At 62.9% G+C, this 57,671-nt stretch carries 50 protein-coding genes and 1 tRNA gene (2 of these 51 cut by a window edge); 32 read left to right on the forward strand and 19 right to left on the reverse strand.

Features of this window, described 5'->3' with window-relative positions:
- Positions 1 to 1,358, reverse strand: partial view of an acetyl-CoA acetyltransferase gene (locus tag R4P70_RS08230; protein ID WP_317830647.1) — the 5' portion only. Its footprint begins 133 nt before the window's first position; only the first 1,358 of its 1,491 coding nucleotides appear in the window; its start codon is at positions 1,356 to 1,358; its stop codon lies off the left edge, out of view.
- 139 nt (positions 1,359 to 1,497) lie between these two features.
- Here R4P70_RS08230 and R4P70_RS08235 point away from each other — a divergent pair, with 139 nt between their 5' ends.
- Positions 1,498 to 2,322: a helix-turn-helix domain-containing protein gene (locus tag R4P70_RS08235; RefSeq protein WP_003946247.1), complete on the forward strand. Its 825-nt coding sequence runs from the start codon at positions 1,498 to 1,500 to the stop codon at positions 2,320 to 2,322.
- 43 nt (positions 2,323 to 2,365) lie between these two features.
- On the opposite strand, the gene R4P70_RS08240 is transcribed toward R4P70_RS08235, so the two are convergent.
- Positions 2,366 to 4,123, reverse strand: a complete 1,758-nt coding sequence (locus tag R4P70_RS08240; RefSeq protein WP_317830648.1) for an ABC transporter ATP-binding protein — start codon at positions 4,121 to 4,123, stop codon at positions 2,366 to 2,368.
- Positions 4,120 to 5,778, reverse strand: a complete 1,659-nt coding sequence (locus R4P70_RS08245) for an ABC transporter ATP-binding protein (RefSeq protein ID WP_317830649.1) — start codon at positions 5,776 to 5,778, stop codon at positions 4,120 to 4,122. The genes R4P70_RS08240 and R4P70_RS08245 overlap by 4 nt, the downstream gene beginning before the upstream one ends.
- A gap of 258 nt (positions 5,779 to 6,036) precedes the next feature.
- Between R4P70_RS08245 and R4P70_RS08250 the strand changes: the two genes are divergently transcribed.
- The 5 genes from R4P70_RS08250 to R4P70_RS08270 are packed head-to-tail and all read left to right on the forward strand — an operon-like array spanning position 6,037 to position 11,006.
- Entirely contained in the window at positions 6,037 to 6,924 is an 888-nt protein-coding gene (locus R4P70_RS08250; RefSeq protein ID WP_259349010.1) for a siderophore-interacting protein, read from the forward strand.
- Entirely contained in the window at positions 6,921 to 8,048 is a 1,128-nt protein-coding gene (locus R4P70_RS08255; RefSeq protein WP_020970315.1) for a Fe(3+)-siderophore ABC transporter permease, read from the forward strand. The genes R4P70_RS08250 and R4P70_RS08255 overlap by 4 nt, the downstream gene beginning before the upstream one ends.
- Positions 8,045 to 9,094, forward strand: a complete 1,050-nt coding sequence (fepG, locus tag R4P70_RS08260; RefSeq protein WP_019744683.1) for an iron-enterobactin ABC transporter permease — start codon at positions 8,045 to 8,047, stop codon at positions 9,092 to 9,094. Before R4P70_RS08255 ends, fepG begins: the two co-directional genes overlap by 4 nt.
- 23 nt (positions 9,095 to 9,117) lie before the next feature.
- Positions 9,118 to 9,969 (forward strand): ABC transporter ATP-binding protein, encoded by an 852-nt coding sequence (locus R4P70_RS08265; protein WP_044479581.1) that lies wholly within the window; start codon positions 9,118 to 9,120, stop codon positions 9,967 to 9,969.
- Complete coding sequence (locus tag R4P70_RS08270) at positions 9,966 to 11,006, forward strand: ABC transporter substrate-binding protein (protein WP_317830650.1); 1,041 nt, start codon at positions 9,966 to 9,968, stop codon at positions 11,004 to 11,006. The genes R4P70_RS08265 and R4P70_RS08270 overlap by 4 nt, the downstream gene beginning before the upstream one ends.
- 2 nt (positions 11,007 to 11,008) lie before the next feature.
- On the opposite strand, the gene R4P70_RS08275 is transcribed toward R4P70_RS08270, so the two are convergent.
- Both R4P70_RS08275 and R4P70_RS08280 read right to left on the reverse strand, forming a co-directional pair.
- Positions 11,009 to 11,983, reverse strand: a complete 975-nt coding sequence (locus R4P70_RS08275; protein WP_317830651.1) for an ABC transporter substrate-binding protein — start codon at positions 11,981 to 11,983, stop codon at positions 11,009 to 11,011.
- Between the two features lie 71 nt (positions 11,984 to 12,054).
- Positions 12,055 to 12,693: a TetR/AcrR family transcriptional regulator gene (locus R4P70_RS08280; protein WP_020970312.1), complete on the reverse strand. Its 639-nt coding sequence runs from the start codon at positions 12,691 to 12,693 to the stop codon at positions 12,055 to 12,057.
- Positions 12,694 to 12,777: 84 nt separating this feature from the next.
- Between R4P70_RS08280 and R4P70_RS08285 the strand changes: the two genes are divergently transcribed.
- The 7 genes from R4P70_RS08285 to R4P70_RS08315 all read left to right on the forward strand — a co-directional run bounded on the left by R4P70_RS08285 (position 12,778) and on the right by R4P70_RS08315 (position 20,809).
- Entirely contained in the window at positions 12,778 to 14,160 is a 1,383-nt protein-coding gene (locus R4P70_RS08285) for an MFS transporter (RefSeq protein WP_317830652.1), read from the forward strand.
- Between the two features lie 55 nt (positions 14,161 to 14,215).
- Positions 14,216 to 15,205, forward strand: coding sequence for an ABC transporter substrate-binding protein (locus tag R4P70_RS08290; protein WP_317830653.1), 990 nt, complete (start codon positions 14,216 to 14,218; stop codon positions 15,203 to 15,205).
- Positions 15,202 to 17,115, forward strand: coding sequence for an ABC transporter ATP-binding protein (locus R4P70_RS08295; protein WP_317830654.1), 1,914 nt, complete (start codon positions 15,202 to 15,204; stop codon positions 17,113 to 17,115). The genes R4P70_RS08290 and R4P70_RS08295 overlap by 4 nt, the downstream gene beginning before the upstream one ends.
- Entirely contained in the window at positions 17,112 to 18,848 is a 1,737-nt protein-coding gene (locus tag R4P70_RS08300; RefSeq protein ID WP_060939777.1) for an ABC transporter ATP-binding protein, read from the forward strand. Before R4P70_RS08295 ends, R4P70_RS08300 begins: the two co-directional genes overlap by 4 nt.
- Before the next feature lie 21 nt (positions 18,849 to 18,869).
- Positions 18,870 to 19,511: a TetR/AcrR family transcriptional regulator gene (locus R4P70_RS08305; RefSeq protein WP_019744674.1), complete on the forward strand. Its 642-nt coding sequence runs from the start codon at positions 18,870 to 18,872 to the stop codon at positions 19,509 to 19,511.
- Positions 19,512 to 19,608: 97 nt separating this feature from the next.
- Positions 19,609 to 20,109: a nuclear transport factor 2 family protein gene (locus R4P70_RS08310; protein WP_020970307.1), complete on the forward strand. Its 501-nt coding sequence runs from the start codon at positions 19,609 to 19,611 to the stop codon at positions 20,107 to 20,109.
- Between the two features lie 25 nt (positions 20,110 to 20,134).
- Entirely contained in the window at positions 20,135 to 20,809 is a 675-nt protein-coding gene (locus tag R4P70_RS08315; protein WP_021345110.1) for a pyridoxal 5'-phosphate synthase, read from the forward strand.
- A 15-nt stretch (positions 20,810 to 20,824) separates the two neighbouring features.
- Here R4P70_RS08315 and R4P70_RS08320 read toward each other — a convergent pair whose 3' ends face one another.
- Complete coding sequence (locus R4P70_RS08320; protein ID WP_283301934.1) at positions 20,825 to 21,133, reverse strand: hypothetical protein; 309 nt, start codon at positions 21,131 to 21,133, stop codon at positions 20,825 to 20,827.
- A gap of 55 nt (positions 21,134 to 21,188) precedes the next feature.
- Here R4P70_RS08320 and R4P70_RS08325 point away from each other — a divergent pair, with 55 nt between their 5' ends.
- Complete coding sequence (locus R4P70_RS08325; RefSeq protein ID WP_306294056.1) at positions 21,189 to 21,380, forward strand: hypothetical protein; 192 nt, start codon at positions 21,189 to 21,191, stop codon at positions 21,378 to 21,380.
- 92 nt (positions 21,381 to 21,472) lie between these two features.
- Here R4P70_RS08325 and pnuC read toward each other — a convergent pair whose 3' ends face one another.
- On the reverse strand, positions 21,473 to 22,123 hold the full coding sequence (pnuC, locus tag R4P70_RS08330; RefSeq protein ID WP_317830655.1) for a nicotinamide riboside transporter PnuC: 651 nt from the start codon (positions 22,121 to 22,123) through the stop codon (positions 21,473 to 21,475).
- The gene (locus R4P70_RS08335; RefSeq protein ID WP_135000451.1) at positions 22,123 to 23,727 is read right to left on the reverse strand and encodes a peptide chain release factor 3; all 1,605 of its coding nucleotides are present in this window, start codon (positions 23,725 to 23,727) and stop codon (positions 22,123 to 22,125) included. The genes pnuC and R4P70_RS08335 overlap by 1 nt, the downstream gene beginning before the upstream one ends.
- 353 nt (positions 23,728 to 24,080) lie before the next feature.
- Between R4P70_RS08335 and R4P70_RS08340 the strand changes: the two genes are divergently transcribed.
- The gene (locus tag R4P70_RS08340; RefSeq protein ID WP_031331014.1) at positions 24,081 to 25,715 is read left to right on the forward strand and encodes a fatty acyl-AMP ligase; all 1,635 of its coding nucleotides are present in this window, start codon (positions 24,081 to 24,083) and stop codon (positions 25,713 to 25,715) included.
- A 3-nt stretch (positions 25,716 to 25,718) separates the two neighbouring features.
- Here the strand turns inward: R4P70_RS08340 and pth are convergent, their stop codons facing one another.
- Both pth and R4P70_RS08350 read right to left on the reverse strand, forming a co-directional pair.
- Positions 25,719 to 26,291: an aminoacyl-tRNA hydrolase gene (gene pth, locus R4P70_RS08345; protein ID WP_003946229.1), complete on the reverse strand. Its 573-nt coding sequence runs from the start codon at positions 26,289 to 26,291 to the stop codon at positions 25,719 to 25,721.
- A gap of 106 nt (positions 26,292 to 26,397) precedes the next feature.
- Entirely contained in the window at positions 26,398 to 27,006 is a 609-nt protein-coding gene (locus tag R4P70_RS08350; protein ID WP_020908579.1) for a 50S ribosomal protein L25/general stress protein Ctc, read from the reverse strand.
- Between the two features lie 290 nt (positions 27,007 to 27,296).
- Here R4P70_RS08350 and R4P70_RS08355 point away from each other — a divergent pair, with 290 nt between their 5' ends.
- Positions 27,297 to 28,502 carry a GAF domain-containing protein gene (locus R4P70_RS08355; RefSeq protein ID WP_020908578.1) on the forward strand — a complete coding sequence of 402 codons (1,206 nt, stop codon included), beginning with the start codon at positions 27,297 to 27,299 and terminating at the stop codon, positions 28,500 to 28,502.
- Here the strand turns inward: R4P70_RS08355 and R4P70_RS08360 are convergent.
- Together R4P70_RS08360 and R4P70_RS08365 are read right to left on the reverse strand one after the other, a co-directional pair.
- Positions 28,499 to 29,959, reverse strand: a complete 1,461-nt coding sequence (locus tag R4P70_RS08360) for an FAD-dependent oxidoreductase (RefSeq protein WP_317830656.1) — start codon at positions 29,957 to 29,959, stop codon at positions 28,499 to 28,501. The two genes, R4P70_RS08355 and R4P70_RS08360, sit on opposite strands and share 4 nt — an antisense overlap.
- 82 nt (positions 29,960 to 30,041) lie before the next feature.
- Complete coding sequence (locus R4P70_RS08365; protein ID WP_047888913.1) at positions 30,042 to 31,223, reverse strand: aminotransferase class V-fold PLP-dependent enzyme; 1,182 nt, start codon at positions 31,221 to 31,223, stop codon at positions 30,042 to 30,044.
- Between the two features lie 14 nt (positions 31,224 to 31,237).
- Here R4P70_RS08365 and R4P70_RS08370 point away from each other — a divergent pair, with 14 nt between their 5' ends.
- The 5 genes from R4P70_RS08370 to egtD all read left to right on the forward strand — a co-directional run bounded on the left by R4P70_RS08370 (position 31,238) and on the right by egtD (position 36,834).
- Positions 31,238 to 32,512 carry an APC family permease gene (locus R4P70_RS08370; RefSeq protein ID WP_317830657.1) on the forward strand — a complete coding sequence of 425 codons (1,275 nt, stop codon included), beginning with the start codon at positions 31,238 to 31,240 and terminating at the stop codon, positions 32,510 to 32,512.
- 78 nt (positions 32,513 to 32,590) lie between these two features.
- Complete coding sequence (egtA, locus tag R4P70_RS08375) at positions 32,591 to 33,814, forward strand: ergothioneine biosynthesis glutamate--cysteine ligase EgtA (protein WP_019744662.1); 1,224 nt, start codon at positions 32,591 to 32,593, stop codon at positions 33,812 to 33,814.
- Positions 33,811 to 35,118: an ergothioneine biosynthesis protein EgtB gene (gene egtB, locus R4P70_RS08380; protein ID WP_317830658.1), complete on the forward strand. Its 1,308-nt coding sequence runs from the start codon at positions 33,811 to 33,813 to the stop codon at positions 35,116 to 35,118. Before egtA ends, egtB begins: the two co-directional genes overlap by 4 nt.
- A 1-nt stretch (position 35,119) precedes the next feature.
- Complete coding sequence (gene egtC / locus R4P70_RS08385) at positions 35,120 to 35,866, forward strand: ergothioneine biosynthesis protein EgtC (protein ID WP_019744660.1); 747 nt, start codon at positions 35,120 to 35,122, stop codon at positions 35,864 to 35,866.
- Positions 35,863 to 36,834: an L-histidine N(alpha)-methyltransferase gene (egtD, locus tag R4P70_RS08390; protein ID WP_019744659.1), complete on the forward strand. Its 972-nt coding sequence runs from the start codon at positions 35,863 to 35,865 to the stop codon at positions 36,832 to 36,834. Before egtC ends, egtD begins: the two co-directional genes overlap by 4 nt.
- A gap of 12 nt (positions 36,835 to 36,846) precedes the next feature.
- On the opposite strand, the gene R4P70_RS08395 is transcribed toward egtD, so the two are convergent.
- The gene (locus R4P70_RS08395) at positions 36,847 to 37,191 is read right to left on the reverse strand and encodes a DUF4288 domain-containing protein (protein WP_041816113.1); all 345 of its coding nucleotides are present in this window, start codon (positions 37,189 to 37,191) and stop codon (positions 36,847 to 36,849) included.
- Positions 37,192 to 37,287: 96 nt separating this feature from the next.
- Between R4P70_RS08395 and R4P70_RS08400 the strand changes: the two genes are divergently transcribed.
- A complete protein-coding gene (locus R4P70_RS08400; protein WP_317830659.1) occupies positions 37,288 to 38,829 on the forward strand; it encodes an HNH endonuclease signature motif containing protein in 1,542 nt (513 codons plus the stop codon).
- A 108-nt stretch (positions 38,830 to 38,937) separates the two neighbouring features.
- The gene (locus tag R4P70_RS08405) at positions 38,938 to 40,143 is read left to right on the forward strand and encodes a PQQ-dependent sugar dehydrogenase (protein ID WP_020908570.1); all 1,206 of its coding nucleotides are present in this window, start codon (positions 38,938 to 38,940) and stop codon (positions 40,141 to 40,143) included.
- Positions 40,144 to 40,146: 3 nt separating this feature from the next.
- Here the strand turns inward: R4P70_RS08405 and R4P70_RS08410 are convergent, their stop codons facing one another.
- The 6 genes from R4P70_RS08410 to R4P70_RS08435 all read right to left on the reverse strand — a co-directional run bounded on the left by R4P70_RS08410 (position 40,147) and on the right by R4P70_RS08435 (position 46,236).
- Positions 40,147 to 41,034 carry a cyclase family protein gene (locus R4P70_RS08410; protein ID WP_317830660.1) on the reverse strand — a complete coding sequence of 296 codons (888 nt, stop codon included), beginning with the start codon at positions 41,032 to 41,034 and terminating at the stop codon, positions 40,147 to 40,149.
- Positions 41,034 to 42,614 carry an SLC13 family permease gene (locus R4P70_RS08415; RefSeq protein WP_317830661.1) on the reverse strand — a complete coding sequence of 527 codons (1,581 nt, stop codon included), beginning with the start codon at positions 42,612 to 42,614 and terminating at the stop codon, positions 41,034 to 41,036. Before R4P70_RS08415 ends, R4P70_RS08410 begins: the two co-directional genes overlap by 1 nt.
- Before the next feature lie 78 nt (positions 42,615 to 42,692).
- Entirely contained in the window at positions 42,693 to 43,349 is a 657-nt protein-coding gene (locus R4P70_RS08420) for a hypothetical protein (protein ID WP_024487329.1), read from the reverse strand.
- Between the two features lie 239 nt (positions 43,350 to 43,588).
- Positions 43,589 to 44,569 carry a ribose-phosphate diphosphokinase gene (locus tag R4P70_RS08425; RefSeq protein WP_019744654.1) on the reverse strand — a complete coding sequence of 327 codons (981 nt, stop codon included), beginning with the start codon at positions 44,567 to 44,569 and terminating at the stop codon, positions 43,589 to 43,591.
- A gap of 54 nt (positions 44,570 to 44,623) precedes the next feature.
- Positions 44,624 to 46,075, reverse strand: coding sequence for a bifunctional UDP-N-acetylglucosamine diphosphorylase/glucosamine-1-phosphate N-acetyltransferase GlmU (gene glmU / locus R4P70_RS08430; RefSeq protein WP_019744653.1), 1,452 nt, complete (start codon positions 46,073 to 46,075; stop codon positions 44,624 to 44,626).
- 90 nt (positions 46,076 to 46,165) lie between these two features.
- Positions 46,166 to 46,236 (reverse strand) — tRNA-Gln (locus tag R4P70_RS08435).
- A 154-nt stretch (positions 46,237 to 46,390) separates the two neighbouring features.
- On the opposite strand from R4P70_RS08435, the gene R4P70_RS08440 reads away from it, so the two are divergent.
- The 9 genes from R4P70_RS08440 to mfd all read left to right on the forward strand — a co-directional run.
- Positions 46,391 to 47,044, forward strand: coding sequence for a TetR/AcrR family transcriptional regulator (locus R4P70_RS08440; protein ID WP_019744652.1), 654 nt, complete (start codon positions 46,391 to 46,393; stop codon positions 47,042 to 47,044).
- A 189-nt stretch (positions 47,045 to 47,233) separates the two neighbouring features.
- Positions 47,234 to 47,875: a ScbR family autoregulator-binding transcription factor gene (locus tag R4P70_RS08445; RefSeq protein WP_003946317.1), complete on the forward strand. Its 642-nt coding sequence runs from the start codon at positions 47,234 to 47,236 to the stop codon at positions 47,873 to 47,875.
- 286 nt (positions 47,876 to 48,161) lie between these two features.
- The gene (locus tag R4P70_RS08450) at positions 48,162 to 48,608 is read left to right on the forward strand and encodes a holo-ACP synthase (protein WP_020970291.1); all 447 of its coding nucleotides are present in this window, start codon (positions 48,162 to 48,164) and stop codon (positions 48,606 to 48,608) included.
- Entirely contained in the window at positions 48,601 to 48,843 is a 243-nt protein-coding gene (locus R4P70_RS08455; RefSeq protein WP_003946296.1) for an acyl carrier protein, read from the forward strand. The genes R4P70_RS08450 and R4P70_RS08455 overlap by 8 nt, the downstream gene beginning before the upstream one ends.
- Entirely contained in the window at positions 48,840 to 50,030 is a 1,191-nt protein-coding gene (locus R4P70_RS08460) for an acyl-CoA dehydrogenase family protein (RefSeq protein ID WP_020908563.1), read from the forward strand. The genes R4P70_RS08455 and R4P70_RS08460 overlap by 4 nt, the downstream gene beginning before the upstream one ends.
- On the forward strand, positions 50,027 to 50,983 hold the full coding sequence (locus R4P70_RS08465; RefSeq protein ID WP_031333718.1) for an amino acid--[acyl-carrier-protein] ligase: 957 nt from the start codon (positions 50,027 to 50,029) through the stop codon (positions 50,981 to 50,983). The genes R4P70_RS08460 and R4P70_RS08465 overlap by 4 nt, the downstream gene beginning before the upstream one ends.
- Positions 50,983 to 51,969: a DUF1839 family protein gene (locus R4P70_RS08470; RefSeq protein WP_019744648.1), complete on the forward strand. Its 987-nt coding sequence runs from the start codon at positions 50,983 to 50,985 to the stop codon at positions 51,967 to 51,969. Before R4P70_RS08465 ends, R4P70_RS08470 begins: the two co-directional genes overlap by 1 nt.
- A 2-nt stretch (positions 51,970 to 51,971) precedes the next feature.
- Positions 51,972 to 54,557, forward strand: coding sequence for a glycosyl hydrolase 2 galactose-binding domain-containing protein (locus R4P70_RS08475; RefSeq protein WP_317830662.1), 2,586 nt, complete (start codon positions 51,972 to 51,974; stop codon positions 54,555 to 54,557).
- A gap of 128 nt (positions 54,558 to 54,685) precedes the next feature.
- Positions 54,686 to 57,671: the 5' portion of a transcription-repair coupling factor gene (gene mfd, locus R4P70_RS08480; RefSeq protein ID WP_029255886.1), read on the forward strand. 641 nt of this gene lie beyond the right edge of the window; 2,986 of the gene's 3,627 nt are visible here — the first part of the coding sequence; it begins with the start codon at positions 54,686 to 54,688; its stop codon lies off the right edge, out of view.

The following is a 57,671-nucleotide window of genomic DNA, read 5'->3' on the forward strand; positions in this document are numbered from 1 at the left end:
CCGTCCGGCGTTGCCGCGATCACGAACCCGATCTCAGGCTCCCCGGTGCGACCGTATTCGACAGAGGCAGTGACGATTTCTGCAGTGCCCTGGTAATCGGTGATCAGTTCCGGAGCTTCCGCGGTCAAAGCGCGTGCGTCGGGGTCACCGACGTACCCGTCGGCATGAGCGGCGGCCGACAGCAGTACGCAGTGCTGGTATGTGAGGAATCCACCGTTGGCGTGGACGAGGGCAAGGTTCGCGCCGTCGCGAATTCGCCTGGTGACTTCAGCGACGGAATGCAGGGTGTAGCTGTTGAGCGGTCCGCCGAAGAACGAGTGACCTCCGGTGACGCTTGGGATCGCGGTATCGGGAAGTCCGAGTTCGCGGATCAACAGCTTGGGCACGATCGGGAAGCAGCTGTAGGCATCTACGATGTCGAGTGCGTCGGCGCCGACTCCGGCACCATCGAGTGTGCGATGTACGGCGTCATGCATCGCGGCCGAGCTGTCGAAGCTGTTGCGGCTGAGGATGTCCAACGGATCACTCGCACCAGCGCCGCCCCAGAGGTACACCAGTTTGCTTTCATCGATCCCGAACTCGCGGGCGGTCGACAACGAGCAGACGACAACGGCCGCAGCCTGATTGACGAAGGGCATGGCGTTGAGCATCAGCGGGTATGGCTCGGAGACCATCCGATTGCCAGGTCCGACGGTGCCGATCTCGTCTGCCGATCGGATCTCCGACGTCCAGGAGGCTGGATTCTTCGATGCCAGTTCCGAGAAGGCGGCGTACATCTTCGCGGACCAGGCGAGCGATTCGCGGGCGCCGTGGCCCTCGGCAGCACTGAAACAGTTCTCGAAGAGCGGGTAGACGCGCGTCGGCACGATGAAACCGGCGCGCTGCATTTCAGGGCTTCCCAGGTCGGCCGGATCGAATCCGGGAGGCCCACCGGGCGCAGCGGTCCACCCGATCGAGTCGGGAGCGACTCCGGACTTTCGCAGCGCGGTGCTGCTGGCGTGCGATTCGCCGCCCACGAGCAGAGCAGCCGAGGATTCACCGCGAGCGATGGCCGCGCCGATCCGATCGAGGAGTGCCGCCGGCCAGTGGCCACCGATCGGCGAGGTAGAGGTGACAGTGGGGGTCGCGCCTAATCGTGAGGCAAGCAGCCCGGGGAGATCGTCGTACGACCAGCTGACTGTCTTGATCGCGAACACGGAATCGATCTGTGTTCCCAGTTCAGCGTGTCCACTGTCGTTCAACGCGGCGACGGTGGCGTCGTGAATCAAGTCAAGAGGTTCGCGGTGCCCGTCGGCAGGATTCCAGCGCAGATCGCCGACGCCGACGATGACCGGGATTCGTGATGCGTCAACCATCATGTACCTCTCGTTGCCGACCCGTAGCCGGGAGTTGCAGTCACGATATCGGGGACCCCGGTATGTGTAACTCCGGGGTCACAGTCAACAATTTTCGGGTTCCTATTTAGGTATGCCTAACGAAAGTCCTATACTCGTCTTCATGACAGCTGTGGCAGAGAGAATTTCGGTGCCCGTGGGGCCGCGTTCCATCGATCACCCCTACTCGATGACAACGGTGACTCTGAAGCTCTCTCATCAGCGGCAGTGGGCCCCGCATCGTCATCCTGAACATGAGCTGATCTGGGGAAACTCCGGTGGAATGCTCACGGTTGTCGCTGACGGCATCACCTGGGAGGTGCCGCCTTCGGCCGGACTGTGGCTGCCTGCCGGGGCGTTGCATGCCGTGAAGGCGGGCCCAGGTACCGAGTTCTTCTGCACGTACTTCCGGCCTGAGGCGCACGCCGCGCCGTCGGGTGTTCCGGGCTTGTTCGGTGTCAGCGCTCTCCTGCGTGAGGTACTCCTGCACATGCATCGGCGGAACATGCCCGACGAGGCGCGCAGTCGCGCCGAGCGGGTGGCCTTCGACATGTTGCAGCCGCTCGAAGTTGCTGCGGTGGAGGTTCCGATGCCGACCGATCCGCGAGCGTTGTTCGTTGCCGAAGCGTTGGTCGCCAATCCGGCAGACCAGCGGTCGCTGTCCGAATGGGCGCTGACGGCCGGCGGTAGCGTCCGTACGCTGACGCGTGTGTTCGCTCAGGGCACGGGAATGACCTTTGCGCAGTGGAGAATTCAGGTTCGAGTCCGCGCAGCACTGACGTACCTGGCTGCTGGCGTGCCGGTTTCGGTTGTCAGTAGGCGGGTCGGATACGAAACTCCGAGTGCTTTTGTCGCAGTGTTCCGCCGGGTCACCGGCCGGACACCCGGCAGCATGATGAACAAGGGGAGCGTGGCTCCCGAATCGGTGCCGTATCTCCTGCACGCTTGAGTTGGGTTGCACCGGGCGGAAGTGCCCGGTGCAACCGTCGCGGTCAACGCCGCGGCGCGGACCACGCTTCCCACAGTTCCGCGTACCGACCCCCGAGGTTGACCAACTCGTCGTGAGAGCCGTGCTCGACGACGCGGCCGTCGTCCATCACCAGGATCTGATCGGCGTCGACGGCCTGTGAGAGTCGGTGTGCCACTGTGACAGCAGTGCGACCCCGGGTCAGAGCCAGAGCGGCATCGTCGAGGACCTTGGCTCCGGCGCTGCCCGCTTCGGCGGTCGCCTCGTCGAGAATCAGCAGCGGCGGATCCAGTAATTCGATTCTTGCCAACGCAAGTTGTTGTGCCTGTGTTGCGGTCAGCCGGTGTCCACCGTCTCCGACGACGGTTTCAAGTCCGTCCGGGAGTGCCCGCAGCCAATCGGAGGCGCCGACGGTTTCGAGCGCTGCGATGATGTCGCTGTCGGTTGCCGACGGGTCGGCCAGCCGCAGATCCTCGGCCAACGTGCCGGCAAAGACGTGGACCTCCTGAGTCACGAGGGCCACCGCGCTCCGAGAGGTCGACGGTGGCAGTTCGTTCCGGGGCACCGTCCCGATCTTCACGACGCCTTCGGTCGGTTCGTAGGTCCCCGCGACCAGTTTTGCGACTGTCGATTTTCCGGCTCCGGTAGCGCCGACGAGTGCCGTGACGGTTCCTGCCGGAAGGGTGATGTCGATGTCTCGCAGAACAGGAGCGTCGCCGCTTCGGTACGAGAATGTGACGCGTTCCAAAGACGCCGAGCTGTCGACAGGTTCCTGCGGATCGGTCGGTGCGGATGGCACGGGCGCAAGGGTGACTCCGACCAGGCGAGCCAACGCGATTGTGCCTTCCTGCAATTCGTCGAACACGCTGAGAACCGCGCCCACCGGATCGAAGAGGCGGTGGAAGAACAGGGCTGCGGCGGTGGCGGCGCCGATGCTGATCTGACCGTCTTTCACCAGCCAGAAGCCGGTGATCAGCACAGCGGACAGGCCGATGTACTCCGCGATGTTGAGCCGGCCGAAGAATCTGGTGCGTAGACGCGTGGTCAACAAGCTCAGGCGGACGGCGGCCATCGATCGAGATTCGATCTGTTCGAGATGCGGCTGGGCCAGGCGAAGCGATCCGACGGTGTCGGAGTTGCTCAGCGAGTCCAGGAGCTGTTGCGCACGTGCACCTTCTGCCTCCCTCTCCTCGCGGTAGACCGGTGCCGACCTCGAGAGGTACCAGCGCAGCGCCTGGATCTGGATGGGTGCCGCGATCACCGCGGCGACGGCGAATCGCCAATCGAGGCTACCCAATCCGATCAGCGTCAACACGATGGTCAGTGCCGCGGTGGCAAAAACCGGAAGTGCTTCGGATACGGCCCGGGTCACCAACCGCACGTCGCCGGTGATGCGGGAAACCAGGTCTCCGCGCCCGGCGCGTTCGACGTCGCTCTGCGGAAGGTCGAGAACCCGGACGACAACTTCTTCGCGAAGGTCGGCGACAACGCGCTCGCCGACGCCGGCGAGCAGGTAGTTGCTCACTCCGACGAGAAGTGACGAGGCAACTGCGATGCCGACCAACGCGAGAGTCAGTGTGCCGATGCGAGAGACAGCGTCGCCGTCTCCGTCGGTCACGGCGTCGACCATGGCGCCGAGGACCAGCGGTGTGAGCAGACCGATCGCGGTCGCGGCGGTCAGGGTGACGACTGCTGCGATCGCGGAAATCCGGTGGGGTCCCATCAACCGAAGTGCCGCGCGGCGAGCTTGTTTCGGTGTTGCGGTGGGGAGTAGTTCGTTCACAGCTCGATCACCCGATCGCAGATATCGAGCAGCACTGGGCTGCTGGTCAGAAGTATTGTGGCGTGCGCCCCGCGTACCTCGGCGATCCCGCGAGCAATGCGCGCTTCGGTGACGGAGTCGACGGCAGTGGTGGGATCGTGCAGCACCAGGACGGGCGCTTCGCTCGCCAGTGCCCTCGCCAACGCGATGCGCTGACGCTGTCCGCCGGACAAAGAATTCCCTTGCTCGGTGACTCGGGTGGCGAGGCCGAGCGGCAGTGCCGAGATCACTTGATCTGCGGCGGCAGCGGCGATGGCCTCGTTGTTGCGGCGACCGATCGGTGCGAGGGCGTCGATGTTGTCGCCGACTGTGCCGATGAACAGTGCCGCGTCGTGCGGTGCTGCCAGAACGTGAGTGCGAAGTTCGTCGATGTGCAGCTCGTGAATGGCGTTGTCGCCGAGATGAATTGTTCCGCTCGAAGGCTCGATTCGACGCGCCAGTGCGTCGACCAACGCATCCGCCCACGCCGCATTCTCGGTGACAATGCCGATGATCTCGCCGCGTTTGACGTCGAGATCGACTGGTGACGCTCCGGCCAACACGACGTCGCGCAGCGTCAGGAACTCCGAGTGATTCAGGGGCACAGGTTCACCCGCGGGAGTCACAGCCTCGGTGGTCCCGAGAAGTGCTGCGACGCGGTTGGCGGAAGCACGCGCCCGTGCCAGACCGGCGCCGAAGTAGATGATGTCGATCAACGGACCGCGAAGGAACTGTGCCAGACCAACCACGGCAACGAATTCACCGACCGAGATGCTCCCGGACGCTGCCATCCGTCCACCCACGTACGCGATGACGGCGAGGAAAGCACCGGCGATCGCAACATTGGCGGCGGAGTACATCGCTTGGTATCTCTGTGCGCGAAGGGTTGCTTCCAACGAAGTCCGGCTGGCTCCCCGATACCGCTGCGCTGCAGCATCTCCGGCGCCGATGCCGGAGAGGATTCGGAGTCCGGAGAGCAGATCTGCGGCCAGTGCACCGGCCTTGGCGCCCTGCCATTGATCGGTTTCGGCTCGGCGTTCGAGCGGCCGACTGACCACCTGCATGAGAGCCAGCACCGGGGGCGTGCCGAGGATGACGAGCAGGCCGAGTGGCACCGAAATCACCAGCAGCGAGATCGCGGCGGTCAGCACTCCGCAGGCGGCCGCAAGTTTTGTGCTCAGCGTGTGGGTGAATCCGGCCACCGAACCCGCGTCGGATGTTGCAATCGAATAGACCTCGCCCGGCATGCGCCGCGGTGACATGCCGTGCGGATCGAGGCCTCGGCGCGCGATGTCCATCCGCAAGCGATGTGCACCGTGCTCGGTGACGGAATCGGAGATGCGTGCCGCGAAGCGCCAACTGAGCAACAAGCCGGTGAAGAGAATTCCGAGAACGAGGATCCACTTCCCGAGTGCGGCGGCATCGCTGGTCGCCACAGCACGGTCGATCACCGCACCGATCACCACCGGCACCAACGCTTCCGCGACCTGGTGGCCGGTGAAGCCGACGGACGCCGCCGCCAGCTTGGTTCCGCGACCTTCGGAAGCGATCGCGCGTGTGATTACCTGGCGCGGCGTGATCGCCGGGCCGGTTGGGGGACCGTTTGTCTCGGCCGAAAGAAGTGGTGTCGAAGGCACTGGGTCCACGCTAGGGATCGTGGGCGGTAGTCAGAAGTCACACCGGTGCCAATACTTGTCGTGAACAGGCCATATGTATTGCGTTGGCCGAATTGCGATAGTAGTTGGCCCCGTTGCAGCGGAGAAGGCATCGACTCATCGACAACACTGCAATAAATTAAGGTCTACCTTACTTAGCGCGGGTTAACTATGTCCGGAAGTCGGATTTGATCCTCGTGTTCGGGTCCGGTTCATGTTCCATCGATGTTGGAGATTGTTGTGAGTCTTGTGTTCGGCGAGGTACTTCACAAGGAGTACGTGACCCCGGGAATGGTTCGTATCGTGTTCGGAGGGGAGGAACTGACCGCCTTCGAAACTACCGGTACCGGGGACGAATACCTGCGCCTCCACTTCCCGGTCCCGGCTACAGGCGAGTTCGTTCTACCTGCGGAAGATCCGGACGCACCGCGCGGTTGGCGGTACCCGGAGGGCGAGGAACCATCCCCGTGCCAGCCGTACACCGTGCGACGGTTCGATACCGAAACCAGCCGAATGACAATCGACTTCGTCGTTCACGAGGGCGGAATCGCCAGCGACTGGGCGCAGAAAGCCGAGATCGGTGACAAGTTGGCGATCGGCGAGTCTCGTGGCCTCTACGAGCCGCCGGCCGACGCACGCTGGCAGGTGTTCGTCGCCGACGCAACCGGACTCCCCGCACTCGGTCGTCTGATCGAACAGTTGCCGGCCGGCATGTCGGCCAAGGCGATCGTCGAGGTGGTGGACGAGTCTCACAAGCAGCAGATCACCTCGGACGCCGACGTCGAGTTCATCTGGCTGGTCGGCAGTGGCAACGGTGTTGCACCGTCGAAGCTGCCGGACGCGGTTCGCGCGATGAACCTGCCCACCGAACTCGGATACGTGTGGGTTGCAGGCGAGAGCACGATGCTCCGTGACATCCGCAAGTACCTTCGCCACGAACTCAAGTTGCCGGGTGAGCAGTACAAGGTCATCGGCTACTGGACCTACAAGGCAGAGGTCTGGAACGCGAAGTACGAGGCCCTCGACGAGAGTGTCCGCGCGGCACTCGATGCGGCCTGGGAATCGGACCGCGACGAGGAAGAGATCCGCGACGAGGTCGAGAAGACTCTAGAGAGCGCCGGCTTGTGACCGTTGGATTAGACAAGAGTGCCGTCGACCAGAGTGCGGCTGACGAGAGAGCCGTCGACAAACACACCGAAGAACTGATCGACGAGTCGCTGCAAGAGAAGCAGAAGCAACCGGACGGCCTGGTATCGACCAACTCTCGTCGTATGGCGGGTCTTCTGGTGTGCCTGGTGGTGCTTGCCGCCGTGCTCCTTCTGAGCATTGCGGTGGGATCGAAGACCATTCCGTTCGGGACCGTGATCGACGCGCTGGTGAACTACGACGACTCGAACGATCACGTGATCATCCGTGACCTGCGGCTGCCGCGTACTCTGCTCGGTCTGATAGTCGGCATGGCGCTCGGCGTGGCCGGTGGCCTCATCCAGGCGATGACACGAAATCCCTTGGCTGATCCCGGAATTCTCGGTGTCAATGCCGGAGCAGGCTTTGCGATGGTTGTCGCCGTCGCGGTCTTCGGCCTGACCAGCATCTGGTCGTACATCTGGTTCGCGTTCCTCGGAGCGGTGATAGCCACGGCGATCGTCTACACGCTGGGCTCGATCGGTCGAGGTGGTGCGACGCCCATTCGGCTGACGCTTGCCGGTGTTGCCATCGGCTCCGTGCTCGGCGGCATCTCGTCCGGCATCACCTTGCTCAACCCGACCGCCTTCGACCAGATGCGCCAGTGGAATGCCGGCTCACTCAGCGGACGTTCGTTGGAAATCGTTCTGGCCGTTGCCCCCTTCATTCTCATCGGACTCTTCCTGGCGCTCGCGTTGGCGCGCCAACTCAACGCGGTGGCCTTGGGTGACGATCTGGCACGTTCGCTCGGTGCCAACATCACTCGTACTCGTATCCTCGGTGTCATCGCGGTGACCTTGCTGTGTGGCGCAGCGACAGCGGCGGCCGGCCCGATCGGATTCGTCGGTTTGATGGTTCCGCACGTCGCGAGATGGTTCGTCGGACCGGATCAGCGATGGATTCTCCCGTACACGTTGGTGTGCTCGCCGATTCTGCTTCTCTTCTCCGACGTCGTCGGCCGAATCGTGCTGCGCCCGGGTGAACTTCAGGTCGGCATCGTCACGGCATTCATCGGAGCTCCGGTGCTGATCATGCTGGTGCGTCGAAGCAAGGTGAGCGGTCTGTGAGCATCGATTTCGGGCGCCCCACCACGGTGGTGCGCTCACCCAAAGAAGGCTGGTCCGCGCGGATCGACGTCCGCACGGTCACGGTCTGCCTCATCCTCGTTGCGCTTGCACTGGCGATCGGTGTCATCGCCCTCGGTAGTGGTGACTACCAGGTGCCGATCGGGGACGTCCTCGGCGCACTGTTCGGCGAAGCGCCCGCGCGTATCCACATGGTCGTCGTGGAATGGCGTCTGCCCCGAGTTCTGTTGGCGCTGATGCTCGGTGCGGCACTCGGCATGAGCGGTGCGATCTTCCAATCGCTCACCAGGAACCCGTTGGGTAGCCCAGACATCATCGGCTTCAACTCCGGTGCGTACACGGGCGCTCTTGTGGTCATCCTCCTCATCGGTGGTACTTACTACGAGATCGCAGTCGGTGCTCTGGTGGGCGGAATCGCGACCGCAGCAGTGGTTTACCTCCTTGCGTACAAGCGTGGTGTGCAGGGATTCCGGTTGATCATCGTCGGTATCGCCATCAGTGCGATGTTGGGCTCGGTCAACACCTGGATGATTCTCAAGGCGAAACTTGACGACGCCATGGCCGCGGCAGTGTGGGGTGCCGGTTCGTTGAACGGTCTCGGCTGGACTCAGGTGTGGCCGGTGGTCGTCGTGCTGGCCATCCTCGTTCCGCTGATCCTGGTGTTGGGCAGGCGGATGCAGATGCTCGAGATGGGCGACGACGCCGCCAAGGCGCTCGGAGTCCGGGCCGAACCCACGCGGCTTTCCCTGGTTGTTCTGGGTGTCGCTCTGACGGCCATGGTGACAGCAGCGGCCGGACCGATCGGGTTCGTCTCGCTGGCGGCTCCGCAATTGGTGAGGCGATTGACCGGTAGTGCCGGAGTGACCCTGCTGCCGTCGGCAGCAATGGGTGGCGCGTTGCTGATGGTCAGCGACTGGGTGGCGCAGCGAGCTTTTGCACCGACACAGTTGCCGGTCGGCGTCGTCACCGTCTCCATCGGTGGCATCTATTTTGTATGGCTTCTCGCGCGAGAGGCCCGTAAGCAGTGATCGGTGAAGGAACGAGGAACAGCGTGAACGAGGCAAGTGCGGCGGGCGTCGTGGCTGAGAAGACGAATCGGCTTCGCGCCGAGGACGTCACGATCGGGTACGACAAGCGCGTCATCTCGGAGCACCTCGATGTCGAGATCCCCGACGGTGGCTTCACCGTCATCGTCGGTCCCAACGCCTGCGGCAAGTCGACACTTCTGCGTGCGTTGTCCCGGTTGCTCAAGCCGACCACCGGCAAGGTTCTTCTCGACGGCAAAGCGATCACGTCGTACCCGGCCAAGGAAGTTGCGAGGCGGCTCGGGCTTCTGCCGCAGACGTCGATCGCCCCGGACGGTATCAAGGTCGCCGATCTGGTTGCGCGAGGACGTTATCCGCATCAGAAGCTGATCCGTCAGTGGTCGCGAGAGGACGAGGCCGCCGTCATCAAGGCGATGGAGGCAACCAAGGTCACGGATCTGTCGGCAAGGCCGGTCGACGAACTGTCCGGTGGTCAGCGCCAACGTGTCTGGGTCGCGATGGTTCTCGCGCAGCAGACTCCGTTGGTGTTGCTGGACGAGCCGACGACGTTCCTCGACATCGCGCATCAGATCGAGCTTCTGGAGTTGTGCCGCGATCTGAACGAGAACGACGGGCACACGCTGGTGGCTGTGCTTCACGATCTCAATCACGCGTGCCGCTACGGAACTCACATCATCGCGATGAAGGACGGCGCGGTGGTCGCCGAAGGCCCGCCCGCGGAGATCATCACCGAAGAACTGGTGCAGGAGGTATTCGGCATGGCGTGCCGCATCATCGACGATCCGGTTTCCCACACACCACTTGTCATTCCGCTGGGACGCGAGCGTCAGCGAAACATCGAAGGAGCAAAGGTATGACACTCGTCCTGGATACGCAGGTCACCGATTCGGAGTGGGCTCAGATCGTCGACCGCATTTCACGGCGCCGATTCTTCGGTGGCGCAGCCGGTGTGGCTGCAGCACTGGCGCTGAGTGCGTGTGGAACTTCGGATGCCGAGTCGGACTCGGCCAGTGACACTCTCCCGTACACGTGGGGCGAGTTCAGCGGCGACGTTCCCCGCGACCCCAAGCGCGTTGTGGTGCTGGACGGCCGCGTCGACCTCGAATTCGCGATGATGATGGACTACCCGATCGTCGGTTCGGGGAACTTCTGGTTCCCCGATGCCAAGGCAGGATTCCAGTTTCCCGGCCGCACAATCGAGGACGCGAGCTTCGTCAACGTAGCCGGCGATTTCTCCACCAATTTCGAGGCTCTGCTCGCTCTCGAACCCGATCTGATCGTCATCACTGCGATTGGCTACACGAGTGACTGGTACGGCACCGAGCGCTTGTCTTCCATCGCGCCGCTGTTGGTCGTCGGCGACGACGTCGAACCGATCGCCGGACACCCGGTCGACTGGCGAGGTGCGCTGATGGCGCAGGCGAGCCAACTCGACCGTGCGGCAATCGCCGAGGCTTCCATCGCGGAGTACGACGACAAGCTCGCGAGACTGCGACCCATGTTGCAGGAGAAGCTGGGCGGAAAGAAGATCGTATTCGGCGTTCAGACGCCGACCGGATTCCTTGTGCATCAGCGGAATCTGCGGATCAGTGTTGCAATCGATGCCGGCCTGGACGTGCTTTTCCGTGACGACGACAATGCAGAGAACTCGTTCGAGTTGTCGTTCGAGCAACTCGACACCTTGGCTCCGGCGGATGTGATCATCGCCCAAGCTCGCGATCAGGAAGCGCTCGACGCGATCAAGACACAGCCGACGTGGCAGCGGTTGCCTGCAGTTCAAGCGGGCAACGTGTTGACCAGCGACGCGCGATACAACCAAGGATTTGCGCTCACCGCGGCCATCTTCCTCGACGTTCTCGAGGAAGCGGCCGGGCGAATCACTGCTGGGCAGTAATTTCAGGCGACGTTGCGGGCCTGGTCGAGTAGTTGTGCAACCTGCTCGAACCAGGCGCCGTAATTGGCGTAGGTGTTGGGACGCTTGTCGTCGAAGTCGATCACCTGGTTCGCGGTCACCGCGGGCAGCTTGACGAACACGGGTGATGCTGCGAGTGCTTCTGCCGACTTCGCGAACTGGAACACGATGTCCGCCGGGTAATCCGGGACCTGCTCCCAGCTGAGGTCGGCCCAGCCTTTGTCGCCTCCCGGTCCGGTGAACTTCACGCCGAGTTCTTTCAGATAACCGAACTGGGCGAGCGCCGTTGTGCCTGCGTACAACTCGGAGCTGTCACCGTTCAGGGCGAGGACTTCGATGTCGTCGACCTTGGCCGCGGCAGTTCGGATGCGCTCTGCACCGGATTCGAATGCTTCCTTGCCCTCGCGTGCTGCGGCTGTGTCGGTGTTCCCGCCGAGAGCTTCGGCGAGTGCGGCGTATTCGCTCAACACGTCCGGTGTCGAGGCTCCGGAGAACTTGACGCCGACAAACGGTGCAACATTGTTGACGGTGTTGCCCATCGGCTCGTCCCACCAAGTCCATCGCGTCGGGTCGTCGCTGTTGCCGTACCCGATGACGAGGTCGGGGTCCAGTGCCGCAAGTGCTTCCGCGCTGAGTTCGCCTTCACGGCCGACGACCGTCATGGTCGACTCGTCGGCATGATCGGTGACGTCGGGATTGCCGACGCCGTAACCGAAGATGCCGACCGGCCGAATACCGTAGTCCCACAGCGCAGCAGCGGAATACGCGTCGACGACGATCCGCTCCGGGGCGTGATCGAGGGTGATCGTGTTTCCGTATCCCGTTGTGTAACTCCAGGACTGGTCGGCGGACCTGGTCTCGGTAGAAGGTGATGCGTCGCTACTTCCGCAACCGGTGAGCAGGAGTGCGGCGACGGCGGGTAGTGCGGCGAATCCGGCGAACCGGCGGGTGAGTTTCATGAAAACCTTCCGAACATGGCGAACTAAGCTAGGTAAGCCTAACCTGATGTTCCGTTCGGGTGTTCTCCGGGTCAGGCGCCCTGCCACATCTGAAGCCATTCGCTCCAGGATGGGGGAGTGATCGACGGTTGAGGTGTTCCGCCACGAAGTCCGTCGAGCATGAAATCGAGATAACGCGTGTGTATTTCGGTGGCTCGATCGCCCTCGATCGGCAGAGTCGGCCGCAGATGCACTGTCATGAGCATGACGTCTGCAGCAGTGAAGCCGGGCGGGACTTCGCGAGTGTCGACGCAGACGTCGACCATGGATTGCAAGGCGGCCTCCAATTCTTCGGCGGCACGAGTGACTTCGGCGTGTTCAGGCAACCTGCCGCCGAGGACCGGAATGAGCGGTCCCACCGATTCGGTGAGATATCGCAAGAAGAACGTCTTCAATACGGCTTCATCGGTTTTCGCGGTGCTCACGCACTCTCGGGCAAGGGTGGCGAGGTGATCGATCGCCCAGACGCGCAGGGATTGCGCCAGTTCCTCCTTGCCTCGGTATCGGCGATAGATGCTGCCGACGCCCACTCCGGCCCGTGCGGCAATCGCCGATACCGGTGCATTCCAACCCTGTTCGGCAAAAATCTCGCGCGCTGCTCGCAGCACGGTGACGTCGTTGTCTGCGGCTTCTCGGGCGCGTCCGGGGAGGCTCGCATTCTCTTTCGCCATTCCCACAGGCTAGCAATGCATGGTTTACTCAATCGGAACGGAGTGTTCCGTTCCGATTCGATTCATGATTGGAGGAAGGTGTCGATGACGACCTTGGCAGAGGCGCCCACGCGATCCGGGAGCCGGATGATCGCAGCCCTGGCTGGAGCGGTACTCGTCTACTCGCTCATGCAGACGATGCTGGTACCGGCGTTGCCGGTGTTGGGTGAGCATTTCGACACGTCCGTGGCGGTGACCGGGTGGATTCTTACGTCCTATCTGTTGGCGGCCGCGGTGATGGCTCCGATCGTCGGGGCAATGGGTGACCGGTTCGGCGACAAGCGAGTTCTGGTGATCGTTCTGATCATCTTTGCCCTCGCCACATTCGCCGCCGCGGCAGCGCCGAACATCGGGGTGCTGCTCGTCGTTCGGGCCGTCCAGGGAGTGAGTATGGCGAGCTTCCCGCTCGCGATGGCAGTGCTGCGGAGAACGGTAGTGGGCGCCGAGTTGTCTTCGGGGATAGGTTGGCTCGCTGGGACTTTGGGAATCGGTGCCGGAAGTGCACTGGTGATCGGCGGTGTCATTCTCGAGTATCTCAGTTGGCAGTGGTTGTTCGTGATCACCGGGATCTTGATCGTGCTCGCATTGGTCGCGGTGGTGGCCGTGGTTCCGGGTTCGCATCGCCGGCCGGGTATGCCGACGGACTGGGCCGGTGCCGGAGCACTGGCGTTCGGGTTGGTGAGCCTGCTCCTGGCGATCACCAAAGCCTCCGACTGGGGAGTTCTGTCGCTCGGATTCTGGGGTCTGGTTGTAATCGCGTTAGTTTCGTTCGCGACACTGATTGCCGTCGATTCCCGCCACGACGCGCCGATTGTCGACATGCGAGTCTTTCGGGACAAGCCGATGATGATCACCAGCGCACTCACTCTGGTGTTCGGATTCGTGCCGTACATCTTTTACCTCTGCCTGCCGCGGATCCTTCAGGCGCCGGACACGTCCACGTACGGAAGCGGATTCACTGTCGTGCAGACCGGGTTGGCGCTCTTGCCTGCCGCTGTACTCGTCTTTCTCGGCGGGCGTTTGACGCCGGCTCTCGCGCGGCGATACGGGCCGCGAGTACCGGCGGTGACAGCGCTGGCACTCATGGCGACGGGCGCGATCGGACTCGCAATCTGGCCGAGTTCGGTGGTTGCGATCGTGCTGTTCTTCTCCCTCGTCGGGTTGGGGAACGGCGTGGGGTTCGCGGTCTGTGCTCTGTTGGTTGCTTCGATCGTGCCGCCATCGGAGATGGCAGCGGCCAGTGGTGTCAACAGCGTGATCAGGACCGTGGGATCGGCGGTGGGTGCGCCGGTGACCACAGCAGTCCTGGCGATCGGTATTTCCGGTGATTCGTTCGGAGCGGCGTTCGTGATGGGCGCAGTCATCAGTGTTGTCGCGTGTCTGCCGGCGTTTGCACTTCCGGTGACGAGGGCTGCACAAACGGCTTGAGTTATTGTAGGCTCCCCTAATCGAGACAGTGTGTAACTAAAGCAGGGAGAGAAGGATGCGGCAGCAGTGGGGCCTGCGAGCAACGGCACTCGCAGCGACAGCAACGGCCCTTGTCGGTTGCTCCTCGGGCGTCGATGACGCCGACGCAGCGGCACACGGGTCCTCTGCCGCCCCTGCGCCGCAGAAGTTGCTCGCACTGGACGAGTTCGCAGCACTCAACGCGCTCACGCTCGGGGTCAAGCCCGATACGGTCTTTGCCACCCTGCAATCACAGGCGGCGAAGGAGATCTTGCAGAGCGAGGGCGTAGAGGTCATCGACAAACCGACGTTCTTCGAGTCGCCCGACGTCGAACAGATCGCAGCAGTCGATCCTGACAGAATCCTGCTCAGTGACGTCGGGTCGTTGACGTCGATCACGGCTCAGGCCAACGAGATTGCCCCGACGACGGTGCTCGCCTACGCGGCGCCGTGGCGCGAAGTTCTGAATACCGCGGCGACTGCACTGGGTCGAGAGTCCGAAGCTCGCGAAATCGTGTCGAGGCTCGAGACCAAATTTGCCGAAGTATCCGGAACGGTCGAGGCGCAACCGCAGACGTTGTCCGTGCTGGTGGGATTCTCCGGCGGCATCTACACCGTCATTCCACAGTCGCCGATGTCCTCGATCATCGAGGAAGCCGGTTTCAGGCGTCCACAAGCCGAACTCGACGCGAAGATCGGACCGAACACAGGTGTTGCCACGTCTTCGGTGTCGGGCGAGGAGGTCGGGCAGCACGCGGCGGACGCGATGGTCGTGACCTCGGGAAACATCTACGACGGCGCACTGGTACACGCAAATCCGTTGTTCAACGGGATCCCTGCGGTGCAGGCCGGGCGCACGGCAGACGTCAGCGGCGAACTCTGGTTCGGCAGTTATCCCTTCGCGGTCTACTGGATCCTCGAAGACCTCGAGGCACTTGCCGATCGCACACTCACCGGCGCGGAGCTCCAAGGACGCATCGCATCCGACGCCGACGCAGTTACCCGATGGAAGGCGTTCTCGAAATGACGACGACACAGGCCACGAAAGCAGACATTTCATCTGAAGAGGCCGACGTATCACAAGGAGCGGCGGCCGAAGCCTCGCAAGCCAAAGCTGAAGCGGCGGAGCACAAGAGCGCGCTTCGCGAACTCCTTGCTCCAGTGCGCACGCGGACCACCATCGCGATGGTGATGCAGGTGATCGCCGCGGTCGCCGCCATCGTGCCGTACGTGGCCATCGCCGAACTGGGTAAGACGCTGATCGTGGGCGGTGACGTCGACTCGTCCCGTGTCTGGACGATCGTGTGGGTGGTCGTCTTCGGTCTGGGTATGCGTGCGTTCTTCGGAGGCGGTGCGTTGATCGTGACGCACTTCGCCGATGTGAATCTGCAGGCGGTGCTGCGGCGTCGAATCGCAGCGACTCTCGGTCGACTTCCCTTGGGCTGGTTCACCTCCCACTCGTCCGGAACCGTGCGCAAAGCCGCGCAGAACGACATCTCCGATCTTCATTACCTGGTTGCGCACAGCGCCGTCGAGACCACCGGAGCCATCGCAGTGCCGCTCGTCGGACTCGGCTACGTGATCTCGATCGACTGGCGTCTGGGATTGGTCGCGATTGCCACGCTCCCGATCTACATGATCGCCTACGCGATGATGACCAAGGACATGGCCGTCAAGATGAGCCGGATGAATGAGGGCATCGCGGCCATCAGCAACACCATCGTCGAGTTCGTCACCGGTATCGCAGTGGTCAAGACCTTCGGTCAGGACAAGCAGTCACACTCCCGGTACCGCGACGCCGCCAAGGCATTTGCACTCTCGTACGAGGGCTGGGTTCGCCCGATGCTCCGGACCGAGGCGCTGGCCTCGATTGCATTGAGCGCACCGGTAGTGCTGGTGGTCAACCTTGGCCTCGGCTCGTGGTTCGTCCGCTCCGGATGGGTGTCACCCATCGATGTGCTGACCAGTTCTCTTGTCGCGATGGTGATTCCGGTGTCGGTGACGACCATCGGTTTCGGTATGCAGGCTCGCCGAGAGGCAGCCGCCGCTGCGGCGCGACTGATTGCGCTGTTCTCGACCGAGGCGCTGCCGGAAACCGATCATCCGAAAAGTCCCGCGGGGAATGAAGTTCGATTCTCCGGAGTTTCTTTCGCCTACGACGACGGCGCCGACGTTCTGACCGACATCGATCTGACGCTGCCGGAGGGCACTGTGACGGCGTTGGTCGGACCTTCGGGTTCGGGTAAGTCGACGCTGGCAACGCTGGTTCCGAGGTTCCACGACGTGCGTGCCGGATCGGTGGCCATCGGTGGTGTCGACGTCAGGGAAGTCGCTACCGACGAGCTGTACCGCCACGTCGGATTCGTTCTGCAGGACGTGCAGCTGGTCGAAGCGACCGTGCTCGACAACATTCGGCTTGCCCGACCGCAGGCGACTTCGGCCGAGGTGAAGGCCGCTGCCGCAGCCGCGCAGATCGACAACCGAATCGAAGCGCTCCCGAGAGGCTACGACTCCGTGGTCGGGGTCGACGCCAGATTCTCGGGTGGTGAAGCCCAAAGGGTCTCCATTGCGCGTGCGATTCTCGCGGACACTCCTGTTCTCGTGCTCGACGAAGCAACCGCTTTCGCCGATCCGGAGTCCGAAGCCGATATCCAGGAGGCGTTGTCGCGCTTGACGGTGGGGCGCACCGTGCTGGTGATCGCGCACCGGTTGGCTTCGATCGTGAGCGCCGATCAGATCGTGGTTCTCGACGCCGGACGGATCGTGGAGAAGGGCACACACGATCAGCTTGTGGCGAGTGGTTCAACCTATGCCCGGATGTGGGCGAGTCACAGTCGGGCCGACTCGATTGAACACAGTCGGGCCGACTCGATTGAACACAGTCGGGCCGACAGCATCGCTGGTATGTCTGACGCAGCAGGAAAGGCCAACTCATGATTCGCGACCTCTTCCGGATACTCGGCCCGCAGAATCAGGGCCGCTATCGCGAGTTCTTGGTGTGGGCAGTGTTGTACGGCGTGATGCAAGGTTTGGCAGTGGCGCTACTGGTCCCGGCGGTGCAGGCACTGTTCGATCAGGACTGGGGCAGTTTCCTTCGGTGGCTCGCCGCAATGGCCGTGTGCGCCGTGATCAGTTCGATTGCGCATTACCTGCAGGCGATGAAGGGATTCGAGTCGGCCCTCACGCTGCTGAGGACTATGCATCTGCGCCTGGGAGATCATCTCGTCACTCTGCCGCTCGGCTGGTTCGGCGCCGGCCGTCTCGGCCAGGTATCGCAGGTTGCCAGCAAGGGCACCATCTCGGTGATGGGGGCGGCTGCGCACCTGATGACACCGATCATCTCCGGAATTGCCAGCCCGGCAACCATTGTCGTGTGCATGTTGTTCTTCGACTGGCGGCTCGGGCTGGCGCTGGTGGTCAGCGTTCCGATTCTGTTCGCGGCAGCCAGATTTGCCTCGACGATGACTGCGAAGGCGGACGATCGGGCACATGCCGCAGCCGTCGAATCGAACAATCGAGTGCTCGAGTACGCGCGTTGCCAACCGGTCCTGCGTGCTTTCGGACGCACACACGGGGTGTACGAACCGCTCGACGACGCGATCGAAGCGCAACACACTGCGGGTCGTTCACAACTGTGGTTCGTGGTGATCGGGTCCGTGGTCAACGGGATCGCCCTGCAATTCGTCTTCTCTGCCGTGATCATCCTGGGTGCATTCCTCGCGCTCGGCGGCGACATCGACCCTGTCACGTTGATCGCGCTACTCGGCCTGACCGCACGGTTCATCCAACCGCTGGGTGAGATCGGCGAGTTCGGCGGTGCAATCAGAATGGCACGCAACGAAATCCGTCGGATGTCCGAGATCCTCGAAGTGGAACCACTGGTAGAACCCGATACCAGCGGGCAGCCGACGGGGGAGACGGCCGTGCAGTTCGACGCCGTCGACTTCGGCTACGCGGACGGTGGGCAGGTGCTGCGGGACATCTCCTTCGAGGTGCCGCGGAAGTCGCTGACGGCGTTGGTCGGTCCGTCAGGGTCTGGCAAAACCACCGTCACCCGGCTGATCTCGCGCTTCTACGACGTCGACTCGGGGGTGGTGCGTGTCGGCGGCGTCGATGTGCGGGACCTCACGAGTGCCGATCTGATGTCGCAACTGTCCTTGGTTTTCCAGGACGTGTACCTCTTCGACGACACGTTGATCGCGAACATCCGCCTCGGTCGCCCCGAAGCCACGGACGATGACGTCTTCGACGTGGCTCGGATCGCGGGCGTCGCGGAAATCGTCGAGCGACTTCCGCGGGGTTGGGACACCCGCGTCGGTGAGGGTGGGACGGCACTGTCCGGTGGAGAGCGGCAGCGGGTCTCCATCGCGCGCGCACTCCTCAAACGCGCACCTATCGTTCTGCTCGACGAGGCGACGGCCGCGCTCGATCCCGAGAACGAGGCCCATGTACAGCGTGCGATGCAGGAACTCGCCAGTGAAAGCACACTGCTCGTGATCGCGCACAAGCTGTCGACCGTCGTGGCCGCAGACCAGATCATCGTGCTCGGTGACGACGGCTCGATCGTCGAAGTGGGAACCCACGAAGTTCTGCTCGCAGCCGGTGGGAATTACGCCGCGTTCTGGAACCAGCGCCACCGTGCGTCGGGATGGCGGTTGGTAGCGGGCTGAGCAGGTGGCAGGCTGAGCAGAATGCAAACCGGAAAGAAGACGGGGCGGCCGCCGACGTTGTCGACAGTGGACATCGTCGAGGCCGCCCTGGCTGGTGATCTGAGTGAATTGACCATGCCGAGTGTGGCAAAACGTCTGGGCGTCAGTCATTCTGCACTTTATCGCTACTTCGCGGACCGTGAAGCGCTGCTGCGGGCTTGCGCGGATCACGTTGTGCGTCAGACTGTATGGCCGGACACGGATCGTCCGTGGCGTGAGTTTCTGACGGATTTGTGCGACGTTCTGTGGTCCTCGTTCGAGCGCTATCCAGGTCTAGCCCAGGTCGGTCTCGCAGTTCCGGGCACGCCACCGGCGATAATCGAGATCGTGGAGAAACTGGTCGGTTCGTTGACTGCCCAGGGTTTCACACCACACGACGCGGTCCTGGCGGTGGACTTCATCTCCGAGGTGACCATGACGCAGTTCGCAATGATGGCGGCAATGGACAAGACCGTGAGCTCCGCGGATTCGCGTTCTGCGCGCCAGGCGTATCAGGAGAGTTGGAATGCGTCGGAGTCGTTGGTCGAGGGGATCGGCGACGAATCGACGTGGCACGGGCGAGGTTGGTTGGACGAGAAGATCACGATCATGCTCGACGGCCTGGAAAAGCGTGTTATCGGCTGACATTTCTACTAGCTTTGAGAGTAATGCCCGTTTCGGCGTGATACAGGCTAATGTGCACACATAGGACGGGTGGTTGCTGCACCGGGAGGCGGGGATCATGGATCTCGAAGCGATTGTTCTCATCCAAAGACTCAAGTACCGATACGCACGCGCCTTGGACACCAAATCGTGGGTCGAATTTGCCGACACTCTGACCGTCGACGCCACCGCGATCTACGGAGAACAACTCAGTTTCGATTCCCGAGATTCGTTCGTCTCCTTCCTCGAGAACACCCTCGGATCACACGTCATCACTGAACATCAGTGCGGGCAACCCGAGATCGACGTCGACGGAGACACCGCAACCGGGATCTGGTGCCTCGCGGACACTGTGGTGATCCCCGAAGACGGCATGCTTCTTCGCGGATCGGCCTTCTATCACGACAGATACACCCGCTGCAGCGACGGTGAATGGCGAATCTCCCACACGAGCTACGAGCGGACCTGGGAATCGGTGGTGGCGCTCGCCGACATGCCGAGTTTCCGATTGACGTCCAACAAGTGGGCACTGCTGCAGCAACCCTCGTTCGGCGACTCGGTAGTGCGCAACGTCTCCTGAGGCCGTCCGCGATTAGAGTCGGCTCATGGTTGATGCAGATTTTTCGCTGCCTGACGTACGGACGTGGATTCGCGGTATCCCCGCACTGACCGGAACTCCGCCGCCCGCGCCTGAACATTTTCCGGAAAAGCCGGGAGAGCTGTTCCTCGACTGGCTCCGTGCGGCCGTGGCCTTCGGCGTCGTCGAGCCACACGTGTGTGCGCTCGCGACCGTCGACAGTGACGGTATGCCCGATTCCCGCTTCCTCATCCTCAAGGACGTGACCGAGGGCGGGTTCTGGTTTTCTGGTTCAGCTGCTTCGCCGAAAGGCATTGAGCTGAAAGAAAATCCGCGAGCATCGCTCGCCTTCTACTGGCGTGAGACGGGCCAGCAGGTCCGGATTCGCGGGTTGGTTCGCGAGGGCGACGACGCACTTCGAAGCCGAGACTTCGTCGAACGCTCCGTCACTGCGAGAGCGGTGGCGACCGCAAGTAAGCAGAGCGAGGTGCTCGAAGACTTAGGGGCGTACGACACATCGGTGGCCGCTGCGGAAGCAAGAATCAGTGACGACCCGGGGTTCGTGTCGAAGGACTGGCGTGCGTGGTGCCTCGAGCCGGAGTCTGTCGAGTTCTGGCAGGCAGACTCCGGGCGTCGGCATCAGCGATGGTTGTACCGGCGCGGCTCGGACCGAGCATGGACACGAGCAGTGCTGTGGCCCTGAACAGCTGGGTCGAGCTCAGCTGGCGCTGATCTCCGGCGACACGAGGTTGACGACGATCGACTGTCCACCGAGCTTGGCGTGGATTTCGGGATGTTCGAACCCCGAGGACAACAGGTAGCTGCCGAGCATCGTGAGCAACTCGTCCAGATCCATCGTGGGATCGGAGGAATGCGTGCTCGAGGGTGAGGCCTGATTCGCGATGAGTTCGGTGTGGGTGAGTCGACCGGCCACTCGAACGGCGGCTACACCCATCGCGTCGCGCCGTACGACGGTGCGACTCCGAGTCTCGAGTGTCCTCGATGATTCGCGTGTTGAAGCTGGCACTGAAAGGTCCTCTCCGCTGCTGTGTGCGGCCGTGGTTCGGGTAGGAAGCGGAAACGTGAATGCATCCGATTGCTTGGGTGCGGTCGACAGAAAATCCGCTGTGGCGGTGGCACTGCTGGAACCGTTGCTCGTGGAAAGGTTGCTCGCAGAACCGTTACCCGTGGGAAGGTTGCTCGCAGAACCATTACTCGCGGAACTACTGGCTCTCGATCCGTTGCCGGAACCGTTGGGGCCCGTTATTCCGTGAGAATTCTTGTCTTCCATTGTTCGCTCCTGATGCCCGTAAACAGACCGCTGGTTTGCTTAATCGACGCAAACATACCAGGAGTCTGTTTACTGTTACACCCCTTGTGGAGTTCGGCGTTGAATGCGCAGCCACATCGCGAAGCCCCACAGAACGAAGAATGCATAGACCAGATAGAGGATCGCCGACGGGTAGTACCCGGCCCGGAATAGAAGGGGAACGCCGACAACGTCGACGCCGATCCAGATGAGCCAGAACTCGGTCCAGCCGCGTGCCATCCCGTACGTCGCGAGGATCGAGCCGGTGAAGATCCAGGCCTCCGCCCACGCTCCGTACGAGCCGAGAAGGTCGAAGATCCAGGCGAAAGCGATTGTGCCGCTTGCCATGACGGCGATCATGGCGACTCGCTCGCGAGTTGTCGCCCAGTGGGGCAGGACTGCGCGACCGGAGTCACGTGCCCCACGTCGCCACTGGGTCCACCCGTAGACGCTGACGGTGATGAACAACAACTGACGGCCGGCCTGGCCGTAGAGATTGAGCTCTTGCGGCGTGTGGAAAAGTGCGCCCATGAAGACCGTGAACAACAAGGCATTTCCGGCTATACCGACAGGCCACGCCCATACCGAGCGTCGCGCGCCCGCGATCGCGGAGCCTATTCCGAACGCGTTTCCGATGATCTCTCGCCAGAGAATCGTGGCGCTGCCGATGTGCAGTTCAGCGTCGAACAGCGCCTCGATCAGGCTCATCAGTCCGCAGCAGCGACGAGGGGTTCGAGCGTCAGATCCGGGAGTTCCTTCTGGATGTACTGCAGGCGCCACTTGTCACTGACAAGGGCGAGCAGGACACCGTCGGATCGGGTGAAGACCTCCACACCGCGCTGACGGTTCAGTTCGACCTCGGACGCGGCGTCGGTACGGCGGGCCAATGCGTAGCCGAGTGGTTCCATCTTGGCCTCGACGTTGAACTCGGCCTTCATGCGCGCTGCGACGACCTCGAACTGCATCGGGCCGACAGCAGCCATGACGGGGGAGGCGTCGCCGCGGATGTCGTTGCGGAGAATCTGGACGACGCCCTCGGAATCGAGTTGATCGACTGCACGGCGGAACTGCTTGTACTTGCCGGCGCTTTCGGCGCGCAGGATCGAGAAGTGTTCCGGCGCGAACGACGGGATCGGCGGGAACTCAACCTTCTTCTCGGTGTACAGCGTGTGGCCGGGTGCGAGTGCGGTGGCGTTGACGAGGCCGACGACGTCGCCGGGGAACGCGGATTCGACGGTGGAACGTTCACGGCCGAATACCGTCTGCGCGTACTTGGTCGTGAAGGGCTTGCCGGTTTGAGCATGTGTGACAACCATGCCGCGCTCGAACACGCCGGAGACGATGCGCATGAACGCCAGACGGTCACGGTGCGCGGTGTCCATACCGGCCTGCACCTTGAAGACGACCGCACTGAACGGATCGGTGACCTCGCGCGGCTTGCCGCTGAGGTCTTCGCGGCCCCGCGGCGGCGGCGCCAATTCGACGAGAGTGTCGAGGATCTGGCGGACACCGAAGTTGAGCATCGCGGACGCGAAGATCACCGGGGACGTCTGACCGGCGAGGAACATCTCCTGATCGTGGTCCTGGCCGGTAGCGGAGAGCAGTTCACTCTCCTCGGCCGCGGTCTCCCACTCGGAGCCTTCCTTGGCGAGCGCCGCGTCGGCGTCCATGACCTCTTCGGGGGCGATCTTCGCGCCGCCTGCGGTACGGGTGAAGCGGACGTACTCGCGAGCCTCACCGTCTTCGCCGCGCCGCAACAGTCCTCGGAAGTCGCCGGCGATGCCGACGGGCCAGTACAGGGGAGTGGGCGTGAGGCCGATGCGTTCGCTGATCTCGTCGAGCAGTTCGAGAGGAGTCTGGCCGGGACGGTCCCACTTGTTGATGACCGTGATGACCGGAATGCCGCGGTGACGGCACACCTGGAACAACTTGAGGGTCTGCGGTTCGAGGCCCTTGGCAGCGTCGATGAGCATGACGGCTGCGTCGACGGCGGTCAGGACGCGGTACGTGTCCTCGGAGAAGTCGGAGTGACCGGGGGTGTCGACGAGGTTGATGACGTTGATCTGCTCGTCCGGGGTCTCGGACGAGTGGTAGTTGAACTGCAGTGCGGTGGAACTGACGGAAATGCCGCGGGCCTTCTCCATCTCCATCCAGTCCGAGACCGTCGACTTGCGTCCGGCCTTGCCGTGGACGGCACCAGCCTCGGAGATCTTCTTCGCGTGCAGTGCCAGCGCTTCGGTGAGTGTCGACTTACCGGCGTCAGGATGCGAGATGACGGCGAAGGTGCGGCGACGCTCCGCCTCGGCGGACAAGCCCTTGGTCGTCGTCGTGACCGCGACCGACCCGCTCTCGGTTGAATCGGGGCCTTCGGTGTCGGACTGGACAGTCGAGTCGGAAGGGACGGTCGAGTCGGACGGGGTAGTCAACGAAGAACCTCTCGAAGTGGGCGTCGGTGCCGGCGACGTGCCGGTGCGCGGACAGGTGGAGAGTGCGGCAGCACAACAGAGAAAGGATACTCGCAGACCACGAGGCAGTAGCCACTGCGGCGTAACACTCGGCGAAGGATCGCTGATTATCAATGTATGTGTGTGTTCGAACACACAGCCATTTGTGTCCTGCGAAGAGTTGCACTGAATCGAAGAGTGACACTGACCGAGGAGTTGCGTTGAGCAAGTTCACCGAAGAGATGTACGCGACCGCCGCAGTCACCGACCGCGGCCTGGTGACGGGAGAGCCCGACAACGCTTTCCGTCAGACCTGGGGCGACATCCACCAGGAAGCTCGGCGCATGGCCGGTGGCCTGGCCGAGGTCGGCATCGATCGCGGCGTCGCGATCGGCATTCTCGCCGGACAGCCCGTCGACATCGCGCCTGCCTGCCAGGCGACGTGGATGCGCGGTGCGTCGGTGACGATGCTGCATCAGCCGACCCCCCGAACGGATCTGGGCGTCTGGGCTCAGGACACCGAGACGGTGATCGACATGATCTCCGCAAAAGCCGTCATTCTGGGTGCACCATTCGACGCGGCCAAGCCGCTCCTAGAAGAGCGAGGCATCACCGTCGTGACGGTGGACGAGCTTCGTAGCGGAACGTCGATCGATCCCGTGGAGACGGCTGAATCGGATATCGCACTCCAACAGTTGACGTCAGGTTCCACCGGTTCGCCCAAGGCCGTGCAGATCACGCACGAGAACTTCTACACAAATGCGTACGCGATGATCAACCGCATCAAGTTCTCCATCGAGGACGACGTGATGGTGAGCTGGCTTCCGCTCTTCCACGACATGGGCATGGTCGGCTTCCTCACGGTTCCGATGCAGGTGGGCGCCGAGGTCATCAGCATCACGCCGATGGATTTCCTGCGCACCCCGGTGCTGTGGGCGGAACTCATGGGCAAGTACGGCGGAACTGTCACCGCCGCACCGAACTTCGCGTATTCGCTCTTGGCTCGTCGACTCGCACAGGCAGAAGACGGGGCAGTCGACCTGTCCAGCGTCCGATACATGTGGAACGGCGCCGAACCGGTGGATCCCGACACGATGGATGCCCTCGCCGAGGCCGGTGCGCGTTTCGGTTTGAACCCGACCGCGCTCGCTCCCGTGTACGGAATGGCGGAAACCACGCTAGCCGTGTCGATTCCGGATCCCGATCAAGGTCAGGTCCTCGACTACGTCGATCCCGACTTCCTCGAGTCGATGTCTCGGGCGGTGCCGTCCAATCGCCCCAACGCTCGTGCCCTCGCCACACTCGGAAAGATGGTGCCTGACCTCGAGGGACGCATCGTCGACCGCGACGGCCAGGTGCTTCCGGCCCGCGGCGTCGGAATCATCGAGGTTCGCGGCAAGGCAGTGACCCCTGGTTACGTCACGGTGGAAGGTCACAAGCCGGCGCAGGACTCCGACGGTTGGCTCGATACCGGTGACGTCGGGTACTTCACCGAAGAAGGACTGGTCGTGGTGTGCGGGCGAGTCAAGGACGTCATCATCATGGGCGGCCGGAACGTGTACCCCACAGACATCGAACGGGCGGCCGGAAGCGTTGCCGGTGTGCGCCCGGGAAATGCCGTCGCAATCCGTCTTGATGCCGGCCAGAAGCGTGAGAGCTTTGCGGTCGCCGTCGAGACCAACGCTTTCGAAGATCCGGAAGAGGTCAAGCGCATCGAGCGCGAAGTGGTCCACGCCGTGGTTGCCGACGTCGGTGTCCGGCCTCGCGCCGTTGCGGTTCTGGGCCCCGGCAGTATTCCGAAGACGTCGTCGGGAAAGCTCCGCCGCGCCAATTCGGCTGCCCTGCTGGGTAACTGACTGTCAGTGCAAGCGGTTCTGTGCGGCTTCGAGCCCGAGTTCGAGCAGTAGCTCGACTGCATCCGCAGCTTCTTCGCACACGAGATCGAGTTCTTTTCGCTCCGTGGACGAGAACGGCTTGAGAACGTAGTCCGCCGGGTCCATGCGGCCCGGCGGGCGACCGATCCCGACGCGCGTGCGCAGGTAGTCCTTGGTGGTCAACGAACTCGAAATGGACCGCAGACCGTTGTGTCCGCCTTCGCCGCCGCCGAGTTTGAGTCTGATGGTCCCGAAATCGAGATCCAGTTCGTCGTGGACGACGATGATGTTCGCGGCATCGACCGAGAAGAATCGCGCGAGACCGGCGACCGCGCCACCCGAGAGATTCATGTACGAGCGTGGTTTTCCGAGAATCACGCGTCGTCCGGCGAGGCGACCTTCGACGATTTCGGCGCCACTCTTCTTGTGTACGTTGAACTTTCCGCCCATGCGCCCGGCAAGGGTGCCGGCGACCATGAAGCCGACGTTGTGCCGGGTCTTCTCGTACTGCGGGCCGGGATTACCCAGGCCGATGACGAGGGCGGTATCTGTGCTCAACGGACGCTACTTTCTGGCTTGTTTTTTCCTGCTACGCACGAACGGCGCGTCACTCCGAATCGGAATGACGCGCCGCGCGCAGTGAGTTCTGTTGGAACCGAGAGGATCAGGCCTCTTCTGCAGCCTCGTCGGCGGCGGGAGCTTCTGCGCCCTCTTCGAGGTCAGCCTCGGTCGGTGCAGCAACGACGTTGACGATCAGGGTGTCGGCGTCAGCCTGCAGGACGGAGCCGGCGGGCAGTTCGAGCTGGCTTGCCAGGATCTGGGTGCCGATTTCGAGGCCCTCGACCGAGACCTCGATCTGCTCGGGGATGTGGAGGGCGTCTGCCTCGATGGAGATGGTCGATGCATCCTGCGCGACCATGGTGCCTGCAGCAGCGTCACCGACGACTACGACGTGAACGTCGATGGTGACCTTCTCGCCCTTCTTGATGACGAGGAGGTCAGCGTGCTCGATGTAGCTGCGGATGGGGTGCACGACGACCGACTTGGTCAGTGCAACCTGCTCCGTGCCCTCGATGTCGAGGGTGAGGATGGCGTTGGTGCCCTGTGCGCGGAGGATGCGAGCGAAGTCGCGAGCCGGCACGTTGAGGTGGCGGGGATCTTCGCCGTGGCCGTACAGAACCGTGGGGACCTGGCCGTCGCGACGTGCGCGGCGAGCTGCGCCCTTGCCGAATTCGGTGCGGACGACGGCGACGAGGTTGTTTTCTTCAGACATGATGAAACGGCTCCTACAACTCACGGGGTTCGTGCTCGGTTTACTGACGTGTGGTTTTGCCTGCGGCAAGGCGGACAGGCGCGCACACGGCCAGGAGCGAAACGCTCGAGCTGAGCCGTAGCCGCGTCGATCACGGTAAACCTGCAACGTGTGGAACTGCTGCGATTCACCCTCGCCGAGACAACTTTGGATACGTTACCGGAGTTTGCTCCCCGCCGCTAATCGCAGGTGGTGGGGACCTGGCCGTGTGGACGTGGTTCGCGTCACATCGAAAGCGGTAGCCTGACGGAGTGACCACCGTGGGGAGCGCTCCCGAAGGCAGTCGGCTCGGTGCCGTCGTGCCGGGTACCGACCTGTCGCAGCATGCGCGCCTACTGAGCCGGGTGCACGACGCAGTTCTCTCGGGGCAGGAACCACCGGCGCAGCCGCGGACCGTCGTGGCGCGATCGTGGTCGCGGGTGGCCGCGGGTGGGCTCGCGCCCGATCATTGCGGCGCGTCCGCTGTCGCCGATTTCTCCGAGTTGGAGTCGAGGCGTTCGCGTACCGCGCTGCGCAGCGTTCTGCCCGAACTGCGAACCACGCTCACCGAGGTCGCCGAGGACGCGGGCTTCATCGTGGTCGTTGCCGACGCCGACGGTGTCCTGCTCTGGCGTGAAGGGGCGAAGACCGTCAAACGTGCGGCGGACGCACTCGGGTTCGCCGAAGGCGCGCGCTGGTCGGAGCAGTCGGTGGGTACCAACGCGATCGGTACCGCGCTGATCGAAGATTCTGCGGTGCAACTCTTCTCGGCCGAGCACTATGCGCCGACGCATCACAATTGGTCATGTACAGGCTCGCCCGTGCACGACCCCCGGACAGGCGAGATCCTGGGTGTGGTGGACATCAGCGGGTCCGCAGCCTCGGTGCATCCCACCACTGTCGCGCTGGTTCGCACCGCGGTTCGCCTCGCGGAGGCGACGCTGTGGCGCGAGCATTCAGCTCAGCTCGATCGCCTGCGCTCGCGGGCGGCGCCATTGTTCGCGGCGGGCACGGGTCCGGCATTGGTGGTCGACGAGTTCGGCTGGGTGGCCGGCGCCAGCGGGATTGCCGCGCCTGACCGGGTGGCGGCACCCAGTGCGGGAAAGCCCGTCATCGTGCCAGGTCTTGGGATGTGTCTGCCTGAGCCGCTCGGTGACGGCTGGCTGTTGCGCACCGGCGTCGGCGGGCCGGTGATCGAGCTCGAGCTGTCCCTCGGTGCATCGCCGCAGGTGACGGTGCGTGGTGATGCAAACTGGACGCGCGCGCTTTCGCCGCGTCACGCTCAGATCTTGCGTGCGCTGGCAGCTGTGGGATCGGCTGGCGTGGATGCCGCAGGCCTGAGCGAAGTGCTCTTCGGTGATCGCGAGCATGTGGTGGCAGTGCGCGCCGAGGTGTCCAGATTGAGGAAACACCTCGGCGCGGTTCTGCAGACTCAGCCGTACCGCTTTGCCGACGGCGTGCGGGTTGTGGTGACCTAGCGCGCTGCGCTGATTCCGGCACGACGTCCGAAGAAGCTGCCGTCGCCGAGACTGGTTCCGCTGGCGTAACCACCTGCGCAGACACCGGACGTGCAGCGCCCCGCTGCGAACAGTCCGGGGATCGGCGCACCCGAGACGTGCAGAACCTCGGAATCGACGGTTGTCTTCAATCCTCCCAGCGTGAATCCGCCTGTGCGGCCACGTAGATCGATTGCCGCGAACGGGCCGACGATCGGCTTGACCCACTCGGACTTCTTGCCGAGCACCGGGTCGGACCCTTCAGCCGCGTGACGGTTGTAGAGGTCGACGGTCGATTGCAGCGATCCGGCGGGAAGCCCCACCTCGGCTTCGAGTTCCTCGACGGTTTCCGCCACCCAGGTCGGCTGCGCCCGCAACTGCGCACTGGACGATTCGGCATTCATGCCTTCCTCGTACGCAGCTTCGTCGATCACGAGGAATGCCTGGTTGTCCTGCTGGAACAGTGTTGCCTGTCCGATGCGGCCCGGGTAGGTGTCTTCGGGGATGTATCGCTGACCACGGCCGTTGACAAGAATGCCGCGCACCATCAACTGTGGGTCGCAGAAGAACGCGACCTCGGTGGCGTCCATGTGTGCGGTGTCGGCGCCCAGAGCCTGACCGATCTGGATTGCGCGGCCGTCGTGCGCTTCGATCGAGGCCGCCGGGTGGCCGAAGATACGCGGTGCGTTCGAGCGCACCATCTCGTTGTTGTACGCGAAACTGCCCATCGCAAGCACGACGCCTTTGCGGGCACGAATCGCGACGTCCTTGCCGTAGCGCTTGGCGACAACTCCCACGACCCGATCGCCGTCGACCACCAAAGTCTGGACACGCAGATCGTATTCTGCACGGACACCGAGCTTTTCGGCCGTCTCGACGAGTGGCTTCATCAGCATGTAGCCGCCGCCCTGCTCGCCGGTCTTCTTCTCGCTCATCTGCGGGACGTGTCCGCGGGGCGCGGGATCGACGAGCGCGTTGAACGGTGCGGCGTTTTCGCCGCCTGAGTACATGAGGCCGTCGTCGTACGGCGGTTCCCAGCCGGGCTGACCCCAGAACGATTCCTTGAACGGGACGCCGGCGTCGACGAGCCAGTTGTAGTGATCGACGCTGCCCTCGCAGTACGCGTCGATCTTCGTGTCGTCGGTTCCGGGGCCGAGCGCTGCCTTCATGAACGTCTTCATGTTCTCGACCGAGTCCTCGAACCCGCACGCCTTCTGCAACGGCGTTCCACCGCCCAGGTAGATGAATCCACCAGCCAGTGACGCGGCTCCGCCCCAACCGCCCGTCCGCTCCAGGACGAGCACCTCGGCGCCGGCACGCGCTGCTTCGATCGCAGCGGTGACCCCGGCGATGCCGTATCCCGCGACGACGACGTCGGCCTCGTAGTCCCAGGTGGTGATGTCTGCAGCGGAGATCGGTCTGACGGTCGGGTCGGCCATGCGAAGCGTCCTTTCGGAAGACGAAACTACTGATCGCCACACAGTTGCAGTTTCGACTTCCGCGGATCAGGTGTGGTCCCGGTCAACGGGAGGTTTGTAATCTCCTGACCGCGCTAAGGAATGCGTCCAGGTCCGCTTCGTCGACGAAGTAGTGCGGCGATGCGCGAACCACGGCGTCGAGCCCGCGTGCATCCATGTCGAGGAGCGTGGACCCGCGACCGCTGACGGTGACGGTGATGTTCTGTGCTGCAAGCTGATCCCGCACGAGGTGCTCGGAAATACCTTCGACGGTGAAGGAAACGATGCCGCTCAGCTGGGTCCCTCGATCGTGGACGTCGACTCCGGGAATCGATGCCAGCCCTTGCCGCAGCGCGACTGCTCTGGATTCGATCTGTGCCCACACCGTGTCGGTGCCGATCGAGAGCAGATAATCGGCGGCGACGCCAAGACCCAGGCGCGCAGCGACACTCGTCTCCCAGAGTTCGAATCGTGTTGCGTCCGGTGCAGGGACGAAGCTGTTCTCGCTCGTCCATTCCGCTCCGTGCAGATCCATCGCAGCAGGTTCGAGCGCGTCGACGAGTCCGGGGCGGACGTACAGGAATCCGGTTCCGCGTGGCCCGCGGAGCCACTTGCGGCCGGTGGCGCTGAGGGCGTCGATGCCGAGTTCGGTGACGTCGATGGGCAACTGGCCGAAGGACTGGCACGCGTCGAGCAGAACGAGAGAGCCATGGGCTCTGGCCAATTCGACGACCTCGCAAACGGGGTTGATCAGGCCGCCGTTGGTGGGGACGTGGACGACGGAGACGAGGCGAACCCGATCGTCGAGCATGTTCTCGAGTGCGTCGAGGTCGATGCGTCCGTACTGATCGCTCGGGATGATCTCGACGTGGGCGCCGGTCGAACGCGCCCGCCCCAGCGCGGCGATGGCGTTGCTCGCGTATTCGACTCCGCTGATGAGGATTCGATCACCAGGTCCGAGCGAAACCGAGGCGAAGAAGTCATTCCACGCGCGGGTCGCGCTGTCCGTCAACGCGATATCGGTTGCCTGAGCGCCGATGACCCGGGCCAGCGAATGCGGAACAGCAGCCAGGGCGCCGCTCTGACGAGCAGCTGCGACGTATCCGCCGACGTCGGCTTCACGTCGCAGGTGCTCGATCATCGTGGTCAGCACCGGCTCGGGCGGGAGCGAGGATCCCGCGCTGTCGAGGAACACCTTGTCGAGGCATCCGGGAGTGTCGCGGCGGATCGTGTCGAGATCGAACATGGCACCTTCCGTTCATGTCGGTGTGGTTCAAACTACCTGTGAACGAAGCTGTCCCGATGGAGCGAAGGCTGGGCACGGTCGATGCCGTAGTGATCGGCCTCGGCGCGATGATCGGCGCCGGAGTCTTCGTGGTGTTCGCGCCCGCTGCCGCAGTAGCCGGTACCGGGTTGCTTGTGGGCCTGGCGGTTGCAGCGTTCATCGCATTCTGCAACGCGACGTCGTCGGCGCAGCTTGCGGCCAGATACCCCACGTCAGGTGGGACCTACGTCTACGGACGTGAGCAGCTCGGACCCTGGTGGGGGTTTGCCGCAGGCTGGTCGTTCGTGATCGGGAAGACCGCGAGTTGCGCGGCAATGGCCCTGACTTTCGCGACGTATGTTGCGCCTACGGCCTGGCGTGTTCCCGTCGCGGTATTGGTGGTGGCGGCGCTGGTTGCAGTCAACTACCGCGGAGTGACGCGGACGGCGCACATGGCCAGGGTGATCGTCGCTGTGTCGGCGACCGCACTGTGCGTAGCGCTGCTGGTTGCCGTCGTCGGTCCTGGTGCAGTGCGCGAGCTCCCGGATCTCGCGTTCGGGTCGTGGTACGGAATCCTGCAATCGGCGGGGCTGCTGTTCTTCGCCTTCGCCGGCTACGCCAGGATCGCAACACTGGGGGAGGAAGTGCGCGATCCGCGCCGCACGATTCCGCGGGCGATCCTGATTGCTCTCACCGTCGCCGTCATCCTCTATGCACTGGTAGCGGTGGTGCTGTTGGTGACGTTGGGACCTGATCGGCTGGCGAACTCGGCACGGCCCTTGGCCGATGCAGTGGGCGCGACCGGGTGGAACTGGGCAGTTCCCGTAGTGGTGATCGGTGCCGTGGCGGCGTCGGCGGGGGCGCTGCTGGCTCTGATCGCGGGGGTGAGCCGTACGGCGATGGCGATGGCACGCGAGCGTGATCTGCCGGTTGCCCTGTCAGCCGTCCACCCACGGTTCGAGGTACCTCACCATGCGGAACTTGTGGTCGGTGCTGTCGTGATCGTTTTGGTGTCGACAACCGATCTTCGTGGGGTGATCGGCTTTTCGTCGTTCGGAGTGCTGCTCTACTACCTCGTCGCGAACGTGAGTGCGTACAGCCAGCGCGGGGTGGACCGGATGTATCCGAAGTGGCTGCAAGCGGTCGGCGCGGCTGGTTGTGTCGTTCTGGTGGTCACACTTCCGTGGATTGCGGTTGTTTTCGGGGTAGGTGTTGTTCTGGCCGGTTGTGGGTACCGGTGGATACGACTGAAGAAATTCAACGACACGTAACACCACAAAGGGTGCATCTCGGACGTTGGCGTTCTATCGTCGGTAGCGACCGCGAAGACCGCCCGAAGGGGAAGTCGAATGGTGACAGCAGCGTTGACAGCAGCACAGACCACGCAGGTGGATTCGCGTCCTGCGGCCGAGGCCTACGTCGGTGGTGTGTGCTTCAAACAGGGGCCACCCCGCTTGGTAGGAGCTGAACTCGAGTGGCTGACCAGCCACGTTCCCGGTGGAGAGAGGCCGTCAGCCGCGACTCTGGCAAGGGCACTCGGGCGACATGCACCCACCAGTATCGACCCTGATTCACCGGCGGCACCGCTTCCGCGTGGCAGCCTCGTCACCGTAGAACCTGGCGGACAAATAGAACTCTCCTCAGCGCCGCGCACGTCCGCTCGCGAACTGTGTGACTGCCTCGACGACGACCGTCGTACTCTCGAAACACTCCTCGCGCCGTACTCCATCGAAATCAGTTCGGCGGCGGCCGACGTCGCCCGTCCACCTTCCCGGATTCTCCGGCTGCCGCGTTATTGCGCAATGGAATCCCGCTTCGCCGGGATAGGACCGTACGGCACCTTGATGATGTGCAATACCGCGGCAGTACAGATCAGTGTCGATGCCGGCGGCAGCCCGGAGTCCATCGCCCAGCGTTGGCGGCTCCTCGGGGACATGGGCCCGGCTCTCATCGCAGCGTTTGCGTGTTCTCCACGCTTGCAAGGGGTTCCGAAGGGAGATTGGGCGTCCCAACGCATGCGGACGTGGCTCGAACTCGATTCCTGGCGAACGGTCGCAGTCCCGCAAGTGCAGGACTACGCCGGCTGGGCGCTCGATGTTCCGCTGATGTGTGTGCGAAACGAGGGTGACGATTGGACGGCTCCGCGGGGTGCCACTTTCGGAGACTGGATAGACGGCGCTGTGGATGCCGAGATCGGACGCCGACCCGTCTGGGCAGACTTGGACTATCACCTGTCCACGCTGTTCCCGCCGGTTCGCGCCGTCGGGCATCTGGAGGTTCGCTACATCGATGCGCAGCCGGGAGATCTGTGGCGAGTACCGGTAGCAGCGATCGACGCGTTGCTGTCCGGGCCTGCCGTGATGAGGGAGGCCAGTGATGCTGCAGCATCTACGGCCGGGCGGTGGCGAGACGCGGCGGAGTACGGATTGGACGATGTCGAACTGCGTTCGGCTGCAACCTCTCTGATGTCGCTTGCCGCGTCGTACGCGCCAGAGCCGCAGTTCGTTCGTCTTCTCGATGCCGCAGCCGAACGGTGTTGTCGCGCAATCGTGCCCGGTGAGAGCGACACATGACGGGGGAGATCACCAAGGAAGCGGTCGAGGCCGTACTTCTGCGAGCGCGTGAGCGGTCGACGCTGCTCACCGACTGCGTCGACGATACCGAATTGATCGCTCAGCATTCCCCGTTGATGAGTCCACTCGTGTGGGACCTGGCGCACATCGGTAATCAAGAGGAACTCTGGTTGGTGCGTGATGTCGGTGGCCGCGATCCGGTGCGTAGCGACATAGACGAGCTGTACGACGCTTTCAAGCATTCGAGATCGTCGAGACCCACACTTCCCCTGCTCAACCCGGCCGAGGCGCGCGAATACGTACGTACGGTCCGTGGGAAGGTCTGGGATGTGCTCGAAGCCAGCACGTTCGGTCGTACAGAACTCGACGTGGACGGTTTTGCCTTCGGGATGATCGCGCAGCACGAGCAGCAACACGCCGAGACCATGCTCGCGACCCACCAATTGCGTTCGGGGCCCACGGCACTCGTTGCGACTCCCGCTCCGCAAGCGGCCCGCATGCCGGAACTCGACGAGGTCACGATTCCCGCCGGCCCCTTCGTCATGGGGACCGACGACGAACCGTGGGCACTCGACAACGAGCGCACTGCGCATCAGGTCTATCTCACCGACTTCGCGATCGACAAATTCCCGGTCACGAACGGGCAGTTCGTCGAATTCATCGAGGACGGCGGGTATTCCCGACCGGAACTGTGGTCTCGCGACGGTTGGCGGCATCGCGTCGACGCGAAACTTCGTGCACCCCTGTTCTGGGAACACGACAATTCGGGTTGGTGGCACGAGACTTTCGGCGTCGAGGCTCCGGTTCCGCCGGACAAGCCGGTAGTGCATGTGAGCTACTACGAGGCCGAGGCCTACGCCAGCTGGGCAGGCAAACGGCTTCCCACCGAGGCGGAATGGGAAAAGGCCGCGCGCTGGGATCCGGAATCCGGAAGATCACGACGGTTCCCGTGGGGGGACGCGTCCGCAGACGAGAATCTCGCCAATCTCGGTCAACGCCATCTCGGCCCCGCCGGCGTCGGTTCTTACCCAGCAGGGGCGTCAGCAGCGGGTGTCGAGCAGTTGATCGGCGACGTATGGGAGTGGACGTCTTCGGGTTTCCATCCGTATCCGGGTTTCCGGGCATTCCCGTATCGGGAGTACTCGGAGGTATTCTTCGGCGGCGACTACAAGGTGTTGCGAGGGGGATCTTTCGGGACCGACAGCGTTGCCTGTCGTGGGACGTTCCGTAACTGGGACCATCCGATCAGGCGCCAGATCTTCTCGGGTTTCCGTTGCGCCAGAACGATTTCGGGTAGACCCTGACATGTGTCGGCACCTCGGGTATCTCGGGCCGCCACGTTCGGTTCGTGAACTCATCCACGACGGCGAGAACTCACTGATGCGACAGTCGTGGGCACCTCGCGAGATGCGCGGCGGCGGGACCATCAATGCCGACGGATTCGGTGCGGTGTGGTGGAACGGTGGAAGACAGGGACGGTACCGCAGTATCTCGCCGATCTGGTCGGACCCGACAGTCGACGAGACGTTGTCCCACATCGTTTCCGGATCCGTTCTCGCCGCCGTACGTTCCGCGACGGAGGGGATGGCCGTCGAGATCGGTGCCTGCGCACCGTTCGTCGACGGAACCTACGCTTTCAGTCACAACGGAGCGGTATCCGGTTGGCCTGGATCACTTGCCGACTTGGCGGCAGAAGTTCCGGCCGTCGAACTGCTGAAGATGCCCGCCCCGACGGATGCTGCCTTGTTGTGGACAGTGCTTCGGCATCGGTTGAAGTCGAAGCCCGCGGAGGTCGCCGTGACGAGCCTCGTTCACGATGTGGCTGCGGCGGCGCCGGATTCACGATTGAACCTCCTGTTCGGCGACGGGCAGGAACTGTGGGCCACGGCGTGGGGCCACACGTTGTACACGCGGGTCGACGAGTCGCGGGCCCTGATCGTTTCCGAACCGTTCGATCGATCCCCGGACTGGGAGCAGGTGCCGGACCGGCACATCGTCTGCGCGCGTCCCGGCCATGTGATCATCACCCCGATCCCGATGGGAGAAAAATGAAAACCCCTACGCTCGAGGTTTATCTGACACCGGCCGAATCGGTCGACGCACTGCGAGCCGAGGCCAGGGAGGGTCTGACCGCTACGCCGAAGTGGCTCTCGCCCAAATGGTTCTACGACGCGCGTGGAAGTGAACTGTTCGAGGAGATCACGGCCTTACCCGAGTATTACCCCACCCGTACCGAACGCGGCCTGCTCACGCAGTACGCCGACGAGATCGCGGCGTTGACCGAACCCGAGATCCTGATCGAACTGGGTTCAGGTTCCTCGGAGAAGACGCGGTTACTCCTCGACGCGATGACGGCTCGCGGAACTCTGCGAACGTATGTACCGCAGGATGTTTCGGTGACGGCCCTCGAAGGCGCGGCGCAGCAAGTCGGCGCCGAGTTTCCCGGAATCGACGTGCTCGGAGTGGTCAGCGACTTCACCGGTTCGCTGCATCATCTGCCCGGTGGTGGACGGCGCGCGGTCGCTTTTCTCGGCGGAACTCTCGGTAATCTCGTTCCCGCAGAACGAGCCGAGTTCCTCTCGGGGATCGCAGCGGTGCTCGCTCCGGGGGAGAACCTGATCCTGGGTGTGGGATTGGTGATCGATCCGGCGGTTCTCGTGCCCGCCTACGACGACGCTGCCGGCGTGACTGCCCAGTTCAACCTCAACGTTCTCGCGGTCCTGAACAAGCAACTGGGAGCGAACTTTCCCTTGGAAGACTTCCGTCACGTCGCGCTCTGGGATGCCGAGAACCAGTGGATCGAAATGCGGTTGGAAGCACTTCGTGAACTCTCGGTGCATATCGACGACCTGGATCTGGAGATCACCTTCGCGGCGGGCGAGCAGCTACGCACCGAGATCTCGGCGAAGTTCACCGAGGACGGGATTGCCGCGGAGCTCGCGTCCGCGGGCTTCGGGGTACGGAAGGTGTGGACAGATCAGGATCAGCGCTTCGCGTTGTTGTGCGCGCAGCGGGCGTGAAGTGGGCGCTTGTCAGAGGATGCGGTCTCCTCCTAGAAGTGTCTCAAAAGTTCTGTAGGCGGCAATATTTGAGAAGTGTCGAGAGTAGAGATCTGCGGTGCCAGTATGGACAGCGTCGGACACCGGCGCAAGATCCACGAGATGCGCGAGTTTTACATAGGACTGGTCATCGCTCGCGCCGAGCGGATACTCCTGCTCGCCGGCCTTGCGTTCGAATTTTGACTGCGCCTCAGCGGGGTCGCCAGCCCAGATGAGATAACAGTCCTCTCGGTAGAAGCACCCGACCCCGTCATTCTTCCCCAACTCGAATATCGCTATGCCGAAGTACGGTTGATCTCGTGTCGGATGCTGAGTCATGCGATTGAACGTAGTGACATCGGAGCGCAGAAGGTATCGGTGAATACCCCGGGATTTCGCAAAAACTTGTCGGTGGGCGCCCGTAGAATCGCTCATATGTTCGAATCGAAGACTTCGGCGGACGCACTGTTTCGGCAGCATGCGGAAATCGCGCGCGCCCACTTCCTCGAGATCGACGCGGTCACTGCGCTGTACTTGGACCGTTGTGAGGAGGATGCCGCGGGTGGAGTCAACGAGGCTTTTCGGGGTCAATTCGCGCACGTGGAGATCGCGTCGATACTGAGCATTACGGAGTACGCCGCGCAGAAAATGATTGCACTGGGATGTGACCTGCGCTGGCGACTTCCGCGGGTGGCGGCCGCTTTTGCTTGCGGTGACATCGATCTGGCCAAAGCGACGGCACTGTCCGAAGCTCTCGCCAACGTTTCCGAGCACGCGCTCGATGACATCGAGCGACTCCTCGTGGACGGTGCCTGTCGTGCAACCGGTAACAAGTTGAAGGCGCGCGCACGAGGTCTCATTGCTCGGCACGACCCTGATGGGGTGCGTGCCAGGCGAGTTCGTGCGGAGGCGGATCGGGACGTTCGGACGTGCGCGTCGCACGACGGTATGTCGACTCTGGACGGAATGCTTCCAGCGGTCGGCGCTCAGACTTTGGCCACCAGGCTCCGAGCGATGTCGATGCAGGTGTGTGGTTCCGATCCGAGAACTTTCGGGCAACGTCGTGCCGATGCACTGATCGCATTGGCGGAAGGAAAGACGTCGTTGGATTGTCAGTGCGACGGCGATTGCACCCGTAGGGATGATACGAAGACCTCCGCGCTCCCGATTGCGACAATTCTTGTGGGTGTCAACGCTTCCACCCTGCTCGGATTCGACGACCTGCCAGGCTATTTGCAGGGGTACGGCCACATCGATGCCGACCTTGCGCGCGCGATCGCCGCGGACGCCACCTGGCAGAGAGTCCTCACCCTTGCACCGTCCGAGGTGCAACATTGTTCGACTGCGGGGGCAGTCGGACCGGTGCTCGGCGTGGGTCGGTCGATGCGCTCACCGGAGATATTGCCCGCTGCGGCAAGGGATAATCGCTCGAGAAGGAACAGTGGTTCGCGGCGCGGTGAATCCACGTACCAGCCGTCCGCGGCGTTGGCGACGATTGTAAGGACGCGAGACGGTACGTGCCGCTTTCCGAATTGTGTTGTGCGTTCGGATAGTTGCGATATCGATCACACGGTGCCGTTCGATCACGGCAACCCCGCTCAGGGAGGGCCTACTGCAGAACGGAACTTGGCCTGTCTGTGTCGAAAACATCACCGACTGAAGACGTTTGGCAGGTGGACAGTGAAGCAAATCGGAGGTGGTCTTCTGGAGTGGAAAGATCCGTCAGGACGACGAACGGTTACCGCGCCCGTAGGCCCATTCTGTGACCCGGAACCGAGAGTGCCCGACGCGGCGAGACTGCATTTGACGGACGACGATGCGCTGGAACGACGTTTCGGACTTCGGGACAGGGGAGCGGAAGCGGATCTCGAATACCTCCTGGACTGGAGTGTGCCCGGCTGGCGGAAGGCACGATCTGCATCAAGACGTAACGCGTCCCCACTGGCGAACGCCTTCCCGGAGTTTGCCGACTTCTGAAGGGGTTTCGTTTCTCCTGTGGCCTGCGGGTATAGCGAGAGGGCCCGAAAAATGGTGTTTGTCTGTTTATAGTGAGGCGCAGAACGGTTTCCGACCCGAGGAGAACGCGTGCGTCATCCGAAGCTCGCCGCATTGACCGTGGCCCTGACTGCAGTACTGGTGATGCCGGTAACGCAGAGCGTGGCTCAACCCTTCCCCTTCGACCCCGGCAGTTTCGGCAACGGCAGTACCGGATCGCTGGGCGGTGACGACCCGGACATTCCCATAGAGAACACCCTCCCGCAGCTGTCGGTCACCACACTCGTCGACGGACTCGATCACCCCTGGGACGTCGTGGCAGCCCCGGACGGCGCGATCCTGACGGGACAACGGTCCGGCGGATTCTTCGTACGCCGCGGCGACAACACGACAGGTCCAGTCTCTGCTGACCTTTCGGATCTCTACGCTCAGTCCGAAACCGGGCTCATGGGCATCGCGCTTGCCCGTGACTTCGCTCAGTCGCGCACCCTCTACACCTGCCAGGGATTCAGCGCTGGGGGAGTCACGGACGTTCGAGTGATCTCGTGGACCGTCGACGCCGGATGGACCGCACTCACGCGGACCGGAACCGTATTGCCAGGGATCCCGGTCTCGTCCGGGCGTCACGGGGGTTGCCGAATTCTTGCGGCCCAGGACGGAACGCTGTTCGTCGGGACGGGTGACACCGCGACGCCGAGCGTTCCGCAGGATCCGAATTCGCTGGGCGGCAAGGTCTTGCACATCAACGCCGACGGATCTCCAGCAGCGGGGAATCCGAACGCAGGCAGCCCCGTCTACACGCTCGGGCATCGCAACGTCCAAGGCTTGGCCGTGCAACCTGGAACCGGCCGGGTCTACTCGGTTGAACAGGGCACAAGCGTCGACGACGAAGTCAATCTGCTTACCCCCGGCGGAAATTACGGCTACCGCCCGGATCGGCTTCCCGGAACGTACGACGAATCCGTGCCGATGACCGATCCCGTGCGAGTGCCGGGAGCAATTGCGGCGGTGTGGCGTTCGGGTAGCTCCACGTTGGCTACCGCCAGCGCTGCCTTCACGGGCGGAGCGGCGTGGGGCGCCTGGGACGGTGCACTCGTAATGGGTGGTCTCAAGAGCAAGGAACTGATCTTCCTCCGCCTCAGTGCCGACGGCCGTTCGGTCGACGCGCAGACCTTCGGATTGGTGAACCAGTTCGGGCGCTTGCGCTCGGTGACTCCGACGCCGGACGGCTCGCTCCTGGTGACCACCGACAACGGAGCAGGCGACAAGGTGCTGCGGGTGACGCCAACGCCCTGATCTTCAATACCAGGCAATGACCCGGCACGGACCACCCGAACCACCCGCATGCGTCGGCGCTCCCACCATCACCGTGGCGCCGACGGCCGGAAGTGCGGACAGGTTCGCGAGGGCTTCGACTGCGTACTTTCCTGAGCCCAAAGCGCTTCGGTGAGCCCCGTGGGTGGTGCTTCGGCCCGCGTCGATGCTGAGGGTGTCCGAACCCACGGCCACTATGTCGCGCTCGCGGACGAGGAAGTCGATCGCTTCGGGGGCGAATCCCGGAGTGTGTTGCACGCCGTGTACATCTCGATTCGTGAAGGCTCCGCCGGCACCGGCCCGGGTATCCCAACCCGAGTTCATCGCGACCAGGCTGCGGGGAGCGATGGTCCCGTGGAGGGACTCCCAATCGAGGATGTCCTGGCGGGTGAGCAGTGTGTCGGGGTCGACGGAGGCTCGGGCACTGATGTCGACGACCGCAATCGGCACGACAAGGTCGGCGACGGGAATCTTCTCGACGGTGATTCCGTCCGCACTGGCGTGTGCGGGAGCGTCGATGTGCGTACCGGTGTGTTCCTCGAGGCGGAGTTCGTTGAGGTAGAAGTTTCCGCCGAAACCAGCGGACCCGAGCGAGCCCAGGGACCCGCCGGCGTCGGCGATCTTCGCCAGGTTCCTCATCTCGAACGAGCGCGCGCCCGGCCACACCGGGAAATCCGGCGTCAGTACATGGGTCAGATCGACGATGGTCCGACCCGATGGTGCTGCCGACGCGATGGGCTGCACCGCGCCGGTAACGACGGTCGCACCGAGCGCAGTAGTGCCGAGCGCCGCGAACATAGATCGTCGGCTGACTTTCCGGCCCTCTCGTCCGATCGATTCGTAGACCTCCGACAACACCTTGGGTGAGCACATCAGAAACTCCAGATCACTGGGATCAACACCGTCGCAACTACCAGGAACCACAACAACATCGGGAGTCCGAGCTTCCAGTAGTCGCCGAACTTGTATCCGCCAGGTCCCATCACCATCATGTTCGCGGGAGTGGCGACGGGCGTCAGGAAGGAGGCTGCGGCAGCGACAGTCACCGTCATCAGAAGGGGCAGCACCGAGATATCGAGTTCGCTGGCGACCGAGATGGCGATCGGCGTGATGATCAGCGCGGTCGCGGTGTTGCTGATCAGCTGACCCAGCGTCGCCGTCACGACGAAGAGTCCGGCGACGACGACATACGGGCTTGCACCACCGACGACGTCGACGAAGGCATGAGCGAGTTTCTCGGCTGCGCCGGTCTGCTGGATCGCGGTCGAGAGCGGGATCATTCCACCGACAAGGATCAACGTGGTCCACGAGATGGACCGATGCGCTTGCTCCACGCTGATCACTCGTAACAAAACCATTGCACACGCCGCGAGGAGTCCGGCTATCGCCGACGGCACCAATCCGAAGGTCAACATCACGACCATCGTCGCGACGACGACGAGGGCGATGACCGCGCGAGTTCCCAACGGCGCTGCCTGCTTACGGATCTGACCAGGTGCGTCGACCACGAGGACGTTCGGATCGACCGCGGTGTGCGTGTCGAGATCGTCCCAGCTGCCTTGCAGGAGGAGCGTGTCACCTGCCGCCAACTTGACGCCCTTCGGGCCGCAGTCCTCACCGGCACGCTGGACCGCGAGGATCACCAGATCGCCACTGTCGGTCACCATGCCGGGAAAAGCCCTGTCGCCGATCATTTCCGAGCGCGGCGGGATTATCACTTCGACCACACCGTCGTGCTTGGTGATCAAGGGCTCTGCGGACGGCGCATCCTTGCCCATCAACTGATACTGCTTCGCGAGGGTCTTGGCGTGCCGGCTCAGGTCAGGCGACATCGACGTCCCCGCACGATGGGGGAGGACGTGAGGACCGAGAAGTACGGCGATCGCGATCGTTCCCACTACGAGCGGCGCACCGACCAAGGTGAAACTGAAGAACCCGAAAGCACCGGCCCCGGATTCCTCGGCGGCTTCGGAAACGATGATGTTGACCGGTGTTCCGGTCAAGGTGAGCATCGAACCGGCATGGGCGGCAAATGCCAACGGCAGAAGCAGTTGTGACGTCGACTTACCGAGACGCACTGCCAAGACGACCACCATCGGCACCAGCGCGGCTACGGCTCCGTTGACGCTGATCAATGCGGTCAACGCGGCAACCAGCAACATGATCGCACTCAAGAGGCGAACACGGGATTCGCCGACTTTCGCCAGTAGTTTCTCGCCCGCCCACGTTGTGACACCGGTGGCGTCGAGGGCTTCGCTGACGACGAAGAGCGCGGCGATGAACACCACCGTGGGATCGCCGAATCCGGCAAGCGCCTGCTCCATCGTGATGACGCCGGTGGCGTAGAGCGCCAGGGCAGTGCCGATCGCGATGATGCCGACCGGGATTCGGCCGATCACGAACAGCGCCACGACCAGTGCAAGCACGACAAAGGTGATGGTGATGTCATTCACGATTCGTAAAGGTACCTGCTCATACAGAACGGCCCCGTCTCGCAAGGGAGACGGGGCCGTGGGACGGACGCGAAGGAATTAGTTGGAGGCGGCGATGCGAGCCTTCTCGAGAGCGGCCAGCGTGCGAAGAACCGTGGCCTTCTGCTTGTTGAGATCGCTCAGTCGCGCGCGCGCCGGCAACCCTTGTGCGAGTTCGGCGACCTTGATCTGCTCGTCGATCGAACCGAGCTGATCGAGAAGCCCTAGGACGCGAGCCTGGAGCGTGTCGATGTCCACGGTGTCCGTCTTGACCGGAGCGGCAACGCGCGTCGCTGTGCCCGTGCTGGCGGGGCGGGAAGCCCGTGCGGGTGACGTGTCGGCGACAACCGTTGCGGCACGGGGCCGAATCGCCTTGCGAACGGCGGCCGCATCGGGAAGGACGTCCATGCGGATCTCGTTCAGAACTCGGCGAGCCTCGCGAGCGTTGACGCGGTACTCGCGTTCTTCGTCGTCGTCGGACTGCAGCGTGCCGCCGAGCGGGCGCAGACCGTACATACCGAGGAAGCGCTTCGCGTCGTCGATGATGCCTTCGTTTTCACGACATTTTCCACAGCGGGGTTCGTTGCGGAACATGTCCACGGAGTTGTCGTCTCCGCACCAGACACAAGATCCTGGGCGCCACCGCCGGATCGTCGGAACTGATGAATTCAGGGAATGAGATTCGGGCCGGGATTCCAGGGTTTGCGCGTCGATCACGACGAGCCACACTAGGCGAAGATTGCGGCGCGGTGAACACCGCCCCAACATCGACCTGGGTTTCTGGTCGTGGGCGTGATCAAGATCATGCTGAATGCCGCATTCGGTGGTATTCGTGTGTCCCACAGGTGGTTTCATGGTGACCGGGTGGTCTGTTTCTATGGTGTTCACGAAGACGACGACGGGCGCGTACCAGTGACCGTGAAGTCACAGGTACGCGCCCGTAGAGCAGCGTGAGACTAGGCGCTGCCGTTGAACAGCGAAGTCACAGAACCGTTCTCGAAAACTTCCTTGATGGTGCGAGCCAGCAGCGGTGCGATGGACAGCACCGTCAGCGTCGGGAACTTCTTCGACTCGTCGATCGGAAGTGTATTGGTGACAACAACTTCCTTTGCGCCACACGTCGACAGACGCTCGGCAGCAGGGTCGGAGAGGACGCCGTGGGTTGCGGCGATGACGACGTCACCCGCTCCGGCCTCCTTGAGTACCTTGACCGCGCCGGCGATGGTTCCGCCGGTGTCGATCATGTCGTCGATCAGGATGCAGGTGCGACCTTCGACATCACCGACCACGCGGTTGGACTTGACCTGGTTGGGTACCAAGGGATCGCGCGTCTTGTGAATGAACGCCAGCGGCGCTCCGCCGAGCGAGTCGGCCCATTTCTCGGCGACGCGAACGCGGCCCGAGTCGGGGGAGACCACCGTGATGTTCTCGAGGTTGTAGCCCGCGCGAATATGGTTGGCCAACTGGCTGTGTGCGTGCATGTGATCGACGGGGCCGTCGAAAAAGCCCTGGATCTGATCGGTATGCAGGTCGACCGTGATGATGCGATCGGCGCCGGCGGTCTTGAGCAGGTCAGCGATCAGGCGAGCGGAGATCGGCTCGCGTCCGCGGTGCTTCTTGTCCTGGCGGGCGTACGGGTAGAACGGAAGAACGGCAGTGATGCGCTTGGCCGATCCACGCTTGAGAGCGTCGATCATGATGAGCTGCTCCATCACCCACGTGTTCAGCGGTGCCGGATGACTCTGCAGGACGAACGCGTCGGAGCCGCGAACCGACTCTTCGAATCGAACGAAGATCTCACCGTTCGCGAAGTCGCGCGCGGTCTGCGGGGTGACGCGGATGTCGAGTTCCTTCGCCACCTGCTCCGCCAACTCGGGATGTGCGCGACCCGAGAACAACATCAGGTTCTTCTGGTTGTCGATCCAATTCGCAGTCACTGGTTCATGCCATCCTTTTGTACTTGCCGGTCGATCTGGTGGTGATCTGTGCTGTCAGGTTGTTGCAGGGCCGTCAGGTTGTGCAGCTGCTGCTGCAGCATCGGCCGCGGGCGTGCCGGGACGATTCTTCTGAACCCAGCCCTCGATGTTGCGCTGCAAACCACCCGAGACGGCAAGCGCCCCTGGCGGTACGTCGTTTCGCAGAACGGTTCCGGCCCCGGTGTATGCGCCGTCACCAACGGTGAGCGGGGCGACGAACATCGTGTCGGAGCCGGTTCGCACATGCGACCCCACCACAGTACGGCTCTTGTTCACGCCGTCGTAATTGACGAAGACGCTCGAAGCCCCGATGTTGCTGTGATGGCCGATGGTGGCGTCGCCGACGTAGGTAAGATGCGGAATCTTCGAATGCTCGCCGATGTCCGCGTTCTTCGTTTCCACGTATGCGCCGATCTTCCCGTGGTCACCGAGGCGTGTAGCCGGCCGCAGGTAGGCGAAAGGACCGACGGTCGCGTCGGCTCCGATCACGGAGTCGGTCCCGTGGGAGCGGACGACTTGCGCGCGCTCCCCGACGCTCACGTTGTCCAAGGTGGTGTCGGGGCCGATCACGGCGTCCTCGCCCACCGACGTTGTGCCGGTCAACTGAACTCCGGGCAGGAGCGTCACGTCCTGTGCGATGTGCACGCCGCAATCGATCCACGTGCTCGCCGGATCGACGACGGTGACGCCGGCACGCATCCACGTCTCGAGGATCCGACGGTTCATCTCGCGGGCGAGCGTCGAGAGCTGCACGCGGTCGTTGGCGCCCGCGACGAGAACCGAATCCGCGATGTGCTGCGCGCGAACACGCTTGCCCGCGCGACGGGCGATCATGATCACATCAGTGAGATAGAACTCGTGCTGTGCGTTGTTGGAGTCGAGAGACGCCAGCGCATCGCGCAGAGTCTCGAAGTCGAAGGCGTAGACACCTGAATTGACCTCGGTGATCGAGCGCTGCGAATCGGTGGCTTCCTTCTCTTCGACGATGGCGTTGACTTCGCCGTCCGTCGTGCGAAGGATCCGTCCGTAGCCGGTGGGGTCGAGGGCGGTCGACGTCAACACCGTGACCGCGGCCGCGGGGGCGGCAGTGTGCTGAGCGAGGAGGTCTGCGATGGTCTTGCCGTCGAGCAGCGGCACGTCGGCGGCCGTCACGAGTACGGTTCCGGCGAAGTCGGCCGGCAGACCCTCGAGTCCGCAACTGACGGCGTGCCCGGTGCCCTTCTGCTCGTCCTGAACGGCGACGGTGACGGGCCGGCCCAGTTCACCCGCGACTGCGTTGACTGCTTCGGTGACACGCTCACGATCGTGACCGACGACGGTAACCAGGTGCGTGGGGTTCAGTGAGGTTGCCGCGTGAAGCGAATGTGCCAGCATGCTGCGTCCGGCAAGAGTGTGGAGGACCTTGGGAGTCTTCGACTTCATTCGTGTACCGGCACCCGCTGCGAGAACGATCACGGCGGTCTGCACTGGTTTGAGCTCCCTCTGTCGATCAAACTGTCGATCAAACTGTCGATCAAGACACGCATTTCCGCTCGGAAAATGCATGTTGTTCACCAGCTCCGCCGCCAGGACTCGAACCTGAACTATCTGAACCAAAATCAGAGGTGCTGCCATTACACCACGGCGGATTGCCACGCATTGCCGAGCCTTGCGGCCGAACGCGCGCAAGAATAATCGCATGCCGACCCGCCGTAGGTCGAACCGCTCCTCTGATTGGGTCCCCGAAGTCCCGATAGGCTGAGCGTCCACAGCAGTAATTTGTGTGTCGGCGAGAGGAAGACAATGGCGGCGGTGTCCGGTTCGGGTGGCGGGGATCCAGTTCCCGAACGAGTGACACGGATCCGGATGACCGGTACCCAACGTCGGCAACAACTGATCGAGATCGGGCGGGCATTGTTCGCCGAACGGGGATACGAAGCGACCTCGATCGAGGAGATCGCCCAGCGAGCAAACGTGTCCAAGCCGGTCGTGTACGAGCACTTCGGCGGCAAGGAGGGGCTGTACGCCGTAGTAGTGGACCGGGAGATGTCGCGACTCCTCGAGATGATCACGTCTTCGCTCTCGCAAAATCGCTCGAGAGTTCGAGTCGAGCGGGTTGCGTTGGCTTTGCTCACCTACGTGGAAGAGCACACTGACGGATTTCGGATACTCGTGCGCGATTCGTCCGTTGTTGCGCCCAGTGGGACGTATTCGAGCTTGCTCAACGATGCGATCAGTCAGGTGGGCTACCTGCTTGCGGGGGACTTCTCCAGACGCGGTTTCGACCCCGGACTAGCAACGATGTACGCACAGGCGCTTGTCGGCATGGTGTCCACTACGGCTACTTGGTGGCTCGACGAACGGACTCCGTCGAAGGAAGTTGTCGCCGCTCACCTCGTGAATTTGTGTTGGAATGGGCTGACGAATCTGGAAGCCGACCCACAATTGGAGGGTTAACCAGGCGCGCCTGCCGCGCAGAGATGGATCGCGGTCTAAGCTGTGTTCGCTGTATCACGATCGTTTGATGGGCAAATGTCTCATTTGTTTGCAGGGTGGGTTGAATGCCGAACCGTGCCTTCCATTTTGACGCTGTGAACGGGTAAGACCAAGGATTCGTTCGATGTGTGGTGATTGGAGGCCGGATCGATGGTGAGGCAAGAACGGGCAGAAGCCACCCGTGATTCGGTGCTGCGCGGAGCAGCGGGTGTGTTCTTGCGCCTGGGTTATGCCAATGCCAGCTTGAGCGAGATCATCGCCGAGTCGCAGGTGACCAAAGGCGCGCTGTACTTCCATTTCGGGTCCAAGGAAGAACTCGCGCGGGCGGTGATCGACGAGGGTTCGGCGCGTTTCGACGCAAAATGTGAGCTCTGGTTGGACCGTCGCACTCCCGCACTCGAGTCGCTGATCGGTATTTCGTCGGTCATCGTCGACATCGGTGCGCACGACGCCATGGTTAGAGCAACGTTCCGCTTGTTGGTCGAGATCGGGGACTATCGGGGCTCCGGGCCGGCGACTCTGGACGTGTGGCTCGATATTTACCGTGAACTTGCCAGCCGTGCGGCAGACGAAGGTGATCTGCGTTCGGACGCGGATTCTGCTGACATTGCTCGTTTCCTGTTGGAAGTGGCGTCCGGAGTTCGGCTGATGGCAGCCGCGACCGGGACCGTTCGTGAGCTTTCGGACTCCATGAAGGCATCGTGGAACCTGATACTTCCGATCGTGGTCCCGGAATCGAAAGTGGAGTACTTCAGGCAATTCGCGGCCCGCCGCCTTGCCAGCGATCACTGAAATCACTGGCCCTCCGCACTGCTCCTTTGGTCAGTTTGCTGCAAATGTCCTGGTAGCGACATTGTTCTCTTTGTTCTGCATTCGAAACAAACTAAGAGTATGTTTATAGTGTTGATGGGAATCTGGAAGTCTGATCTTGCCCATCATCTTCGGATTGCGGTATGTTCTACTGGTAGCTGAAGAATTGCTGAGAATGAAGGTTTGTCAGGGCAGGGTGACGGCGTCGGCGCACCGGGCAGCATAGGGGGCTGCCCGGCGTGTACGACCCCAGATGGGGAGTCAACAGATGGGTGACACTGCGCCGACGCCGATGCTCGATATCGGCCCGCGGATCGGCTGTGACGTAGTGAACGTCGTGGATGTCACTCGAAGTATCGAACTCTTCGGGCGGAGGTATCTCGATCGGACCTTCACCCCGCACGAATTGCAGACGTGCGCCGGGCCGGCGCGGGATCAGCGATTGGCTGCACGCTTCGCCGCCAAAGAGGCTGTTGTGAAGGTACTGCGGCCTGGTGACGTCCCCGTTCCGTGGAATTCCATCGAAATCACTCGGGCCGAGTGGGGTGGCTGTGGGGTGACGCTGTCCGGTAATGCCGCGGAACTCGCGCGGGCCCAGGATCTGCACGATTTTCAAGTATCTATCTCGCACGAAGCGGACGTGGCCATCGCAATGGTGATCGCAACACGCTCGGGCGCTCGCATCGAAAAGAAGGACGACATCGCTGATGATTGATCAGGCAATTCGGAAAGTGCTCGTCGAGCACGGTCGGCTGGCAGTCGACGTGAGCACGATCGATGGAGAGGCCGATCTTTACGAGTTGGGTTTGACGTCGCACGCGAGCGTGAATGTCATGTTGGCGCTGGAGGATTCGTTCGACATCGAGTTTCCTGACGAGTTGTTGCGGAAGAGTACTTTCGCAAGCGTCAAGGCGATCGAGGGTGCGTTGACGGAGTTGGGTGCTGCATGAACGCTCCGCAATCGCAGTGCGCCACCGGGACAGCCCTCGAGCGGGCCACACGGTTGGCCGACGAAGTTGCAGCGGTGTGGGCCGACGAAGTCGATGCCGAGGCAAGGTTTCCGCGTGAAGCTGTCGACGCCATGCGAAGCGAACGGCTGCTGTCGGTAGCTGTGCCGAGGGAACTAGGCGGCGAAGGACTCTCGCTGCAGGAAGTGTCGCAGATCGCCCGTGTGATCGGAACACGCTGTGCAGCAAGCGGAATGATTTTCGCGATGCATCAGACGCAGATCTACTCGTTGGTCAAGCACGGCAACACCGAAGCGCTACGCGGGTTTGTCGAAGAAACGGTCGACAAGCAACTGCTGTTGGCATCGGCAACCACTGAGCTGGGAATCGGTGGTGACGTCAGCCGGAGTTATTGCGCGGTCGAAGACTTGGGCGGTCATCTGCTGTTGATCAAGAACGCGCCTGTCATTTCGTACGGCGAACACTCCGACGCGATAGTCGTGACGGCTCGGCGAACCCCGGAGAGTCAGCCGAACGATCAGGTTCTCGTTGTGTGTCGTACCCCAGACCTGACGCTCGAACGCACCACCGAGTGGAACACGCTGGGACTCAGGGGAACTTGCAGTCTTGGTTACATCCTTCGGGCCACCTCGACGCCCGAGATGGTCGCCGACGTACCGTATTCCGATATCTCCACCCATACGATGCTTCCGGTCTCGCACGTCGTCTGGAGTTCGGTGTGGTTGGGAATTGCCGACGCTGCAGTCGAGAAGGCACGCAAGTACGTGCGTGCCGCCGCCCGCAAGCAGCCCGGAGTCACTTCCCCCGGAGCGCTGCGGCTCGCCGAAGTTGCTGCTTCGGCACAACAATTCGCCGATCTCGTCGACGCCTCTGCACGCAGGTACGACCGCGCAGTTCACGCTGCGGAAGGCGCCGCCGATTTCGAGGCGACAGGAGCGGTGGGCTTTTCGCTCGCGATGAACAACCTGAAAGTCACAGCCTCCACCGCGGTGGTGGAAATCGTGGGGCAGACAATGCTGATCTGTGGCATCTCGGGATATCGCGAGGACACCGAATTTTCGCTCGGTCGGCACCTTCGTGACGCGCACGGCGCAGCGGTGATGGTGAACAACGATCGAATCATGGCAGGTTCAGCTCACATGGCTATCGGATACCGGGGAACGCTATGACGACGGAGAATGTGACAACCGAGACTGTGACAGGCGAGACCGATCTGGATCGGGCTCGGGCTGCATTTCAACGCGAACTGCTCGTCGAAGGACTACTCGTCGAGACAGAGGTACCGGGACTCTACGGGCGTTCCGGCGTGTTCGAGGACATCGTCGACGGTATCGACCGAGTGGTGGTTGCAGCGGGGCCAGGCGACGCCGCGACTCGGCTGCGGTTCCCGCCGGTGTTCCCTCGTAGCAGTTTCGAGCGCACCGACTACATCGCTTCGTTTCCCAACCTCACCGGCGCCATCAACACCTTCGCTGGTTCCAATCGCGATCACGCGCGACTGCTGGCCGATCGCGCCGACGGACAATCGTGGGATCGCCACCTCGAGCCGACCGAGACCATGCTCGTCTCCGCAGCGTGCCATCCTGCCTATGCGCGATACACCGGAGTTCTCCCCGAAGGCGGGGTGCTGCTGGACATCTACGGTTTTTGCTTCCGGCACGAACCGGCGATCGATCCGGCTCGCATGCAAGCGTTTCGGATGCACGAGTTCGTGACGATCGGTGACGCCGCGGCAGCGCGAGCGCATCGCGAGCACTGGATCGAGCGGGGGCTCGAGGTGCTCGGCCGGCTCGAACTCGACGCCACCCCGGTGATTGCCAATGATCCTTTCTTCGGACGCGCCGGAAAGATGCTCGCAGCCAACCAGCGTGAAGAGAATCTCAAGACGGAACTGACGGTTCGGCTCTACGGAGATCTCGACGAGGGCACGGCGATCGTGTCCTCGAACAACCATCTCGACCATTTCGGTGTCAACTTCGACATCCGAACGGCGGAGGGGGAGGTGGCGCACAGCTCGTGCGTCGGCTTCGGGATGGAGCGAATCGCGTTGTCCTTGTTGCGGACTCATGGTCTTGATGTGGCTGCGTGGCCAACCTCCGTACGCGAACGAATGGGCATCTGATGTCCCGGCTCATCGACATTTCACCTGATCGCTACCAACCCCATTCGTTGCACCAGGACGACCGGGTGTGGGCGCAGACCAACTGCTATACGGATCTGTGGATCGAAGTGTTGCATTCGCTGGGATTGGACCCCGTCCCGGCGCTGGCATGTGCCTTCTCATCGCGGTTCGACGGGACTCAGTGGACGTTCCTCAAGCTCAAGGCCGAGGACATCTACGCGCTGTACGGAATCGAAGTCGCCGAGATGAACGTCTGGCGGGCCCCGCTGATCCATGTCGAGGACAACCTCGCGGTTGGGATGCTGTCGACGGTTGAAGTCGACGGATACTGGCTTCCCGACACTCTCGGAACGAGTTATCACGAGGGGCACACCAAGACCACGATCGTGCCCAATCGGATCGATCGCGTTGCCGGCGAGCTCGAATACTTCCACAACAGCGGGTACTACTTGCTGCGAGGCGACGATTTCTCCGGTGTCTTCGATCTCGATCGTTCCTCACTTCCTTCGTTCGTGCCGTACGTCGAACAGATCAGGTTGAATCCGGTTCACGCGACCAACGCCGGAAACATCGCCGAAGTGGCTCGGCGGAACGTAGCGGTTCGAGCCGCGGGTAATCCCGTGCGAGAGCTGGGACGCCGGGTGATCGACGACCTCGAATGGGTGCAGGGGGCGGGTATGGATGCCTTTCACCTCTGGTCCTTCGGGCTACTTCGTCAGTGTGGTGCCAGCGCGGAGCTGGCAGCCGACGCCAGCGAGTTTTTGGACACTGCAGGTTTCTCCGGGACAGGCGAAGCTGCGCCAGATTTCCGCAAAGTGGCGTCCGGGGCCAAGAGCGTGCAGTTTCAGATGGCGCGTGCCTCCAGGGGCCGCGCGGTGGACCCGCGTGAGCAACTCGACGAGATGGCCGTGTCGTGGAAGAGAGCGATGGAAGTCGTTGCCGACACAGTCGGCGTCGACTCGCATCGACACTTGAGGTTGGTCTAACAGTGCCTCGTTCGTCAGCAGACCTGCTGGCCGGCGCGATATGGCGATGCGCTGCAACCGAACCCGGATCCATATCTGATCCGGATGCCCTCGAAACCGTGACCGAGTGGGTCGCAGCGTCTGTGCCTGGGACAGTCGTTGGTGCGATACAGGCGGCGCAAACGGACGCCGGACGCACGAAGTCCGTTGCATCGTCGTCGGTTTCATCATCGTCTGTTGCATCATCGGACTGGTGGTTCGTGACTACCGTGGCCACGACCGGTGAGGGGTCGTGGCTGCTCCAGTTCGACGGTGTGACGGCGTTTGCCGATGTCTGGATCGGCGGCGTCCATGTCGCGTCCACTGAATCCATGTTCACGCCTGGGGAAGTGAGCATTCCGGCCGTAGTCGGCGCTGGTAAACGCGTCCAGGTCGCTATTCATTTTCATTCTCTGTCCGCGATTCTGAGATCGAGGCGTCCTCGAGGACGTTGGCGCTCGTCGATGGTCCGTGAACAGGGTCTTCGGTGGATCCGAACCACGATGCTCGGTATGGCTCCCGTATTCAGTGGCGTTCCGGTACCGGTGGGACCGTGGCGGGGTATCCGGTTGTTGGACAAGGGAGTTGCCGCCGTAGTCTCGGCTGTCAAGCACGCGAGTGTTGACGGCACAACCGGTCACGTTGCCGTCAGCGCTCGGCTCACCGGATTGCCGGCCTCGCTGGAGTACGTGACCGTGCGCGTCGGCGAACACTCGCGACAATTGGCTGTAATTGCCGGACCGGACGGATTCCTCGAGGTGTCCGGCGTCGTCGAAGTGCCGGACGCGCAGTTGTGGTGGCCGCACACTCATGGCGCTCCTCGCACGTATCCGGTGACGATAGAAACGATCGGAGTCTCCGAGCATCTCGGTTCAGTGGGCTTCCGGACGGTGGAGGCCGACAGATCCGATGGTGGATTCCGTTTGAATGTCAACGGCATCCGGGTGTACTGCCGTGGTTCGGTGTGGGTGCCGACCGACCCGATCTCGCTTCAAGACGACGCCGGCACCACTCGTGTCTTGGAACGCCTGGCTGAGGCGGGCCTGAACATGATTCGAATCCCGGGGACGATGGTCTACGAGAGCGACCACTTCTGGGAGGAATGCGCGCGACTGGGCATTCTCGTGTGGCAGGACATGATGTTGGCGACGCTTGATCCGCCCGACACCGACGAATTCTTCGAACTCGTTGCAGCAGAGGTCACCGCGTTCTTGCACAGAGTGCGTGGAAATCCCGCTTTGGCAGTCTTCTGCGGCGGCAGCGAGACCGAACAGCAGCCGACCATGCTGGGCTTGGTCGATCAACACATCCCGCTCATTCATTCGAGACTGCCGGAGCTGATCTCGGCGGTGGCACCTGAACTCGAATACGTGACGTCGTCGCCCTCGGCGCCTCGCGGGGGAGAGCAATTGGCAACGCATGTCGGAAGCGGGGTCGCCCACTACTTCGGGGTGGGTGCCTATCGTCGTCCACTGGCCGACGTGCTCAGCGCGCGAGTACGTTTTGCGACCGAATCATTGGCATTTTCGATTCCACCGTCGAATGCCGTGATCGAGAACGAATTCGGTTCGCTCGCCGTCGCAGGGCACCACCCGGCATGGAAAGCCGCGGTGCCGCGGGACAACGGATCGTCGTGGGATTTCGAGGATGTTCGGGATCACTACGTCCACGCGCTTTTCGGCGAAGACGCTCGTGAAGTCCGGTGGTCCGACCCGGAACGCTATCTCGACCTGGGGCGAGCAGCCGTATGTGAGGCGTTCGCCTCGACGCTCGGCTACTGGCGTCGCCCGGATTCTCGGTGCGACGGCGCCTTGACACTCGCACTGCGAGACCTGGAGCCCGGACCGGGATGGGGGGTCCTCGATTGGAGCGGCAGCCCCAAGGCTCCGTGGTTCGTGCTCCGTAGGAGCGCCAAACCGATCGCGCTCCTCGTCACGGACGACGGTATGGACGGATTGAGGCTCGACGCGATCAACGAGACTGCCGAACCTGTCGTCGGCGAGATCAGGTTTCGAGCGCACAGTCGGTCAGGTGTCGTCCCAGTCGACGTCGCGCTACCGGTCAAGGTGAAATCGCACTCGAGTCTGACCTGGTCCGTGGACAGCCTTGTCGGCCGTTTCACCGACCTCACTCACGTCTTTCAGTTCGGGGCGCGGACATACGACGCCGTCACCGTCACACTCGAAGACGAAGACGGAGAGATGGTGGACGAAGTGGTGCACCTCCTGGGGAGCCCGGCACGGCCCCTCGAGCGGTCGGTCGGACTTGTCGCCACGGCGCGCAACGTCGGCGACGAAGAGTGGGTAGTCGACGTCACGACGGATGCTTCCGCCCAATACGTTGCCCTCGAACTGCAGGGCTTCGAGCCCGAAGACTCCTGGTTCCACCTCGCGCCGAACGGTCGCAGGACTGTACGTCTACGGAGAACCAGCCAGGCAACGAAGGTAATCGGCCGGGTTCGGGCGCTCAACTCTCACACCAGCGTGGCCGTGGCACCGCCGAGCGCCCCGGCCACCCGATCTTCACCGGCCAAGCGGACGACGAAGAAGCCGAGCGTTACGGGAAACTGAACGGATCGGACTGCGCTGCGAGATCGCGCACCGATAGAATCGAACCGGCGCACAACTCTGCCTCGGTGGAGATCTTGCGCTCGGGCTGTGCGTCCGCAACCCGTCATCACTGTTCAGGAGCGCGTTCGTTGACTTCCTTGTCCTCTGCCCAGACTGCGCTCGCTGGACTCGCCGAGGTCGCCCTCGCAGACGCCGCGTTCACTCCAGTGATCGACTCGATCGGTGCGCCTGCCCTGGACATCGTGGCGCCGAAGCCGGCTCGACCATTCATCGCCGCTGCACTTGCCGCGCGCACTCCGGTGCTGCTGGTGACGGCCACCGGTCGCGAAGCCGACGATCTGACGTCAGAACTCACCGAGATGCTCGGTGGAGGCGTCGCGCAGTTCCCGTCGTGGGAAACATTGCCGCACGAGCGACTGTCGCCGAGCGCGGACACCGTCGGGCGACGGGTGGAGGTACTGCGCCGACTCGCCAGACCAGACGACGCCTCGTACGGCTCGCCTCTCCGGGTGATCGTGACCACGGTGCGCTCTCTCGTTCAGCCGATGGCGCCGGGTCTTGGCGAGATCGAGCCGATCACGTTGCGCGTCGGCACCGAGATCGATTTCGATTCTGTTCTGGTTCGCCTGGTGGAGATGGCGTACAGCCGTGTCGACATGGTGGGAAAGCGTGGTGAGTTCGCGGTCCGCGGCGGCATTCTCGACCTGTTCTCGCCGACGGCGGATCATCCGGTACGTATCGAATTCTGGGGTGACGAGGTATCGGAGCTTCGGTACTTCTCTGTCGCCGATCAGCGTTCGCTACCGGACGTCGACGTCGATTCCGTGATCGCGCCGCCGTGTCGTGAGCTGATTCTGACAGCTGATGTTCGCGATCGAGCTGCGGCACTCGCTGCTGAGAATCAGGCTGACGCGTCGTTGGTCGAGATGCTGGACAAGATCTCGGCAGGCATCCCCGTCGAGGGGATGGAAGCTCTGCTCCCGGTTCTCAAACCCGGTGAACTGCAACTACTTTCCGATGTCCTTCCGGTAGGGGCGCACATCCTTCTGTGCGATCCGGAGAAGGTGCGCACCCGCGCCACCGATCTGGTGCGCACCGGCCAGGAATTCTTGGAAGCGTCGTGGACGGCGGCGTCGATCGGCGGCGCTGCACCGCTCGACACGTCGATCCTCAACGGCGGGGGAGTCGATCTCGGTGCCTCCGCATACCGGTCGCTTCGTCATGTTCGCGAATCTGCCGAAGCTGCCGGCCGTCCGTGGTGGACGGTCAGCCCGCTGGCTTCGGGAAATGGTGAAGAACTGGAAATCCCGGTTCAGGCGGCACCGCAGGTACGTGGTTCCGACGACCTCTTGGCCGAGCTGTTCGTCAGCCTCCGGGCACACGTGAGCACGGGCGGTCGCGCGGCGATCGTGGTGGCAGGCGCCGGCACAGCCAGCCGAGTCGTCGAGCGACTCGGTGAAGCCGAAGTACCCGCCAAGATGCTCGAAGGCGGAGCGACCCCTGCCCGCGGACAGGTCGCGGTGCTCCGCGGGTCTCTGCACGACGGACTGGTACTCGCCGGCGACGACTCGACGCCGGGGATGGTGATCGTCACCGAGTCCGATCTGACGGGCAACCGCGTTGCTGCGGTCGGCGACGGAAAGCGCTTGCCGGCCAAGCGCCGCAATCAGGTCGATCCCCTCGCGCTGTCTGCAGGGGACATGGTCGTGCACGATCAGCACGGTATCGGCCGGTTCGTCGAGATGGTCGAACGCACCATCGGCGGGGCGCGTCGTGAATACCTGGTCATCGAGTACGCGCCGAGCAAGCGTGGTCACCCGGGTGATCGTCTGTTCGTCCCGATGGAATCGCTCGATCAACTCTCCCGGTACGTCGGTGGAGAGTTGCCTGCGCTGAGCAAGCTCGGTGGATCCGACTGGGCGAACACCAAGCGTAAGGCCCGCAAGGCGGTTCGTGAGATCGCGGGTGAGTTGGTTCAGCTCTACGCTGCGCGTCAGGCGGCCCCGGGGCATGCGTTCGGCCCGGACACGCCGTGGCAGAAGGAACTCGAAGACGCATTCGCCTTCACCGAGACCATCGACCAGTTGACCGTCATCAGTGAGGTCAAGGCCGACATGGAGAAGCCGGTTCCGATGGACCGGGTGGTGATCGGTGACGTCGGGTACGGCAAGACGGAGATCGCCGTTCGTGCCGCGTTCAAGGCAGTCCAGGACGGCAAGCAGGTGGCGGTACTGGTCCCGACGACTCTGCTTGCACAGCAACATCTTCAGACATTCACCGAACGAATGGCGTCGTTCCCGGTGAAGGTGCGAGGGCTGTCCCGTTTCACCGACGCCAAGGACTCGAAGGAAATCATCGCCGGCATGGCCGAAGGCGAGATCGACATCGTCGTCGGTACTCACCGGTTGCTGCAGACCGGTATTCGCTGGAAGGACCTCGGGCTTGTGATCGTCGACGAGGAACAGCGATTCGGAGTCGAGCACAAGGAACACATCAAGGCACTACGCACCCACGTCGACGTCTTGACGATGTCGGCTACCCCGATTCCTCGTACTCTCGAGATGAGCATGGCCGGGATCCGCGAGATGTCCACGATCCTCACACCGCCGGAAGAACGTCATCCGATCCTCACTTACGTCGGCGCGTATGCGGACAAGCAGGTTGCCGCGGCCATCCGGCGTGAACTTCTGCGCGACGGTCAGGTCTTCTACGTACACAACCGTGTCAGCTCGATCGACAAGGCGGCCAAGAAGATCCGTGAACTCGTCCCGGAGGCTCGCGTCGTCGTCGCGCACGGTCAGATGAACGAGGACACTCTCGAAAAGACCGTGCAGGGCTTCTGGGAACGCGACTTCGACGTGTTGGTCTGTACCACGATCATCGAAACCGGTCTGGACATCTCGAACGCGAACACACTGATCGTCGAACGTGCGGACTCGCTTGGCCTCTCGCAGTTGCATCAGCTTCGCGGACGCGTCGGGCGTAGTCGTGAACGTGGATACGCATACTTCTTGTACCCGGCCGAAAAGCCTTTGACGGAAACGGCATACGATCGGCTGGCAACGATTTCGCAGAATTCGGACCTCGGCGCTGGTATGGCAGTCGCGATGAAGG

Source organism: Rhodococcus sp. IEGM 1241 (assembly GCF_033142365.1).
Classification (GTDB): domain Bacteria; phylum Actinomycetota; class Actinomycetes; order Mycobacteriales; family Mycobacteriaceae; genus Rhodococcus_F; species Rhodococcus_F erythropolis.

Coding starts and splice junctions, on each gene's coding strand:
- R4P70_RS08235 (WP_003946247.1), top strand. CDS start 1,498: ATGACAGCTGTGGCAGAGAGAATTTCGGTGCCCGTGGGGCCGCGTTCC.
- R4P70_RS08270 (WP_317830650.1), top strand. CDS start 9,966: ATGACACTCGTCCTGGATACGCAGGTCACCGATTCGGAGTGGGCTCAG.
- R4P70_RS08275 (WP_317830651.1), bottom strand. CDS start 11,983: ATGAAACTCACCCGCCGGTTCGCCGGATTCGCCGCACTACCCGCCGTC.
- R4P70_RS08280 (WP_020970312.1), bottom strand. CDS start 12,693: ATGGCGAAAGAGAATGCGAGCCTCCCCGGACGCGCCCGAGAAGCCGCA.
- R4P70_RS08285 (WP_317830652.1), top strand. CDS start 12,778: ATGACGACCTTGGCAGAGGCGCCCACGCGATCCGGGAGCCGGATGATC.
- R4P70_RS08290 (WP_317830653.1), top strand. CDS start 14,216: ATGCGGCAGCAGTGGGGCCTGCGAGCAACGGCACTCGCAGCGACAGCA.
- R4P70_RS08295 (WP_317830654.1), top strand. CDS start 15,202: ATGACGACGACACAGGCCACGAAAGCAGACATTTCATCTGAAGAGGCC.
- R4P70_RS08300 (WP_060939777.1), top strand. CDS start 17,112: ATGATTCGCGACCTCTTCCGGATACTCGGCCCGCAGAATCAGGGCCGC.
- R4P70_RS08305 (WP_019744674.1), top strand. CDS start 18,870: ATGCAAACCGGAAAGAAGACGGGGCGGCCGCCGACGTTGTCGACAGTG.
- R4P70_RS08310 (WP_020970307.1), top strand. CDS start 19,609: ATGGATCTCGAAGCGATTGTTCTCATCCAAAGACTCAAGTACCGATAC.
- R4P70_RS08315 (WP_021345110.1), top strand. CDS start 20,135: ATGGTTGATGCAGATTTTTCGCTGCCTGACGTACGGACGTGGATTCGC.
- pnuC (WP_317830655.1), bottom strand. CDS start 22,123: ATGAGCCTGATCGAGGCGCTGTTCGACGCTGAACTGCACATCGGCAGC.
- R4P70_RS08350 (WP_020908579.1), bottom strand. CDS start 27,006: ATGTCTGAAGAAAACAACCTCGTCGCCGTCGTCCGCACCGAATTCGGC.
- R4P70_RS08360 (WP_317830656.1), bottom strand. CDS start 29,959: ATGGCCGACCCGACCGTCAGACCGATCTCCGCTGCAGACATCACCACC.
- R4P70_RS08365 (WP_047888913.1), bottom strand. CDS start 31,223: ATGTTCGATCTCGACACGATCCGCCGCGACACTCCCGGATGCCTCGAC.
- R4P70_RS08370 (WP_317830657.1), top strand. CDS start 31,238: ATGTCGGTGTGGTTCAAACTACCTGTGAACGAAGCTGTCCCGATGGAG.
- egtA (WP_019744662.1), top strand. CDS start 32,591: ATGGTGACAGCAGCGTTGACAGCAGCACAGACCACGCAGGTGGATTCG.
- egtB (WP_317830658.1), top strand. CDS start 33,811: ATGACGGGGGAGATCACCAAGGAAGCGGTCGAGGCCGTACTTCTGCGA.
- egtC (WP_019744660.1), top strand. CDS start 35,120: ATGTGTCGGCACCTCGGGTATCTCGGGCCGCCACGTTCGGTTCGTGAA.
- egtD (WP_019744659.1), top strand. CDS start 35,863: ATGAAAACCCCTACGCTCGAGGTTTATCTGACACCGGCCGAATCGGTC.
- R4P70_RS08395 (WP_041816113.1), bottom strand. CDS start 37,191: ATGACTCAGCATCCGACACGAGATCAACCGTACTTCGGCATAGCGATA.
- R4P70_RS08400 (WP_317830659.1), top strand. CDS start 37,288: ATGTTCGAATCGAAGACTTCGGCGGACGCACTGTTTCGGCAGCATGCG.
- R4P70_RS08410 (WP_317830660.1), bottom strand. CDS start 41,034: ATGTGCTCACCCAAGGTGTTGTCGGAGGTCTACGAATCGATCGGACGA.
- R4P70_RS08440 (WP_019744652.1), top strand. CDS start 46,391: ATGGCGGCGGTGTCCGGTTCGGGTGGCGGGGATCCAGTTCCCGAACGA.
- R4P70_RS08445 (WP_003946317.1), top strand. CDS start 47,234: ATGGTGAGGCAAGAACGGGCAGAAGCCACCCGTGATTCGGTGCTGCGC.
- R4P70_RS08450 (WP_020970291.1), top strand. CDS start 48,162: ATGGGTGACACTGCGCCGACGCCGATGCTCGATATCGGCCCGCGGATC.
- R4P70_RS08455 (WP_003946296.1), top strand. CDS start 48,601: ATGATTGATCAGGCAATTCGGAAAGTGCTCGTCGAGCACGGTCGGCTG.
- R4P70_RS08460 (WP_020908563.1), top strand. CDS start 48,840: ATGAACGCTCCGCAATCGCAGTGCGCCACCGGGACAGCCCTCGAGCGG.
- R4P70_RS08465 (WP_031333718.1), top strand. CDS start 50,027: ATGACGACGGAGAATGTGACAACCGAGACTGTGACAGGCGAGACCGAT.
- R4P70_RS08470 (WP_019744648.1), top strand. CDS start 50,983: ATGTCCCGGCTCATCGACATTTCACCTGATCGCTACCAACCCCATTCG.